38 protein-coding genes (1 of these 38 running past the window's edge) are annotated in these 57,671 nt (G+C 45.6%); 8 read left to right on the top strand and 30 right to left on the bottom strand.

All coding sequences use genetic code 11. From position 1 onward, the window contains the following. A protein-coding gene (locus ACLI09_RS15075) for a hypothetical protein (protein WP_411420467.1) crosses the window boundary here: on the top strand, positions 1-172 show its final stretch. Its footprint begins 293 nt before the window's first position; the window shows 172 of its 465 coding nt (coding positions 294-465); the start codon falls outside the window, past its left edge; its stop codon occupies positions 170-172. Here ACLI09_RS15075 and ACLI09_RS15070 read toward each other — a convergent pair. Further along, positions 169-1,323 carry an ATP-binding protein gene (locus ACLI09_RS15070; protein ID WP_411420466.1) on the bottom strand — a complete coding sequence of 385 codons (1,155 nt, stop codon included), beginning with the start codon at positions 1,321-1,323 and terminating at the stop codon, positions 169-171. The genes ACLI09_RS15075 and ACLI09_RS15070 overlap by 4 nt on opposite strands. Positions 1,324-1,465: 142 nt before the next feature. On the opposite strand from ACLI09_RS15070, the gene ACLI09_RS15065 reads away from it, so the two are divergent. The 5 genes from ACLI09_RS15065 (at position 1,466) to ACLI09_RS15045 (ending at position 5,921) form a co-directional block, all read left to right on the top strand. Next, positions 1,466-2,605 (top strand): lycopene cyclase family protein, encoded by a 1,140-nt coding sequence (locus ACLI09_RS15065; protein ID WP_411420465.1) that lies wholly within the window; start codon positions 1,466-1,468, stop codon positions 2,603-2,605. 144 nt (positions 2,606-2,749) lie between these two features. Beyond that, a complete protein-coding gene (locus tag ACLI09_RS15060; protein WP_411420464.1) occupies positions 2,750-3,160 on the top strand; it encodes a BrxA/BrxB family bacilliredoxin in 411 nt (136 codons plus the stop codon). Between the two features lie 221 nt (positions 3,161-3,381). Beyond that, positions 3,382-4,116 (top strand): lysophospholipid acyltransferase family protein, encoded by a 735-nt coding sequence (locus ACLI09_RS15055; RefSeq protein WP_411420463.1) that lies wholly within the window; start codon positions 3,382-3,384, stop codon positions 4,114-4,116. An 8-nt stretch (positions 4,117-4,124) separates the two neighbouring features. Beyond that, a complete protein-coding gene (locus tag ACLI09_RS15050; protein ID WP_411420462.1) occupies positions 4,125-5,120 on the top strand; it encodes an acyl-ACP desaturase in 996 nt (331 codons plus the stop codon). A gap of 150 nt (positions 5,121-5,270) precedes the next feature. Further along, on the top strand, positions 5,271-5,921 hold the full coding sequence (locus ACLI09_RS15045) for a DsbA family protein (RefSeq protein ID WP_411420461.1): 651 nt from the start codon (positions 5,271-5,273) through the stop codon (positions 5,919-5,921). Positions 5,922-6,013: 92 nt separating this feature from the next. Here ACLI09_RS15045 and ACLI09_RS15040 read toward each other — a convergent pair whose 3' ends face one another. The 11 genes from ACLI09_RS15040 to ACLI09_RS14990 form a co-directional block, all read right to left on the bottom strand. Then, on the bottom strand, positions 6,014-7,900 hold the full coding sequence (locus ACLI09_RS15040; protein ID WP_411420460.1) for an Nramp family divalent metal transporter: 1,887 nt from the start codon (positions 7,898-7,900) through the stop codon (positions 6,014-6,016). Between the two features lie 9 nt (positions 7,901-7,909). Further along, positions 7,910-8,563 carry a metal-dependent transcriptional regulator gene (locus ACLI09_RS15035; protein ID WP_411420459.1) on the bottom strand — a complete coding sequence of 218 codons (654 nt, stop codon included), beginning with the start codon at positions 8,561-8,563 and terminating at the stop codon, positions 7,910-7,912. A 101-nt stretch (positions 8,564-8,664) separates the two neighbouring features. Next, positions 8,665-9,417, bottom strand: coding sequence for a tetratricopeptide repeat protein (locus ACLI09_RS15030; protein WP_411420458.1), 753 nt, complete (start codon positions 9,415-9,417; stop codon positions 8,665-8,667). Beyond that, a complete protein-coding gene (locus ACLI09_RS15025; protein ID WP_411420457.1) occupies positions 9,417-9,797 on the bottom strand; it encodes a GxxExxY protein in 381 nt (126 codons plus the stop codon). Before ACLI09_RS15025 ends, ACLI09_RS15030 begins: the two co-directional genes overlap by 1 nt. A gap of 205 nt (positions 9,798-10,002) precedes the next feature. Further along, positions 10,003-11,820, bottom strand: coding sequence for a BatD family protein (locus ACLI09_RS15020; RefSeq protein WP_411420456.1), 1,818 nt, complete (start codon positions 11,818-11,820; stop codon positions 10,003-10,005). 49 nt (positions 11,821-11,869) lie between these two features. Next, a complete protein-coding gene (locus ACLI09_RS15015; protein ID WP_411420455.1) occupies positions 11,870-12,676 on the bottom strand; it encodes a tetratricopeptide repeat protein in 807 nt (268 codons plus the stop codon). Next, positions 12,676-13,710, bottom strand: coding sequence for a VWA domain-containing protein (locus tag ACLI09_RS15010; RefSeq protein ID WP_411420454.1), 1,035 nt, complete (start codon positions 13,708-13,710; stop codon positions 12,676-12,678). Before ACLI09_RS15010 ends, ACLI09_RS15015 begins: the two co-directional genes overlap by 1 nt. Before the next feature lie 2 nt (positions 13,711-13,712). Beyond that, positions 13,713-14,720: a vWA domain-containing protein gene (locus ACLI09_RS15005; RefSeq protein ID WP_411420453.1), complete on the bottom strand. Its 1,008-nt coding sequence runs from the start codon at positions 14,718-14,720 to the stop codon at positions 13,713-13,715. A 1-nt stretch (position 14,721) separates the two neighbouring features. Continuing rightward, positions 14,722-16,344: a hypothetical protein gene (locus ACLI09_RS15000; protein WP_411420484.1), complete on the bottom strand. Its 1,623-nt coding sequence runs from the start codon at positions 16,342-16,344 to the stop codon at positions 14,722-14,724. A 22-nt stretch (positions 16,345-16,366) separates the two neighbouring features. Then, positions 16,367-17,233 carry a DUF58 domain-containing protein gene (locus ACLI09_RS14995; RefSeq protein ID WP_411420452.1) on the bottom strand — a complete coding sequence of 289 codons (867 nt, stop codon included), beginning with the start codon at positions 17,231-17,233 and terminating at the stop codon, positions 16,367-16,369. A gap of 152 nt (positions 17,234-17,385) precedes the next feature. After that, positions 17,386-18,390 carry an AAA family ATPase gene (locus ACLI09_RS14990; protein ID WP_411420451.1) on the bottom strand — a complete coding sequence of 335 codons (1,005 nt, stop codon included), beginning with the start codon at positions 18,388-18,390 and terminating at the stop codon, positions 17,386-17,388. Between the two features lie 421 nt (positions 18,391-18,811). On the opposite strand from ACLI09_RS14990, the gene ACLI09_RS14985 reads away from it, so the two are divergent. Continuing rightward, positions 18,812-19,570 (top strand): SDR family NAD(P)-dependent oxidoreductase, encoded by a 759-nt coding sequence (locus ACLI09_RS14985; RefSeq protein WP_411420450.1) that lies wholly within the window; start codon positions 18,812-18,814, stop codon positions 19,568-19,570. A gap of 175 nt (positions 19,571-19,745) precedes the next feature. On the opposite strand, the gene ACLI09_RS14980 is transcribed toward ACLI09_RS14985, so the two are convergent. The 10 genes from ACLI09_RS14980 to ACLI09_RS14935 form a co-directional block, all read right to left on the bottom strand. Then, entirely contained in the window at positions 19,746-20,834 is a 1,089-nt protein-coding gene (locus ACLI09_RS14980; RefSeq protein WP_411420449.1) for an MBL fold metallo-hydrolase, read from the bottom strand. Between the two features lie 78 nt (positions 20,835-20,912). Continuing rightward, positions 20,913-21,287, bottom strand: coding sequence for a septal ring lytic transglycosylase RlpA family protein (locus ACLI09_RS14975; RefSeq protein ID WP_411420448.1), 375 nt, complete (start codon positions 21,285-21,287; stop codon positions 20,913-20,915). A gap of 2 nt (positions 21,288-21,289) precedes the next feature. After that, the gene (locus tag ACLI09_RS14970) at positions 21,290-21,763 is read right to left on the bottom strand and encodes a septal ring lytic transglycosylase RlpA family protein (protein ID WP_411420447.1); all 474 of its coding nucleotides are present in this window, start codon (positions 21,761-21,763) and stop codon (positions 21,290-21,292) included. A gap of 77 nt (positions 21,764-21,840) precedes the next feature. Beyond that, entirely contained in the window at positions 21,841-22,275 is a 435-nt protein-coding gene (locus tag ACLI09_RS14965) for a hypothetical protein (RefSeq protein ID WP_411420446.1), read from the bottom strand. A gap of 229 nt (positions 22,276-22,504) precedes the next feature. Then, a complete protein-coding gene (locus ACLI09_RS14960) occupies positions 22,505-26,320 on the bottom strand; it encodes a discoidin domain-containing protein (protein WP_411420445.1) in 3,816 nt (1,271 codons plus the stop codon). A 655-nt stretch (positions 26,321-26,975) separates the two neighbouring features. Then, a complete protein-coding gene (locus tag ACLI09_RS14955; protein ID WP_411420444.1) occupies positions 26,976-30,806 on the bottom strand; it encodes a hypothetical protein in 3,831 nt (1,276 codons plus the stop codon). A 757-nt stretch (positions 30,807-31,563) separates the two neighbouring features. Continuing rightward, positions 31,564-43,527 carry a T9SS sorting signal type C domain-containing protein gene (locus ACLI09_RS14950; RefSeq protein ID WP_411420443.1) on the bottom strand — a complete coding sequence of 3,988 codons (11,964 nt, stop codon included), beginning with the start codon at positions 43,525-43,527 and terminating at the stop codon, positions 31,564-31,566. Positions 43,528-44,029: 502 nt separating this feature from the next. Continuing rightward, entirely contained in the window at positions 44,030-45,571 is a 1,542-nt protein-coding gene (locus ACLI09_RS14945) for an acyl-CoA carboxylase subunit beta (protein WP_411420442.1), read from the bottom strand. 3 nt (positions 45,572-45,574) lie between these two features. Next, complete coding sequence (accC, locus tag ACLI09_RS14940) at positions 45,575-47,017, bottom strand: acetyl-CoA carboxylase biotin carboxylase subunit (RefSeq protein WP_411420441.1); 1,443 nt, start codon at positions 47,015-47,017, stop codon at positions 45,575-45,577. A gap of 118 nt (positions 47,018-47,135) precedes the next feature. Beyond that, on the bottom strand, positions 47,136-47,621 hold the full coding sequence (locus tag ACLI09_RS14935) for an acetyl-CoA carboxylase biotin carboxyl carrier protein subunit (protein ID WP_411420440.1): 486 nt from the start codon (positions 47,619-47,621) through the stop codon (positions 47,136-47,138). A 194-nt stretch (positions 47,622-47,815) separates the two neighbouring features. Between ACLI09_RS14935 and ACLI09_RS14930 the strand changes: the two genes are divergently transcribed. After that, on the top strand, positions 47,816-48,433 hold the full coding sequence (locus tag ACLI09_RS14930) for a hypothetical protein (RefSeq protein ID WP_411420439.1): 618 nt from the start codon (positions 47,816-47,818) through the stop codon (positions 48,431-48,433). A gap of 97 nt (positions 48,434-48,530) precedes the next feature. Here the strand turns inward: ACLI09_RS14930 and ACLI09_RS14925 are convergent, their stop codons facing one another. The 8 genes from ACLI09_RS14925 to ACLI09_RS14890 form a co-directional block, all read right to left on the bottom strand. Then, a complete protein-coding gene (locus tag ACLI09_RS14925; protein ID WP_411420438.1) occupies positions 48,531-49,682 on the bottom strand; it encodes a beta-ketoacyl synthase N-terminal-like domain-containing protein in 1,152 nt (383 codons plus the stop codon). Positions 49,683-49,873: 191 nt separating this feature from the next. Next, positions 49,874-51,181, bottom strand: coding sequence for a murein hydrolase activator EnvC family protein (locus ACLI09_RS14920; RefSeq protein ID WP_411420437.1), 1,308 nt, complete (start codon positions 51,179-51,181; stop codon positions 49,874-49,876). 20 nt (positions 51,182-51,201) lie between these two features. Continuing rightward, a complete protein-coding gene (locus ACLI09_RS14915; RefSeq protein ID WP_411420436.1) occupies positions 51,202-51,984 on the bottom strand; it encodes a DUF4292 domain-containing protein in 783 nt (260 codons plus the stop codon). Between the two features lie 22 nt (positions 51,985-52,006). Then, positions 52,007-53,308 (bottom strand): tetratricopeptide repeat protein, encoded by a 1,302-nt coding sequence (locus tag ACLI09_RS14910; protein WP_411420435.1) that lies wholly within the window; start codon positions 53,306-53,308, stop codon positions 52,007-52,009. Positions 53,309-53,314: 6 nt separating this feature from the next. After that, the gene (locus ACLI09_RS14905; RefSeq protein WP_411420434.1) at positions 53,315-54,328 is read right to left on the bottom strand and encodes a sugar phosphate nucleotidyltransferase; all 1,014 of its coding nucleotides are present in this window, start codon (positions 54,326-54,328) and stop codon (positions 53,315-53,317) included. A gap of 159 nt (positions 54,329-54,487) precedes the next feature. Further along, positions 54,488-55,471, bottom strand: a complete 984-nt coding sequence (locus tag ACLI09_RS14900) for a tetratricopeptide repeat protein (protein ID WP_411420433.1) — start codon at positions 55,469-55,471, stop codon at positions 54,488-54,490. Positions 55,472-55,494: 23 nt separating this feature from the next. Then, positions 55,495-55,935, bottom strand: coding sequence for a dUTP diphosphatase (gene dut / locus ACLI09_RS14895; protein WP_411420432.1), 441 nt, complete (start codon positions 55,933-55,935; stop codon positions 55,495-55,497). Between the two features lie 9 nt (positions 55,936-55,944). Next, a complete protein-coding gene (locus tag ACLI09_RS14890; protein ID WP_411420431.1) occupies positions 55,945-57,402 on the bottom strand; it encodes a lipopolysaccharide biosynthesis protein in 1,458 nt (485 codons plus the stop codon). Between the last annotated feature and the right edge of the window lie 269 nt (positions 57,403-57,671).

The following is a 57,671-nucleotide window of genomic DNA, read 5'->3' as shown; positions in this document are numbered from 1 at the left end:
CCTGGATAGTTTCTCATATTATAATGACGACGACATAAATTTTAAGCTATTAAAAGAATTACATATTCTAAAAATAGAATATGGAACCGGTTTGTTTCGCTATTCTGCGTCAGAACATGAGTTAGAAAAATACAGAAAAATATCCGCTGACGTGAAAGTCAAAAAAGATTAAATCACCGCCCCATCATACTTCATTTTCCGCAATATCCGCATGGCTTCTTTAAAGGAGATATACACGGCGGGGTCAGCAACCGCTTTAAGCAGGGGCTTAGCATCTGCAAGGCGCTGCTTGGCATCATCAAAACCGTTCAGGTGGCAAATCATCAGTGTGCTGGGCAGGTTGTTAAGATCTTTTTCTTCCCTTGTGGTTAAGGGCAGGCCCTTTGCAAGCTTGTTTATCAGTGCCAGCTGGGCATTATAAATGTGGTGCATCATCTTGCGGTTGTACTGCGGCGGGTCGAACAACAGCTGCGATTCTATTTTATAGTCGCCGCTATCGCTAAAGCGTATGCTTACCTGTTCCAGCGGGTAGTAGCTGGTTTTATCGTTTAGCCCCAGCGCCACATATTCGGTAATGCTAAAGGTATCATCGGTATATTCTATGCTAACCTCATCCAGTGCGGAATAAAAAAGCTTTACCTGTTCGTTTATCAACTCAATATCTACGCGGCTAAAGTAGGTACGGCCCTTAACCACCTTTTTGTGGCCTGCCCAGCACACTATAAACAGTTCCTTAAACACCTTATACTTAGCGCTCATGTCGCGGTGGCGGTTGTTTATAAAGTCAATAACGCCCTCCAGAGTGTATTCTATACTGTTGCGCGAACCGTTCTCTATCGAGGCAACCGTTTGCTCGTTTTGGTAATTGGGTTCCAGCACCAGGGCTTCAACAGGCATAGAGTTACTACCGCGACGGACAAATGCAGCCCCGGCGGGTATGGTATGCACATTCTTTTTAAAGTATGATGTTTTGCCGTTTGGGCTTATGGTAACCAGCCCCACCACTTTATCTTTATGCAGGTGGGGAAAGGGTACGTTTTCATACTGGATACGCGGGGGGTTTACCAAAAAGGCATTCACCAGGTTCTGTATGCGGGAGTCGTCATAAAAGTCGGTGCCGGTTATCTCGTTGCCATTGTCTTCCACGCCTACCACTATGTAGCTGTTGTTAGTGGGGTTGCTGTTGCTCAGGGCGCAGATGTGCTTTACAAACTTGCCCTTTCCCTCTTTAGTGTGCAGGTTCAGCTGGCGCTTTTTGTCATAAAAACTGCTCTCGTCGTTATGGGCGAGCAGGTTTTTTATGAGTATACGCTTGTTGATCATGAGATTGAAAAATTGAAGATTGAAGAATTAAAAAACCGCAACCGCTTCTCTACAAATCTATTAAATAATAAACGGATTTAAAAGCGGTTACAGTATCTTAACCTCACAAAAATTGCGGGATAATTTTAGTAATTTTGGAAAAATGAAGCACTACCATTACATTTTTGCGGGCTCAGGGCTGGCAGCATTGATGACAGCCTACAAAATGGCTGTTTCAGGCCGCTTTGCTGATAAGCATATATTGCTTATCGACCCCGACGAAAAGAAAGCGAACGACCGTACCTGGTGCTTTTGGGAAAGAGGTAATGGCAACTGGGACGAAATCATGTTCCGCAACTGGAAAACAGCATTATTTAAGAATGCTGACTTTAGCCGGGAGCTTGATTTTGGTGGCTACCACTACAAGATGGTGCGGGCAGCTGATTTTTACAGCTTTGTTTTAACTGAATTACGTAAGCATCCTAATATAACCTTTGCCCGGGAAAAAGTGGTGGATTTTCAGGACAACGGCACGCAGGTTTTGGTAAAAACCGAAGCCAGGAACTATACCTGTGATAAATTATTCAACAGTATTTATAAGCGCGAACTTCCTGCTTCGCAACATAAGTACCCGGTATTGCAGCAGCATTTTGTCGGGTGGCATGTAAAAACAGCTATTCCGGTGTTTAATGCTGGTGTGCCCACTTTTATGGATTTTAGCATCGCCCAAAAAGGCAACACCCGCTTTATGTATGTGCTGCCCTTTAGCGCGACAGAAGCGATTGTAGAATATACGCTGTTTAGTAAAGATTTGCTACCTGTAGAAGAATATGAAGCGGCGATTGCCTCCTACCTGAAAAACCTGGGCACTACCGAATATGAAATTATCGACAAAGAGCGCGGTAGTATACCGATGACGTCGTATAAATTCTGGAAACAAAATACTAAAAATATCCTGCATATAGGTTCTGCCGGGGGATGGACGAAGGCCAGTACGGGTTACACGTTTAAAAACAGCGATAAATTGTCAGGCAAGCTGATTTCATTTCTCCAGACGAAAGAAGACTTTACAAAATTTCACAAAAAAAGAAAATTCTGGTTGTACGATTTGCTGCTCTTAGATATCCTGGCGCGTACTAATGAAAAAGGAAGCACGATATTTTCGGCCATGTTCCATAGAGGTGATGCCGCACCCATCTTTAAATTCCTTGATGAAGAAACTTCGCTTGCGGAAGACCTTGGCGTAATCTGGCGCTGCCCGAAAGGGTTGTTTGTAAAGGCGCTGCTGCGAAGATTATTTTGAATTTTGAATTGTTGTCAGGCGGGCTCAGCAGCTAAGCCGCTCAGTAGCTCAGCGGCTTTCTCATTCTGTAATAAAAATTGATACATTTATATTTTTAAATCTAAAATACCTATCTTTGCAGCATTAACTTTAATAAATACTGTTATGTATCCTGAAGAACTGGTAAAACCAATGCGCGCAGAGCTTACTGACGCTGGTTTCAAAGAAATATTTAGTGCCGACGCGGTAAAAAATGAAATAACTAAAGAAGGTACTACCCTTGTGGTGGTTAACTCGGTTTGCGGATGCGCTGCGCGTAACGCACGCCCGGGCGCAAAAATGAGCCTTGACAACGCTAAAACACCAAGCAACCTTATTACGGTTTTTGCCGGTGTAGATAAGGATGCGGTAGATGAGGCCCGCAGCCTTATGTTCCCGTTCCCTCCGTCATCGCCAAGTATGGCCCTGTTTAAAAATGGCGAGCTGGTACACATGCTGGAGCGCCACCACATAGAAGGCCGCCCTGCCGAAATGATAGCAGAAAACCTTAAAGACGCTTACGACGAGTTTTGCTAAGAAACGCTGTTGAAATGTATAAACCACGCCGCAACGCGTGGTTTTTTTATACCACAAAGTAGTAAGTTGGAAAATTCAGGAAAGGCATCCTGCAACAGCCAAAATGTTTAAAGCCGTACAAATTTTTCAATTTTCAAATCCGCCTTCCTTATGCCTGCATAGTATTTATTTTTACAATTCCGAAAAAAGGCATTACTTTTACGCGAATTTTTAAAAAGGGAATGCAAAAGATACTGTCTTATCCTTTAACGGTGCTTTTTTACCTGGTATTCGGCTTATTGCTGGTTATCTTCCACCCTATTCAGTGGTTTTGCCTGAAAGTTTTTGGCTACCAGGCCCATAAAAAAAGCGTAGACATACTTAATGGCGGCCTGGTACGGTGTTTGCTTATATTAGGTAGCCCGGTAAAATTTACGGGTACAGAAAAAGTCCCTGCGGGTGTGCCGCTCATTATCGTAGCAAACCACCAGAGCATGTATGATATACCGCCCATCATCTGGTTTATGCGAAAATTTCACCCTAAGTTTATCAGCAAGAAAGAGTTAGGCAAGGGCATACCCAGTGTATCTTTTAACCTGCGCCACGGCGGCAGTGTACTTATAGACCGTAAAGACCCTAAGCAGGCGCTGCCCGCTATTATGGGGATAGCAAAATACATCCAGCAGTACAACCGTTCGGCGGTAATATTCCCCGAAGGCACACGCAGCAAAACAGGTGAACCTAAGAAGTTTAGTGAAAACGGTCTTAAAATATTATGTAAATTTGCACCTTCGGCGTATATTGTACCTGTCAGCATTAACAATTCATGGAAGGTAGTACGCTTTGGCATGTTCCCCCTGGGGCTGGGCAGCCGAATAACATTTACAGTCCATGAGCCTTTTGCTGTAAAAGACATTCCTTTTAACGAGGTTATAGAGAGGGTAGAAAACGCGGTTATACAAGGAATAAAAAATTAATATATACTATGTCTATAAAAAACATCCGCCTGGAGGTGATGCAGTTCCTTGAAAAGAACATTGATGCCTTTGTTGAGGAATATCTTATCCCGGTGGAAAAAATATGGCAGCCTACTGATTTGCTGCCCGATTCGCAAAACGAAACCTTTTTTGAAGAGGTTAGGGAACTACGCGAAATAGCCAAAGACCTGCCCTATGATTTTTGGGTAGTGCTTGTAGGCGATACGATAACCGAAGAGGCCCTGCCTACATACGAATCGTGGCTTATGGACGTAGAAGGCGTTAACCAGATAGATAATGGCGGAAACGGCTGGAGCAAATGGGTGCGCAACTGGACGGGTGAAGAAAACCGGCATGGGGACCTGCTGAACAAATATCTATACCTAAGCGGCCGTGTAAACATGCGCGAGGTAGAAATGACCACACAGCACCTTATAAATGATGGTTTTGATATAGGTACCGACCGCGACCCGTATAAAAACTTTGTGTACACAAGCTTCCAGGAGCTGGCTACGTATATTTCGCACAACCGTGTGAGCCAGCTGGCTAAGCAGTATGGCGATAAAAAGCTGAGCAAAATGTGCCGCCTTGTAGCCGGCGACGAAATGCGTCACCACATGGCCTATAGCGAGTTTGTAGACCGCATCTTCCAGGTAGACCCCAGCGAAATGATGCTTGCCTTTCAATACATGATGAAGCAAAAGATAGTAATGCCTGCGCACTTCCTTCGCGAAAGTGGCCAACATATAAGCACCGCCTTTGAGCAGTTTTCTGATTCTGCACAGCGTATAGGTGTATATACTGCTTCCGATTATGTAGACATACTGCGCAAACTGATTGAAAAATGGCAGATAGACAAAATTACCGGCCTTACGGCAGAAGCCGAAAAAGCCCGCGACTTCCTTATGAAACTTCCGGACAGGATGGCACGCATAAGCGAAAGGATTGTAATACCGCAGGAGAGTCACATTTTTAAATGGGTACAGCCTGCCTTGATAAAATAGCGCTATTTAAAAGGGCAGTTTAAAAACGGACGGTAAATTACTGGTCCGTTTTTTTATATACTATCTTTGCAGCTGCTTTTTCTGTCCCTATAGCTAGCGGGATTTCCGAATAGATGGCCGGGGATAGGAGTAATTTAATAGAATTTAAACATGAAAATAGAAATCTGGAGCGACGTTATGTGCCCGTTCTGCTACATCGGAAAGCGCCGTTTTGAGGCAGCCATGGCAGAATTTGGCAACAGCCAAAATATAGAAATAGAGTGGAAAAGCTTTTTGCTGAACCCGGAACTGCAAACCGACCCAACAAAAAACATACACCAGTTCCTTGCAGAGCACAAAGGCATTTCTGTGGAAGAAGCACAGGGCCTTAACGACCATGTAGCTAACATGGCTGCCGATGCCGGGCTAAAATTTGACTTTGATAGAGCCATACCGGCCAACAGCTTTAACGCCCACCGCTTTTTGCACTATACTAAGATATACGGCAAACAAAATGAGGCCGAAGAAGCGCTCTTTAAAGCCTATTTTACCGAAGGTAAAAACATAGATGATGCTAATACCCTTACCGAAATTGCCCTAGCCCTGGGCCTTGATACCGATGAACTTGCCAAAGAAATGAGCAGCGACGCTTTCTTTCAGGATGTGGTAATGGATGTGCAGGAAGCCCGGGAAATAGGCGTGCGTGGTGTGCCGTTCTTTGTGTTTAACCGCAAGTATGCCATTTCAGGGGCACAGGAAGTGGATGTATTTACACAAACACTTGAAAAATCGTTTGGCGAATGGCAGCAGGCTACGCAATAATTTGTTTAAGCCAAACAAGTTTAAGCACTTAACCAAAACCGTTCCCCATAGAAATGTAAGACTTTACAACTTTATGGCCTTCGGCTTTAAGGCTATTTGCCATCTTTTATAATCAGTACGGGTATTTTTACCTTATGCCTTACGGCATCTACGGTAGTGCCAAATACCAGGTCTTTAAAAAGGCTGTGCCCGTGCGCGCCCAGTATTAGTATATCAAAATTACCTGCGTTAACTACTTTAGGTATCTGTTTTTTAGGACTTCCAAAGCTTAACTGCGCATTAACGGTATATCCTGCCTCTTTAAGGTTATCGGTATAGCGGTTCAGGTAGTCCATATCGGTACTGGTTTCAAGGTCCTGCGCCTGGTCGCCGTGCAGCATGGCGCCAACGGTCTCTACTATGTGTAAGAGTGTGTAATTTGCCTCTTTGCCGCCCAATTGCAGCGCGCTGCTCAGGGTTTGCCCATCAATTTTACTGAAGTCGAGCGCAATGGCAATGTTTTTATACAACTGCCGCTCCGGCAGGTGCTTAATTGCGGCCGGCGTTAAGTGCGGCACAATACTGGCAGTAGCCTTACCTTTTAGTATAAAGGGCTCAATGGTTATGTACAGCAGCAATATTGCCGCACCCACGGCAACCGGCACTACAAATACCCAGATATAAACAGGGTTATCGCTGTCTGTTATCCAGTCTTTAATAACATCAAAAACCAGTTTGGCGTTAAGCCCCACAATAACCAGGGCTATGGCCCAGGCCCCTATTTTGGTCATGGTGCCTATGGTAAACTCTTTCATGCGGCTTTTATCGCTCACAAAATGTATAAGCGGTATAACCGCAAAACCCAGCTGAAGGCTCAGTACCACCTGGCTCAGTACGAGCAAATCTCCGGTGGACTCTTCGCCAAAATACAGTATCGTAATAAACGCCGGGGCAATGGCAATAAGGCGTGTAACAATGCGGCGCACCCAAGGCTGTATGCGCAGGCTAAGGTAGCCTTCCATAACTATTTGCCCGGCCAGGGTACCGGTTATGGTGCTGCTTTGCCCGGCGGCAATTAGCGCCAGCGCAAACAGTACAGCCGCACTGCTGCCCAGCATGGGTTCGAGCAGCTTGTGCGCGTCCTGTATGTCGGCAACCTCATGCAGTCCGTTTGTAAAAAAGGTGGCCGCGGCGAGTATCAGTATGGCGGCATTTACAAAAAATGCCAGGTTAAGCGCCACCAGCGAATCGATAAAATTATACTTTATAGCCTGCTTTATCCCGGCAAAGGTGCGGTCAAACTTACGTGTTTGCACCAGCGATGAATGCAGGTACAGGTTGTGTGGCATTACCGTAGCGCCTATAATACCTATGGCAATATACAGGGCGGCGGTATTGGGTAACGACGGTACCAGGCCCTTAAGCATTTCGCCTCCATCGGGCTGCGCAAAGAACATTTCGGCTAAAAATGACAGGCCAATAATGCTTATCAGCCCTATAATAAACGCCTCCATTTTCTTGATGCCCTTATTCATAAGGAACAGCAGTAAGAAGGTATCAAACATTGTTATACTCACACCCCACAGCAGGGGTAGCTTAAAGAGCAGGTTAAGCCCTATGGCCATACCCAGCACTTCGGCAAGGTCGCAGGCGGCAATGGCTACCTCGGCAAAAATATAGAGTATCACGTTTATCGACTTTGGGTAGGTTTCGCGCGAGGCCTGTGCGAGGTCGCGGCGGGTAACTATACCAAGGCGGGCGCTGAGGCTTTGCAGCAGTAGGGCCATAAGGTTGCTCATAAGCAGTACCCATAGCAGGCTGTAGCCAAACTGGCTGCCCCCGGCAATATCGGTAGCCCAGTTACCGGGATCCATATAACCTACACTTATCATGTAAGCGGGGCCAAAAAAGGCGAGGATTTTTTTCCAGACCGAGGTATTTGCACCCACGGCAACCGACTCGTGAACTTCTTCAAGCGAATGCGAATTCTTGTGTTCCATAGGCAGCTATTACAACTGTTTTACAAAAAGGTTGGCGGCAATTTTATTAGAAACCGTTAGTGTTTTATCTTTTATCCGAATGTTTACCGAAAGGTCGAAATCCTCCTTGCCCAGTATTTCGATAACCGAACCCAGTGAAATTTGTTGCTTATCCAGGTACTGTAAAAAGGGAGGTGAACTGTCCTTCACACCCACGCAGATAACCTGTTTTCCCGCAGGTATTTCAGACAAAAGCTTTTTATCAATCTCGGTTACCTTGCCATGCCGGTCAGGTATGGGGTCGCCGTGCGGGTCTTCGGTGGGGAAACCCAGAAAATCGTCCAGCTTGTCCATCAGCTTGTCTGATTTTATATGTTCCAGCTGCTCGGCCACGTCGTGTACCTCATCCCAGCTAAAACCCAGCGTATCTACTAAAAACACCTCCCACAGGCGGTGCTTGCGCACTATCATCAGCGCGGCGTGCATACCTTCGGGTGTTAGCGAGACGCCCTGGTATTTTTTATAGTCGGCAAGGCCCTTATCGGCTAGCTTCTGCACCATATCGGTAACGGATGACGGCTTGCTTTCCATCACACCCGCAATGGCATTGGTGCTTATCCCCTTGTTAGATTGTTGCGAAAGGTGGTAAATTATCTTAAGGTAATTCTCTTCAGAATGTGTCATTTATATTAGCAATAACAACAAATGTAATGAAAATATCAATTCTTGAAAAACAATTTTTAGTTTTGGCTAAAAATTAATTCACGCCGCAAAAAAAAGCAGCTTTACAGCTGCTCATCGTTTATCTCTTTTATGTCGTGTTTTTGTATCCAGCCTATGTTGTCGTCGGCTAGTTTTACCTTCTTCCAGCTGTCAACGGTTTCCAGTACATTTACCTTGGTACCGGAATGCAGTATAAAGGCATCCTGTGCGGCTTCGCGGGGTTCGGTTTTCAGGGTTACAACTTCGGGATAGATGATGGCGTAGTTTTCGAGCGATTTCTGCGACTTTACGTATACCGCCGAGCCAATGCTTACTACCAGCCCAAATAACGCCACAAACATACCTATAAAGAAGATGCGCTTGATGAGTGTAGTACCCGCCAGGTAATAGCCAATGAACAACAGCAGGAATAACACCGAGAAGGATACCGATATCCATGCCCAGGTGTTGTAATGGTAGTTGCCTGTTGCGTTGTAGAGCATTTTAGAAAAGCCTACACGGGGTGTAGCCTTGATATCGTCTATCGTCATTTTGCGCGCGAAAGAGAGGTTTACCTCCGCATCTTTATAGCCCGGGTTAAGCAGGAGCGCTTTTTCATAATTGTAAATGGCCGGTGCCACGCTGTCCATTTTATAGTAGGCATTACCAAGGTTAAAATACACCTCAGCCGATTGCTTGCCTTGTTTTAAAATACCCTCATATTGTGCTGCTGCGCCTTTATAATCTGCTTTTTTATATAAGGCGTTGCCCTGCTCAAAGTTTTGGGCGAAAGCAAACTGTGCTATAAAAAATACTATGTATGCTAAATTTTTCATTATAACGATCCGTTTATAACCCTGCGTATTCCGTCTTTAATCAATAAAACATTAAAGTTAATCAGTAATCCCAATCTATAATCCGACAGCTTTAAATATGTCAGCAATTGAGCCAAATGTATATCATGTAATTCTTCTACCGATTTTACTTCAATTATAAACTTATTCTCTAAAACTATATCCATCCTGTAACCCACATCAAGCCGTATTTCTTCATAGACCAATGGCAGTGGCTTTTCTTTCTCAACATAAATCCCGGTCTTGAAAAGTTCATAGCAAAGACATTCGCGATAAGCGCTTTCTAAAAGTCCGGGGCCTAAAGCTTTGTGAACTTTTAAAGAGCAATCGTAAACAAGTTTTGCTATTTCATTTTCTGTCATATATTTTCTTCTTTTACCGCTATTTATTTTTTACCACAAGGTGCACTAAGATTACACTAAGCACACAAGGTAAACCACCTGCGGTGGAGCGACACAAAGCTGTATGGACGTCCAAAACTTACATACAGCTTTGTGCTCTTTATCTTATCCGCACAGCTTTGTGGCCCTTGTGAAAAAAACCTTGTGCCCTTTGTGGTAAAAAAAACTATCCCATTTGCTTTTCCAGCCTCGTTATCACACTCACAGCGCTTTCATAATCCTGCTGCATAGCGGTGCCTGATGACGGCGCGTAACGGGCAAACTCGCAGTTATCCATAATGCGTGTAAAATCATTTACCGTATCGGCATCCGCTTTTCGCGAAAGGAGTAACTCCCTGATATTATCCCGGCTCAGTTCGCTGGTTTCTATACGCAGCTTGGCCTTAAGGAAATTGTGCAGCGCTTTTTCCAGTGCCAGGTAAAACGGCTCCTTGTTGCCCAGTTCTTTTTTAGCCGCGGTAAGGAATTTTTTCGCCAGTTTATTGTTAGTGCGTATTTTGTTACCCTCCACATCGCTGTCATACGCTTCTTTTTTACGCCTGATAAGTATTACCGCCGGGATTAATGCAAACGGCAGCAACAGCAGCGTGTAGAACACGCCCGACCCGTAAAAGTCGTTTTTACCCATTGCGCTAAGCGATGTTTTAGTAGCCACATAACGGAAGTGTTCTGTAGCCGTTACCTCCTGCTTACCCGACACGTTTTTAGCCGAAGCGGTTGCCGCACTAACGGGAACGTTAAGCACGTTTATCATTATCTCGTCCGATGTCCTGGTTTTGTATTTGCCGGTTGAAGGGTCAAACCATGAGAACGACATCGCCTTTATGGGGTACTTGCCCTTGGCGTTTGGCACCAGGGTATATACATCGCTTACGCTGCCTGTCATTCCGGTTAGCGGTACTTTTACGTCTTCTTTATGTTCCGGGTCATACATTTCCAATGCCGGCGGCACTACAGGCTTGGGCAGCGAAAGCAGTTTCAGGTTACCCTTACCGCTTACTTTTACCTCAAGCTGTATTGATTCTCCGTTGGTACTTGTAGTCTTGCCCGGAACGACACTAAAGTCAAAATTGCCCACTGCACCGCTAAAATCTTCCGGCTTACCGGCTTCGGGCAGCGCCCTTACATTAATATACCTTTTTCCTGTTGTAGCGGTAGTTTTAACATCGCGCAGGGCCTGGCGCCCAAAAAAATCGCGTGGACCGTAGGGCACCTGCACATTAAGTTCTACCACCAACGGCTCCAGTTGCAGCCTGCCACTTTTTTGTGGGTACAGCACCGCCTTACGCAAAACCACGTAGCGTGCCGGCTGTCCATTATACGTACCGTTTTGTACTTTCATCTGGCGGCCATCTACAATTTCTATCTGGCTCCAGAAGTCGTTATACTTAGGGCTCTCCTTTTCCATAAAGCTGCTAACACTGGTAGTATTGCTTACATAAAGCTTGTATACCACATTAACAGGCTGGTTTACATAAGGGCTTGTGTTTTGCACCTCAGCCACCAGGTGTATGCCCTCGTTAGGTTTTTCTACTGTTGGTTCAGGCTCCTGCTCCTGCTGGCGCCGCCTCATGCCAAACGGGTCAAACGGGTCATACCTTGGCTGCGGGTTAGGGTTAGCCACGGCATCACCCACTACAATTTTAAATGGTGCCGTTTTATAAACCGTACCCTCAATTTCTATGGTTGCCTGGCCAATGGTAAACGTTCCTTTTGCCTTAGGCATAAGCACGTAAGTATAGCTTTTACTAAAGCTGCGCACCCCGTTTACCCAGCTGTTACTTATCATCTGCCCGGGGCCGGAGGCATCAAACCCCTGAAAAGAAGGCGGTACAAAATTGTCGCCGTCCTGGCTCATGCTAAACTCAACACGCACCTTTTCGTTAACGCCTATTTTGGTACGGCTGGGCACGGCTTTAAATTCCACCTGGGCATAAAGCCCCTGGAGCATTAAAAATAATAGTATGGTTAAATACTTTTTCATAGTTTCAGTTCTTCCGTAACCTGAATTAAATACAATTATAAATCGGGTTTTACCAGTCTTTTTCTGTTGGCCTTTTCTGGCCCTGCACCTTGCGTGCGTTTATCTTGTCCTGAACGTTTTTCTCCTGGTTATTTATGGCATCCAGCATGCGTTCCATACGGTCGGTGTCGGGGCTGCCGCCTTTAGGCTCGGGTTGACCCTGTTCTTTTTTATCTTTGCCGTCGCCTTTATCCTTATCCTTCTGGTCGCCTTTATCTTTGTTCTGGTCGTTCTTATCCTTGCTGTCGCCCTTGTCCTTTTTGTCTTTGTTATCGCCTTTATCTTTATCGTCTTTCTGGTTTGGCTTCTGGTCTTTGTCGCCCCCGCCCCCTTTGTCGTCTTTTTTATTGTCTTTAGGCGGTGGCTGCTGTTTTGGCGGGTTCTTTTTCAGCATATCTTTTGCCAGGGCATAGTTGTAGCGCGTCTGGTCGTCTGCCGGGTTGTTGCGCAGCGCGTTTTTATAAGCTTCTACGGCTTCCTGGTAGTTTTTCATCTCCATAAAGGCATTGCCCAGGTTATGTAATACCTTGTGCTTTTCCTCCTTGGTCTTGGCTACCTTTGCCGCCTCGGCGTATGCATACACCGATTCAGCCGGTTTCTTTTGCCTGTAAATGGCGTTACCCAGGTTATAGGACGACTTAGCCACACCGGGAGCGTTACTGCCCGAAATACGGTATTGCTCTTCGGCCCGCGTATAATTTTTCGACTCAAATGCCGTGTTGCCTTCTGGCAGGTTAGGGTCTTTTACCGCTTCCTTTTTCTGCGAAAAAGCAAGCAAAGTAACCAGCATAAGGCAGGCTGTAAACAGATTCTTCATTACTCTTTTTCGTTAAACAGGTTCAGTTTTGTTATCCATGCCGTTTTACGGTCCAATAAAAATATATCTAAGAAAAGCAATAACAATGCCGCGCCCAGAAACCACTGGAATTGCGACTCATACAGTGCTATTTCTTTCGATTCAAATTCTTTTTTCTCAATATTCTTAAGCGCGTTTTTTACATAGTCGCTCACTTCTTTAGTAGTACCTCCATACACATAGCCGCCTTTAGTGCGTTGTGCAATGGTTTTAAGCGCATCAGGGTACAACTTGGTAATCACAGTTTCGCCATTGTTATCCTGTTTATAACCCTGTAAGCGGCCGTTGGTTTTAAGCGGTATTGGCCCGCCGTTTTCGGTACCCACACCCACGGTTATCAGCTTGATGCCTTTTTTCTGTGCTTCGGCGGCGGCTTCCTCGCTGCCTTCGCCGTGGTCTTCACCATCTGATATTAATATGATGAGCTTGCTCGTTTGAGGGTCATCAAAATAAGTTGAAGCAAGGTTTATGGCATCAGATATCGCCGTGCCCTGACTGGAAACCATATCGGTATTCATGCTCTGCAGGAACATTTTTGCCACGCTATAATCGGTAGTGATGGGTAGTACCGGGTATGCGCTCCCTGCATAGCCAATGATGCCTATCCTGTCGCTCCCCAGGTTGTTGATGACCTGCGATACGATTTGCTTGGCCTTCTCAAGCCTGCTTGGGGCAACGTCTTCGGCAAGCATACTTTTACTTACGTCAACAGCAAAAACAATATCCACCCCTTCACGTTTTACGGTTTCGGTACGCGTGCCTATTTTTGGATTTACCAGGGCGAGGATAACGCCTGCTATGCCCAAGGCCACAACCGTAAGCTTAAGCGCGGGCTTAAATACCGAACTTTCAGCCGTAAGCTTCTTAACCAGCTCCGGGTTGCCAAACTCACGCTGTTTGCGCCTTTTCCACCACAGGTTAAAAAGGAACAGCAGTACCAGCAGTGGGATTACTGCAAGCAGGTATAAATATTTTGGTTCGTCTAACTCGTACATAATTATATAAAGCTACGGTAAAGTGTTTTACGGGCGATAACCTCCCCGAGCAGCAGCCCTAAGGCAGCCCACACCCACGGGCGGAATTTTTCGTCGTAATTATAAAACTTCTGTTCTTCTATCTCGGTTTTTTCCAGCTTGTTTATCTGGTCATAAATTTCTTTAAGCCTGCTGTTGCTGGTCGCCCTAAAGTAAGTGCCATCGGTAGTTTTGGCTATCTGTTTCATCAGGGCCTCGTCTATCTGCACATCCATCATGCGGTACTGAAATTTGCCTGTAACCGCATCCTTAGCATAGGGGAACATTGCCTTACCGTTAGTACCTATGCCTATGGTATATACCTTAATGCCGTAATGTTTTGCAATGTCGGCGGCGGCACGTGGGTCTATCTGGCCATTGTTATTAACACCGTCAGTAAGCAGTATGATTACACGGCTTTTGGCCTTGCTTTCCTTAAGGCGGTTAATGGCCGTTGCAAGCCCTACGCCTATACCGGTACCGTCTTCCAGCACCTGGTCGTCATACGCTATAGATTTTATAGCCTGTTTAACCAGCTCCTTATCACTGGTTACCGGGGTTTTTGTATAACTTTCCCCGGCATACACCACTACGCCAATACGGTCGTTAGGACGGTTACCTACAAATTCTTCGGCCACATCCTTAAGGGCTTCCATACGGTTAGGCTTTAAATCCTTTGCCAGCATACTACCCGATACGTCTACCGCCATAACAATATCTATACCGCTTGTGGTGTGGCTTTTGCTGCTTACATCTACACTGCGGGGCCGGGCAAGCGCGACTATAATGCACGACAGCGCCAGTAACCGCAGGCCAAACAGCACCGGTTTTAGCTTAGCCAGCAGCGACGGCGCTGCCTTAAACCCGTTTACCGTAGGTATGGTAAGCGAAGCAGTTTGTTGTTTCCGTTTCCAGATGTACCACCCTATTGCCAGTGGCAGCAGGGTAAAAAGCCAGAAAAACCCGGGGTTTAAAAAAGTTACATCGTTCATATTATTGGTTCGGGACCTTAAGTTCAATAGAATTTTTTACACGCTCCAATATCTGCGGGGCATAAGCGTCGCCTTCTTTATAAATAACGTTTACCTCCTGCAGGCCGCCGTCCTGTTTAAAGAAATAGAGTTCATAATACATGCGCTTGGGCTGTTTCGTAAGCTGATCAGGGAAACTCATGGTGCCATACGTACGCAGACCGGTAATGCCCGCATCGGTTTTAAACTCTTCCGATTTTAGCAGTATGTCCTTCGCACCCTGTGCCTCCCATGTTTTTATAACGCCCTCGCTTATCTGCTCAAGGTCTATTTCCCTTGGTTCTTTTAGCAGAAGGGTCGACACAGATATGCTGAAATCGCTAAATGGCGCGCCTTCCATAAATACCGACATGTCTTTAAATACCGCAAGGGTTTCCTTAGGTAAAATTGTTGCCGGGTCTACCCGCCTTAAGACTTCGGGGGTTTCAATGCTTACCGGCGGTGCGCCGTAGCGGCTTTTTATCCACTGACCTTCCAGCAGCTCTTTAGTAGGCGTGCCGTATAAGGTTTCTTTTACGGCGCTCACTCCAAAGAACACGAACAACCCGATAAGGATAACACCCACACCACCTACCGACGACCAGAGGATAACACGCTTACGCTTCTCCTCTTTCCTTTTACGCTGGGCTTCGAGCCAGCGCTGGGTATGGTCTTCATCCTCGGGCTTTTCCTCGGGGATGCTGCGGTCTATTACCACTATGGTTTTTTCAATACGGCTGCGGTCTTCAGCTATTTCAAAATCAAGCGGCTTGCTTTTGGCAAATTTTACCATATCGGCGGTGCGCAGTACCTGCTCCAGCTGCTCAAAAGTTTCGGGGCGTAGCGGCATTTTTTTGCGTTGGGCGGCACGCTGCATGGCTTCTATAAGTTCGCCGGTGGTGCTTTCCATAGCGGGAATGTGTATTGCTTCTTCTATATACTGGCGGGCAATATCGGCCAGTTCGCTGTAGTATTCCTTTACTGCGCCCTGTTGCAGCAGGTCTTTCTTTTCCAGGTTTTGCAGTTGCGATGTAGCCTTTTCTATGGGCGTTATCACTACCTCGGGCTTTTTCTTTTCTACCGGTTTCTTTTTACGGAAAAAGAACCACCACACGGCAAAGCCCGCTCCAATTAACAGCACAATGCCAAGTAGCCACCACAGCCATGTATTTTCAGATTCCGCTTTTGATATCGGCTTAATATCATACATCTTTTGCTTAAGGGTATCAACTTTTACAGCAGCCACTTCAAGCAGGAGCGAATCGGTCTGTACAACTTTTTTGTTGATGACTACCGGCAGGCGTGGTATTACAAAGCGTCCGGTATCAAACTGTGTAAGTCCGTATTTTTTTACAAGCTCGTAGTTGCCGCCTTTTTTAACCGTATCTACCGGGTACGACTCCAGCACCTCCAGCTGCCCGAATACCTTCCCCTCAGGGAAGTTTACACGGTCTTTAGCGGTAACGGTAGCCTTTAGGGTAAGGTTTGCCTGTGAGCCTATTTTTATCTTTGTAGAATCGATACTGGTGCGTATGGGGCTTTGCTGCCCAAAAACGGCAAGCCCGGCAAACAACAACAGTACGGAATATAATTTTTTAAAATACATAATTTTCATGTTCTGAAACCTGTTATGCGCGGCTTTTAAAATAGCCCAGCAGTTTGGTTACGTACGATTCGTCGGTTCGGGTGCTTAAGCTGCCGGCACCGCAGCGGCTAAAGGTTTCCTGGAAATATTTTATCTTATCCTTATAATACTTTTCATATTCAAGGCGCACCTTTTTAGAGCCGGTATTTACCAGCAGCGTTTCGCCTGTTTCACTATCGGACATTTGTACCAGGCCCAGGTCAGGAAGCTTTTCTTCGCGGGCATCATATACACGCACCCCGGTAATGTCGTGCCTTTTAGCGGCAATCTTGAGTGTATGCTCATAATCGGCAGCCATAAAATCAGATATTACAAATACTATGGCGCGTTTTTTAATAACGCCCGACAGGAACTTAAGCGCCTGCCCTATATCGGTCTTTTTGCTTTTGGGCTGAAACTCTATCAACTCACGGATGATACGCAGCACATGGCTCTTGCCTTTTTTAGGCGGAATAAAAAGCTCTATCTGGTCAGAAAACAGTATCAGGCCTATCTTATCATTATTTTGCGTAGCCGAAAACGCCATGGTTGCAGCAATTTCAGTAACAATGTCGCGCTTAAAAGCATTTTGCGTACCAAAGCTTTCAGAACCGCTCACGTCGGCCACAATCATCATGGTAAGTTCACGCTCCTCTTCAAATACCTTAATGTACGGCTCATTGTAGCGGGCGGTAACATTCCAGTCGATACTGCGCACGTCGTCGCCAAACTGGTACTGGCGCACCTCGCTAAAGGTCATACCCCTCCCCTTGAAGGACGAGTGGTACTCCCCCGAAAATATGTGGTTGCTGAGCCGCCTGGTCTTGATCTCAATCTTGCGGACTTTTTTTAATATCTCTTTTGTATCCATTTTTTAAGTCTTAAAGTCTAAAGTTTGTAAAGTCATAAAGTCCTCGGCGTTATCGCTCTGTAGCTTAATACTTTTAACTTAAAGTCTAATATCTTACAGCCATAAAGTTGCGAAACAGACTTTCGACCTTATGACTTTCGACCTTATGACTGTTATGGCACCTCTATCTCATTCACTATCTTATTGATAATCTCCATCGATGTGATGTTCTCGGCTTCGGCCTCATAGGTAACACCTATACGGTGGCGTAATACATCATGCACCACGGCGCGCACATCTTCCGGTATTACGTAACCACGGCGTTTGATGAACGCATAACATTTTGCGGCGGTAGCAAGGTTAATACTGCCCCTGGGCGATGAGCCAAAGCTGATGAGCGGCTTAAGGTTGGCCAGCTTATATTTTTCAGGATAGCGGGTAGCAAAGATGATATCCAGTATATATTTTTCTATTTTTTCGTCCATGTACACCTCGCGTACCGCGGCCTGGGCGCGCAGTATCTGCTCTGTGGTAACTACCTGGTTTACCTTTTCAAAAGCGCCTTTCAGGTTGGCGCGCACCACAAGGCGCTCGTCTTCCATTTTAGGGTAGTCTATAACCGCCTTAAGCATAAAACGGTCTACCTGTGCTTCCGGCAGCGGGTAGGTACCCTCCTGCTCTACCGGGTTCATGGTTGCCATTACTAAAAACGGCTTTTGCAGGGTAAAGGTTTCTTCGCCTATGGTTACCTGCTTTTCCTGCATGGCCTCAAGCAGCGCAGATTGTACTTTTGCCGGGGCACGGTTTATCTCATCCGCCAGTACAAAGTTGGCAAATATGGGGCCTTTTTTTATGGTAAATTCGTTCTCTTTAATATTGTATATCATGGTACCCACTACGTCTGCAGGCAATAGGTCGGGCGTAAACTGTATACGGCTGAATGTACCGTGCACTGCCTGGCTTAGGGTATTAATGGCGAGGGTTTTTGCAAGCCCCGGCACGCCCTCAAGCAATATGTGCCCCTGGCCCAGGAGGCCTATGAGCAGGCGCTCGATCATATACTTCTGGCCCACGATAACTTTGTTCATTTCCATTACAAGGAGGTCTACAAAGGCGCTTTCCCTTTCTATCTTCTCATTGATTGCCCTAATGTCTATAGCGGCAGTATTGTCTTCCATAATGCTGTTTGTTTTAAGATTGTGAATGTAACACGCTTTTTTTACATTGCAAATTCATTGCCGAATTTATTTATTTTGCACGTTTTGCCGTGTTAATGGGTTGTTAACGGGTTTTATAGTTGAAATATTATATTGTAAATCAATTATTTACCTCTAATAGCCTGTGATTTACCGCTACCGTGCTGGCTAGCAGCCGGTTTGGATTTTCAAAAAATAAATAACAAATTGTAAATCCAAAATTTCAAAACACAAAACACAAGCACGAATCCGAAATTTCTCGCGGTACTACTTGATACTTTGTACTTAATACTTACTACTATTTTTTTAGTAATTTTACGGTATTAAGTAATGCAAGATATTTTAGGGCAATACCGGATTAACATTACAACATTTAAACGTTAAACATTACATCACCTCATATATGAAAAAAACCGCGTTAATAACCGGGGCAACCAGTGGTATAGGCAGGGCTACCGCACGCCTTTTAGCCCAGAACAATTTCCGTATTATCATCTGCGGGCGCCGCGAAGACCGCCTGGCCGAACTCCAGGATGAGTTCTCAGCACTTACCGAAGTAGAAACCCTGAACTTTGACGTGCGTAAAAAGAAGGATGTGGAACGGGCCATGGCATCGCTGCCGGCCGACTTTAGGGATATTGATGTGCTGATAAACAACGCCGGTAATGCCCATGGGCTTGACCCTATTGAAAACGGCGATACTGACGACTGGGATGCTATGATAGACATTAATGTAAAAGGCCTGCTGTATGTAAGCAAGGAAATAATACCGGGTATGGTGGCGCGCAAAAGTGGGCATATCATCAACATAGGGTCTATTGCCGGGAAAGAAGTATATGCAAATGGCAATATATACTGCGCCAGCAAACACGCCGTAGATGCCATAAACCAGGGCATGCGCATGGACCTGAACCAGTATGGCATTCGCGTAGGCGCCATTAACCCCGGTATGGTAGATACCGAGTTTAGCGAGGTGCGCTTTAAAGGCGACCGCGAGCGTGCCGGCAGCGTATATAAAGGCTTTGAGCCACTGCATGCTGAAGACATTGCCGATATAATTGTGTTTGTAATTACACGCCCCTACCATGTAAACATAGCCGACCTCCTGGTACTGCCCACCGCACAGGCCAGTGCTACGGTAGTAAATAAAAAACTGGAGTAGAGATGCATAAAATGCATCTCTGAAAGTCCTCAGAGCAGCTACACTCATATGTTTTTAATTGCGAATTAGCCCTGATATGGTATTTGCTTACAAAACTATATCCGTCCGTTGGCTCCCCTCTCCTTCGGAGAGGAGTCGGGGGAGAGGACTTTAGAAAGAGCAGAGAAGATAAAACCTACTCAATCCCTTCCCACCACCTTTCAGACAAAAATGCCCCATCAAGCGGCAGTTTCTGCCCTATTAACGGTGTAAGAATAGGGAATTGCAGGCGGGCGGCTTCGGCAGTAACGCGGTTTATGGGTTCGTCCCAGTCGTGCAGCCCAAGGCTGAATTTTGCCCAGTGCACGGGCAACAGGCGTTTAGCACCCAGTACTTGAGCAGCGCTTACTACTTCTTCCGGCAGCATGTGTATGTAGCGCCATGCTGTATTGTACTGCCCGCATTCCAGTATGGCAAGGTCAAACGGCCCATACTCCTTCCCTATTTTCTCAAAATGTGTATCAAAGCCGCTGTCACCGCCTAAAAATAAGTTGAAATTTGGCGTCTTTAGCGCTGCGGAAATCCATAATATTTGGTTACGCTTTAAGGTGCGCCCGCTAAAGTGCCTGCCGGGTGCAGCGGTAAAGGTAAAACCGTCGGTAAACGTTATACCCTCATACCAGTCGAGCTCCGTTATTTTATCTGCATCATAACCCCAAAACTCCAGGTGCGCGCCTGTCCCCAGTCCGGTAATTACCTGTTTTACTTTCGGAAGCAATTTTTTCACCGTTTCGTAATCAAGGTGGTCCCAGTGGTCGTGCGATATGAAAAGGTAATCAATATCGGGCATATCTGCAACATCATATACATCGCTGCCCGGATAAGCCTTAGTGCCGGCCACCGGCGAGGCGCTTCCGCTAAAAACAGGGTCGGCCAGTATGGTTTTGCCATCCACCTGAATAAAATAGGACGAATGCCCAAACCACACAAGCACATTTTCTGTGGGCGTTAGTTTCTTAAGGTCAGTCTTCACCGACGGTACTGGCTGAGAAGGTTTACTGCGGGCGCTACGCTTAAAAAAGAAACGGTACAGTATTTTGGCCATACTCTCGCCTTCCGCAAGCTGCGGGGTGTGGCTAAGGTTCTGGAATGCGCCGTGGCTAAAATTAGGGGAAGCTTCTACGCGATCCTGCCGTTCGTTTTGGGGCTTGTAGCCAAACATGGGCAGGTTAAAAAATATTACTACGGCAAGCAACAGTAGTGATACCAGTGTGAGGATTATCATTTGTGCTGATTTTCATTCAAAAATACGAAAAAGAAAATCAATACACCGGGCAATGCTAGCGTTTGGAAAGTTTTAAGACTATTTGGCTATTTCAAGGCTTACGGTAATTTTGCCGTCGTTTTTATTGGCAATTTCCATAAAGGCTTTTTTAGAAAGGTCTATATCATACCCTTTTGTAAAAGGCCCGCGGTCGTTAACCGTTACTACAACACTCTTACCATTAGCGGTATTGGTAACTTTTAATTTTGTGCCGAAAGGGAGTTTTTTGTGTGCGGCGGTATACTTACTATTACTGAATTTTTCGCCGCTGGCAGTTTTCTTGCCGTTAAATTTATCGGCGTAGTAAGTGGCAACAGCTTTTTTATCATAACTGCTGTACGAAGCTTTTTTGCTACCGCCACACGCTGTAAGTAGGATACTGAACAGTATTAAAAAAGCAATCTTTCTTGCCATCCTTATGCTTTACCTATAATTTCCAGCTTTACTTTAAAGGTGCCGCAGCCTTTGCTTGGCGCAATTTCCATAAAAGCTTTTTTTGTAAGGTCTATCTCAAGTTTTTTGCTAAACGGCCCACGGTCGTTTACTTTAACATCTACAAACTTACCGGTTTTTTCGTTAGTAACGCGCAGCATAGTGCCAAAAGGCAGTTTCATGTGGGCGGCGGTATATTTAGTATTGTGAAATCTTTCGCCGCTGGTGGTTTTACGTCCGTTAAATTTGTCGGCATAGTATGTTGCCAGAACATTACTTTTATAAGGCGTGAGCGATTCACAGGCTTCAGTTACTTTTTCCGTGGCAACCTCGGTGGTATCAGTGGGTATAACTGTAGTTTTTGCAGCCACCACAGATGTTATATCCGTATGTGGGCAAAAAGCTGTTACAATAAACAACATTACCGCTGTACTGAAAATAATTATACTATTCTTCATAATAAAATATTTTTGTCCGTTAGTCTTTCAAATAGCCTGCCAATGAACGCCGGGGAACTAAGCCCCTTTTTAAACGGTTAGCTTAACCAGGCGCTCCACGGTATACGGCTTAGCAGCAACACTAATCCTATGGCATAAAATACCGTGATTTTTTTAAATTTGGCGTTATCTGTTTCCGCCTTTTTATGTTTAGACCAACCTATGGTTATTAATACAAGTGCAATGATATTGATAAGCGGGTGCTCTACCAGGTATAGCCTTACGTCTTTATGCATAATACCACCATCCAGATGTTTTGCAGTTTCCCAAAGTGTCGACAGGCAAAGCATAATGATTCCGAGCAACATTTGCACGTGCGAAAATATAAGGGCAATAAGCGCTATAGAGCGGTCATTTTTTGCAAAAGGCTTGTTTTTAGACAATCCCACGAGCGAGTTTAAAACCGCGATAAGCAGGAAGAAAAGTACGCCAAATGCCCAGTAAGAATGCAGCTCTTTTATGTCAGGATACATACGTTTATCAATTAATCAGGAAAGCAAATATAAGCAATACATGTAATAAAAGCTGCACCAAAACTATGTTAACGAGTTGTAAATGCGTTTTTTAGAATGATTCTAAATATTGTTTTGTTATTTTATCCCCTGATTTACAACACTAAAGCCGAAGGTTTAGCAATAAAAAGTAAAACCCCAAAGCGTTGCGCCTTGGGGTTTCCTAATTTTGGGGTTTAATTTTAAAAGATTATAATATAATCTTTTTGGTGGTTTCGCAGCCGTTAGCAAGTTTAACTTTTACAATAACCGCATGGTGCGTTGCACTAAATGAGCCGGTACTAAAGGTATTCTCATTAATGCTTTGAGAAGTAAAAATATTCCTGCCCAGCAAATCGAAAACGGTAACTGAAGCAATTGTATCAGTGGCGCTGATGTTAATGCCGGACTCGTTATGGTATACAAGTACATTGGCATTCATTTCCGGTGTAGCGGTTCCTAAAGCATTTGCCTGGTACACTACTTCAAAGCGGCCTTCAAATGTGCCTGCTTCGGTAGTAAAGGTGTAACTATTAGTACCCAGGTTGCGTATAATGCCCTCCTGAAGGTCTTTAAGGTAAATTTCCTGGCCCTGGGCAAAGATGCCGTCCATATGGTCAATACTTATGGTATATTGGCCTGCGGCAGGGGCTGTAAAGCCCATAGGCACCACATCTGAAGTTTCAAATTGCGGCCTTGCCTGTATGGCAAGTTTATTATCTGCAGCTGTAGAATATAGCGAAATACCTGTTGTAAACGTTTTACTGTCGTAGCCATAATCTATGCCTGTTGTGGCCTGTTCCATGTAAGCTATAAGCGCCTGGCTGCCACTGCCGCTTTGCGATGTCATATTAAGCCAGTAGCGTGAGGCTGTACTTGCCCCCGACCTAAAGAAGGCCTGGGTTGCCGGTGTAGCACGGCGCATAGAGTTTGTAAAACTAAGCACGGGTTCGGCAAGGTTTTCTTTTGCCCGCACTATAAAGCCCTGGCCCGGTGCTAACAGCCAAGAGGTGTTATTACCCTGGTAGTAAGCACTAAGCTCATCATTAAGTTCGCCATTGCCATTTGTATCGCCCGGAGGTGCAACCAGCCCGGAAAGGTTAAGGGTAAGGTATGACGTGTTATCAGAACCGTTCCTTTTTCTCCACAGCCAGATACCCGTGTCTGTTGCCAGTTTAGTGCTGTTATTGGTTAAGAAATCATACACGCTTATGGGCGACGCATACGGGTTACCCACCGCAGTAAAGCAGTTGCCCTGCTGGCTAAGCGCCGGGGTATAGGGGCCATTATTTGGCACACCGTTAAAAATACCGTCAAAAGAAATTGGATTAGCGCCTGTATTATAACCGCTTGCATCATCAACATTTGGCATACGGATAAGATAGGCCTTTGCCGGTTCAAAATAAGTAGTTAGGGGGTCTACCGGCCAGTAGCCTTCCACATAGGTTGCACCAGCATCAGCTGTGTCATACGCATATTCATAAAAACGGTTGTTAGAGGTAGCCATAGCGAATGTCCTTAACGTTTGCCCGGTAACCGGGGCAGACCATAATGTATAGTCTAACCTGTAAAGCGGGTTAGAAATCTTGTGCTGTACAATTTTTCCCGTATTTTCTACATTATTAACCTGCACCAGCGCACCGTTATCCTGAATAGTAAGCGTTGCTATAGGGGCTATCGCAACCTCGTTTACTACACTTAGTGTGGCCCCTGTGGCTACGGTTAGTGTAGCGCCTGCATTTAGTGTAAGGCTGTTTGCATAAGCCATACCGCTGCTAATAACAGGATTAGCGCCTGCCGCAAGCACTACATCGCTATAAGCCGTAGGAACTGAGCCCCCGCACCAGTTAGAAGCGTTAGCCCAATCGTTGCCGGCGGTTCCGGTCCAGGTAAAACATGGGTCTTTTATTTCTATCCAGTTAACGTTATACTGTTCTGCAGCAGCTTTTACCCTTAGCTTTTGCTGGCCTGCCTGCAGGTATACGGTTTTGCTTATCGTTTGCCATACCTGCCAGCCGCCTGTATTGGGTATGTTTACCGTGCCCAGGATACTGCCGTTTGAAGAATATTCGATAATACCTGTAGCGGCAATACTGGATACCCGGGCATCTATAGTATATTCTCCGGCAGTTGTTACCTCAATAGCATACTCCATCCAGTCGTTGTCATCTATAAATGATACGTCAATGCCGCCGCCAGTGTCGGCACAGGGTTCGGTTTGTACCCCGATCATGGCATACCAGTTTTCGGCCTCTATTTGCGCCGGCACGGGGGTATAGTCAGTTGGGGCTTGGCCGCATATCCCAAATTCATATATTGAGTAGCCATAAGGGGTGTTGCGTGCCGTAGCATCCATCTTTAGGTAGCGGTATTCGGCTCCCACAACAATATCGTCAATGCGGTGATTGCCAAAGGGGGGCATGTTTGTTTTCGTGGCTATCAGTGTCCAGTTTTCGTTATCTACAGAACCGCTTAGCGTATAATCTTTAGCATTGGCGGTTTCCCAGTCTATTTTTACAAAGTCTATAGTATCTACTTCGCCCATATCTATGGTAAGTGTTTGCGGGTCGGTTGCAGCGCTTTCCCAGCGTGTACCAAGGGCACCATCAACTGCGGCGGCGGCATTGCCTGATGTAGCGATAGCGCTGTCAGCCGCAAGCGGAGAGTCGCATACTAATGGTTCCGGCCCTTCCGGCCCTTCAATTACGTCGCCGCACACTTCAAACTCCCATATCGAGTAGCCGTAATAGCCCCCATTAACTGCGTTACGCACAAGGCCGTCCATTTTCAGGTAACGGTAATCAGCCCCTACTACTATGTCGTCTATACGGTGGTCGCCATAGGCTGGCATATTGTTTTTTGTGGCTATCAGCGTCCAGTTAGTGCCGTCTAAAGAGCCGCTTAATGTATAGTTTTTAGCGTTAGCGGTTTCCCAGTCTATTTTTACAAATTCTATAGTATCCAGCTCACCCATATCTACAGTAAGCGATGCCGTAGGTGAAATACTGCTTGCCCAGCGGGTGCCATGGTTGCCGTCTATGGCAAGCCCGGCAATATCAGCGCCTGATGTAACCGTGACGAAGTCGGCTGTAAGCGGGCTGTCGCACACCAGCGGTGGTTCAGGTTCTTCCGGTTCGTCATCTACACCCACACATACATCAAATTCAAATATAGAATACCCGTAAGTGAGGTTTCGTGCCGTACCGTACATCCTGAGATAGCGGTAATTGCCATCAATATTAGTAATATTATCGGTGCGATTGCCTCCCGGCATATTAGTATAGGTGCCAATGGTAACCCACTCAGTACCATCTACAGAGCCACTCAATATATAGTCTTTAGCATTGGCCGCTTCCCATGAAATAGTTACTTTTTTTACAAAATCAACAACGCCCATATCTACAGTGAGTGTTTGAGGGTCTGAAAAAGCACTCTCCCAGCGGCTGCCGGTAAGATCATCAATAGCCAGGGCCGCGTTGCCCGAAGAAGCTGTTGCCGATGCTGCTGCTGCTACAGTACAAGTGGGTGCTACAATTGCGGTTGAACATACATAAAACTCCCATATAGAGTAACCATAAGGAAGGTTGCGCAAAACTCCCTGCATTTTAAGATACCGGTATGACGCGTTTATACCATTAATCACATCGGTACGTGCCCCCATAGGCATATTAGATTTTGTGCTTATCACCGTCCAGTTCTCGTTGTCATCAGAACCGCTTAGTATGTAGTCTTTCGCATTGGCGGCTTCCCAGTCTATAGAAACGGAATTAACGTTTACTGAAGCGCCAAGATCTACTGTTAAACTCTGGGCATCGTTAAAGGCGCTTTCCCACCGGGTTCCGCCATTGCCGTCTATAGCCATTGCCGCGTTGCCCGATGTAGCTGTTGCGCCTGCGGGAGTGAGCAACGTGCAGTCCGGCGGAATGGGGTTAGGGTTGTTCTCGAATGCAAATGTGCTTAGAGCACATGTAAGCGTTATGCATAAGCATAGTAGCTTAATTTGCCATTGTAAAATAATTTTATTCATAAAATAGATGTTTTGGAAGACACAAATATATTGCTAATTAGATATTTATGAATAAAAAACATATATATTTTAGATATGTGTAAAAAAATATAGAATATTTGAGAATTGTATATTTAATAACAGCGAAATGCTGTGGCGTTGTATAGGTAAAGCGACAACGTTGTAGTTAATCGTATTTCTGTGCCGATAATCGGATTTATGTTTTCAGGTCTTTAATGCATAAATTATTAAGTATATGAGCGAGGTTTATAGTAAACATTGCTCTTGCTCAAAATCTAAATGGAGGTCTTCCGCAGGTTTTACAATAAAAATTGAATTGGATTTTACAGAAAAATTAAAGGGCAGCCAATACGGCCACCCTTTACTTGCATCCAACTAAAAAATTACTAAAACAATTATAATGCTGGCATTATAATATATCATTATCGCCTTGCGGCGGGGTTATGCTAAAAAATAAGCCCCGGTAACAAGCCGGGGCTAGCATCCAACTAAAAAATTACTAAAACAAATTGTAGTTAATTAAGCTACAATTTTATTGTGTTCCCTTTTTACGGGTGTGTTTTTAGTGCAAAGAGCGTGCCGGTAAAAAAAGCCCCCCGGTACACCGGCCATACAAGGAGGCTTATATATCTAATGTACTAAAGATATAATGAACTTAAAGTATCATTAACTTTTTAGTAACTACCTTTTGGCTATCTAACGTTACTGTAACTATAACCACCTGGTGCAAAGCATTTAATACTGAAGATGAAAACTCTACGTTGTTTACCGCAGCATCCTGGTAAAGCACTTTACCCGTAATGTCATATACAACTACTGATTTTATGTTTTCAGGAGCTACAGCTTTCACCTGGCCGCCTGCATTATATACCATTACTTCTTTGTTTATGGCAACTACCGGCTCAGTACCCAGCTCTTCCTGTGTGGCGGTTGTATACAGTACTGTAAACCTGTCGTTAAACTGACCCGCCTCGGTTGTAAATGTATAGTTGTTTGCAGTAAGCTCGCGGGTTATGCCTTCGGCATTATCTTTAATATATACCTTTTGTCCGTTTGCAAATGCACCGTCGGCATGGTCTAAGTTTATTGTATAAGTACCCGCTGCCGATGCTGAGAAGCCTAATGCTACCTGATCTGTGATAACAAAGTTACCGCGTGTTTGTATGGCAAGGTTAAGTGTATCTGTTTCAGTATGCATTACGGTATAAAGGTTTAGCACACTTGTAGATAACATTTCGCCATCATATCCGTTTTCATAACCTATAGAAGACTGATTGTTATAGCCTATAAGTGCCTGGGCAAAAAGGTTATTATCGTTTGTTATATTAAGCCATACACGGTCAAAATGTGGTGCTCCTTCCGCTTCTTCTCCTGTTGGCTCAGCTGTGGCTGACCTAAAGAAGCTTGGGCTGTGTGTTTCAAGGCGCATGTTGTTTCTGTATACAAGTTCTTTATCAGCCGCGGTTGCTTTTACAAAAAAGCCCTGAGCAGTATTTAGAGAACCTTTAGTGTTTATGGTATATGGGTCTTGTATAAGGTCGTTACCGTCTTGTGCGCTTCCGCCCGGTGCTGCGTTCGCCACATATCCACCAAGGTTTACAGTAGCATAGCTTGACTGGCTGGCATCGTTTGTTTTTCTCCATAACCATATTGTACCGTTTATCGAATTAATGTTAGCGTTTATAAAATCTGTAACGCTAAGTGGCGACGGATAAGGGTTACCTACGGCATTAAAAGCATTTGCCGCGCTGTAGTACTCAAGAGTTTTCCTTATTGTCCCTGTATTTGGTGTACCCACAAATACGCCGGGAAAAATAATCCTTGCACCACCTGTGTTGTATCCCGGTGTGGCATCGGCGTTAGGCATACGGATAAGTACAGACCTTAAAAGTTCAAATTTAGCGGTTAATTCAGGTAGTGGCCAGTAGTTGCTGGTTTCAGTATGATAGTCATAAAAACGTCCGTTTGAAGTAGCCATAGAGAACTGGCGAAGCGTTTGGTAACCTGTAGCCCTTGAGTCAAGTACCGGTGCACACCATAATGTATAGTCCAGCCTTTTAAGCCTGCTGCTGTTACGTTTTATTGTTGCAATACCGCTGTTAATATCATCTTCAATCTGTACCAGGTTAGAGCCGCTTTCTACGGTAAGGCTACCTGTAGTTTGTATGTTTACGCTGTGTGTTACCGTTATTTCGCTGTTTCCGCCAAAGTTTACGCTTGCACCGTTAAGTACATACATAGAGCACGCAGAGAATGTACCTCCGTTTTGAGTAAAGTTTCCTGCTGCAAAGATAGCGTCTTTAGTAGCATCAGGATTACCGTTGTTCCAGCTGGTTCCATTCCATGTTGTAGAGCTGTCGCAGTATACACCCGCTGTACCACCACCTGTAGGGAAACCTAAAGCGCCAAACTCATCTGCACCCATATCAGGGTTAGTGGTATTTCTTACCTGTCCGTCAATGTCTTTAGTTACACTGTTTAAAACTGTGGCAGTTCCGTCAAGTGGTGCATTAGCACTGTCGTTTTCGTTAATGTGAAGGTTTGTAGCGCTTACAAACACAGGATTGATGTTTACAGAACCCTGCTCTTTACCGGTAGTGCTTGCCCAGCCTGATATTGAAGTCTGGTACTGGTTAAAAGGGTTACCATCTGGGTTTGTGCCAAGGTAACCTATATACTCACCATAAATGTTATTATGGTCAAGGTTAGTAAAGCCTGATGTATTTTCCAGTTTTAACAGTACACCAAAGCTTTGGGTAGGTGCTGAAGCCGTCTGTGTGTTTACAAATATATTGTTTCTTACATCAAGGTTTGTAGCGGCTTCAACAAAAAGGGCAGCTGAATAACCGTTTCCTGAACCATCCTGAAGTTTATTTTGAAGTACTGTATTGTTGTAAATTTTGTAGCCACCACCTGTATGTACCCATATACCGTAACCGCCAGCCATATATGTATTACCGGCGTTATAGCCACGCACGTCTCTAACAAAGTTGTTTTTAATTAATATATTAGAAGCGTTAGCTGTAGATGATAACAGGATGCCTGCAAATAAATTACCTTCGTTAACTACTTTTACTACGTCTACAATATTATTTCTTTCAATAGTACCATATGTAGTGTTCTGGTCAACATAAATGGCTGATGATTTTAATGAGCCTCCTGTACTGTTCCTGTAAATGTTATGTATATAATTACCGCTTACAGTAAATATAGTTACATTTTTCAACTTAATGCCCTGTAGGATGGTTTCGGCATTAATTGCTTCACCCATATCGTTACCGTTTATAGTAACATTAGTTGTTGGTGTGTTGCCGCCATTAATAAAAACGGCCTGTTTTACATTCCAAAAGTCGTTATTAAGTATGCTTATTTTATTATTAGCGGCGCTGGCAGTAGCATCTTCTGTTACAACAGTGTTATTACCTACAAATATACCTGCACAAAAGTTGTAGTCGGCATTTTTCTTGAACATGTCAATTTTAGCATACTTAACTGTAATGTTTGTGGCAGGGTCGTTTCCGTTAGATGCTATCCATACTACTGCCCTGTTAGCATCACCACCACTGGGTTGCTGATCCTGGTTGTATATTGTAAGGTTGCGTGTGGTTCCGTTAGTAGCGTTGCTTCCATCAAATATTATGTTATCTGCGCCATTAATTTTAAATACTGCAGGAAGTAAGGTTACAGCTGCATTTATAGAGGTGTTTACACCAGGGGCAGGTTTAAATGTTACTGTGTTAGTAGCAGATGAACCGGGAAATGAGTTTATTGTAAGGGGAAATGTTTCGGTAGCAGCAGTATAAGTAGGGTCTTTAAACAAAAATGTTACCGGGCCAGAAACACCATAGCTGTTAAGGTAAGCTATTGCGGATGTGATGGTGGCAAACTGCGGATAGGTAGACTGCTGTGTAGCACCTATTACATAAGTACCATTTAACGGGGTAGTGTTAAGGGTACCTGAAACAGTTATATTTTTAATAAATCTTGAGTTTCCATGTCCGGCATATATCCTTACTTTAAGTGTTTTGCCTGCAGCCACAACTAACGGAGTGCTGAATGTTTGATTATTACTGTAGGTAGACCACTCATTTTCAGGATTATTATTTACACTATTATTATATGTGTTACCCAGTGTGGTTGCAAAGTTATCTGTAGAATATTGTATCCTGTGCTTCCTGGCATCGCCCCTATACTGAAAATTTACAGAGGTTACAGAAAAACCGGCAGTGGTGGAGATTGCAAACTGAACATATTTAGTATCATCAAAATTTCCTGTAGTTGGCCATCCGTAAGTAGCTACGCCATTTGAATCGCCTGTAGTGGGAAAAGTAATATTGTTTCCTGTAAGTGAAGTAGCCGTAAGGCCACTTGCAACGTTACTTGGGGTAAGGGGATAAGGCCAGTCTGATACGTTCCATGTGGCCAGTGTGCCTTGAGATAGGGCAAAGAAAGGTACTAGCAGTACTAATAATAGTGCTTTTTTCATTTTAGTAATTATTTAAATTTTAGGTAGTTAAGGGGGGCTTAACTATTTTTAGGATGCGGGTGCAAATTTACTATAAAATTTCTCGTTAAAAAAATATTTGTTAAGATTTTTTCAGATGAATTTCGCTTTTAATCGTTGAAATGCATTTACGGTTCAATTTAAGCAAAGGCAGGGGGCTAACCTCCTTTGCCTAATAGCATTAGCTTAGGTAACTAATATCGCTGCGGAAAGAATTTTTTGAAAGTCATTTTTTGAATTTGTTTTTTGTTATTTTTAGTTATTTAGGATGATGCTTTCAGGTGTGCCTCACGGTTGTCCTGTTTTGTCGCAGCAAAGATACGTTTGCTGTTTGACTGATATATTTGCATTTCGTCGATAGTACTACTTAGTCCGTTAAACTGTAGGTAAGTGTCGATGAATGGTTTTTAATTGACAATACAACGCGGTGTGACTTTATTTCAACGAGGCAAAGAAACTGCATAATATTCTAATTTTAACTTTTTTTTAATAGATAAAATATAGACAGGCATAAAAAAATTTTATTGTATTCTACCTAAAAAACAAGCATTTACCGATTAAACACAATTTTAATAGACAAAATACATAGACATTATAGCACAAACCTATTAAAAACCATTAAAGATATCTTAACAAAAAAATTGTAATTAAAAGTTAATTGGATTTAAACTAAAAAAAGGCCCCCGCTGCAATTGCAGCGGGGGCCTCTTATTTTTGGAGTTTATTTAATGTGCAGCCGTTAGAAGATGATGCGTTTAGAAACCACACCTTTGTCGGTGGTGATTTCTACTATAAGTACCTGCTGCTGTACGTTTAGGTTGCCTGTAACCGTTTCGGTAGCGTTTATGCCCTCTTGGGTGTACAGTTGCCTTCCACGCACGTCAAATACTTTTACGCCACTCATCAGGGCTGTGCCGGTGTTGATGATTATCGCCTCGCCCTGCTTAAACACAACTACACTGTTTGCATCAAGTACTGGCGTGGTGCCAAGGGCCGATGCCTGGTAGTGTACCTCAAAGCGGCCCTCAAAGTTGCCTGCCTCGGTGGTAAAGGTATAGTCATATTCGCTCAGGTTGCGCAGCACGCCTTCCTGAAGGTCTTTCAGGTAAATGGTTTGCCCCTGGGCAAACAGCCCGTCCATATGGTCGATGCTGATGGTGTACTGCCCTGCCGCAGGCGCGGTAAAGCCCATAGGCACCACATCGCTTACCTCAAACCCGGGCCTTGCCTGTATGGCAAGTTTGTTGTCTGCCGCAAGGGAGTACAGCGCAAGTTCAGCCGTGTTAAACACTTTACTGTCATAACCGTAGTCTATACCCATGGTGCCGTTTTCGCTGTAGGCTACAAGCGCCTGGGTACCGGTGCCGTTTTGGGCAACCATGTTCAGCCAGTAGCGTGATGCCGTGGTGGCAGCCGTACGGAAGAAGGCCTGCGCACCCGGTGTGGCACGGCGCATGCTGTTGGTAAAGCTTATTGTAGTGGCCGAAGGCTGTGCCTGTACGATAAAACCCTGTGCGGGTGCTATCAGCCAGTTGTCACTGTCGCCCTGGTAGTAGCCGGAAAGCTCTGCATCCAGCGTGCCGTTGCCGTTGGTATTGCTTGGCGGGGTTACCAAGCCACTAAGGTTTAACGTAAGGTATGAGGTCTCTGAAGCATTCTTTTTCCTCCAGAACCATAAACCGGTATCGGTAACCAGGTTGCCGTTGTTGGCCGTTAAGAAGCCCTCAAGGCTTATAGGCGAAGGGTAAGGGTTACCCACGGCGGTAAAGCCGTCGCCACCGTCTACCGTAGCAGGGTAATAGCTGCCGTTATTTGGCTTGCCGGTAAAGGTACCGTCAAAAATATAGTTGCCGTCTCCCGCTACATATTCCGCAGGGGTGGTGGTGCCTGTACCTGTAGTGCCTGTTACATTTGATGTAATGGTGTTTGGCATACGGATAAGGTAGCCCGTGGCTTCGGTAAAGTAGGTAGTTATAGGGTCTACCGGCCAGTAGCCCTGTACATACGCGGTGCCGTTGAAGGCATAGTCATATATATAAAAACGGTTGTTAGAGGTACCCATAGAGAACGTACGAAGCGTTTGGCCCGTTATTGGCGCAGACCACAGGGTGTAGTCCAGCCTGTAAAGCGGGTTAGTAAACTTATGGAACTCTATTTTACCGGTGTTATTATTTGCAGTGGCAGCGGTGCCCTGTACTATGGCGCCGTTGTTTTGTACAATTATGTTACCCGTTGTGGTGTTGCTGGCTATGTTGTTCTCCACACTAAGCGTTGCACCGCTGTTTACCGTAAGCGTAGCGGCAGCATCGGTAATGGTAATGCTTTTTGCGTGGGCAACGCCGGAGGTAATAACCGGTTTATTGGTTACGTTAGGGATAACAACATTATCTGCTGCTGTAGGTATAGTGTTTTCACACCAGTTTGTACCCTCATTCCACTCTGTACTTGTAGCACCCGTCCAGGTTTTATCTGTAAGGGTTACTGTAACTGCAGCCCTTGTTACGCTTTCGCATGCGTCAATGGTTTGCGAGGCATAGTAAGTACCTGTAGTAATTACTGTTTCCGGAGAAAGCGGCATACCTCCTGTTGCTGCCGCATACCACTGTATGGTGCCTGTACCGCTTGCGGAAAGGTTACCTATAGTGGACGTTGCTGAACAGAATGTTTGTGGTGCCGCAGATGGTGCCGCAGGCTCGTTAACAGTTACTGAAACGGCTACGCGCGCACTCTCGCAGCTTGTAGTTCCATCTGTAGACGTTACATAGTAAGTGCCTGTGGCAAGTGCTGCAGACGATGCAAGTGGCGAGCCGCCTGTAGATACGTTATACCATTTAAGGTTGGTTCCGGTAGCTACTAATTCGGCCACGGTGGCTGCATTACAAAATGTTTGCGATGAAGCTGTAGGTGCGGTAGTGGTATTTACCGTAATGGTTACCGGTGTAGCAGTTGTAGTACAACCTGCAACCGAAGTAACCGTAGCTGTGTAAGTAGCCGTAGCCGCAGGCGAAGCATATACAGTGGCCAAAGCGGTACCGGTATACGGTGTAGTACCTGCCGCATTAGTATACAGGCCGGTAACAGGCGCCCATGTAGGTGGCGCATCGGCGGCGTATGTTATTGTAATGGATGCAGAAACTAAGGTGCCAAGGTCGCCTGAAGCATCGTCATACGCTATTACAGACCAGTTTCCGTTTGCAACGGTAAATAAATCTGAGAATGTAGATGTCAGGTTTGTGCCAAAGCTTCCTTTAAGATTTGCTGCCACTGTACCATTGGCCCTATAAGTACCAGTTATAGGCGTCGCTGTTGTAGAAAGTACCGCCGCCGTATTGTCTGATGTAATAACAGCATTTACATACGATCCGGTTGCGGCGGGGCCCTGGTCTGCCGCAAGGGCAATATATTTACCGTTTGGAGCCCTTAATACAACTTCTGAGTCATTTAACCAGGAATGGTTTAAGTTAAATGTTACATTAACCCTCGAAACTACCGCTCCCGCAGGAATCCCTGCAACAACAAGGTTTTGGGTAACGCCCGTAGCCGAGTTGTCTGGTATGGAAAGGTTAACCGTTCCTGAACTTACCGTTGTGGTTAATCCTGGAACATTACCTCCTGTGGCTGTTAATGTAGCTACCGTACCACTACATATTGTAGTAGCAGACGGAGTAACCGTAACTGCTGTAGGCAGCGGGTTTACCGTAATGGTAAATGTTACCGCAGTTCCTGTACAACCGTTAGCCTTAGGGGTTACTGTAATAGTAGCAGTTCCTGCGGCCGTAGGTGTAAATGCAGGTATGCTGGTTACACCTGTTTGGTTTGATAATCCAATAGAAGTACCACCTGTTACATCAAACGTTACACCAGTAGGGGTACCGGTAAGCGCTATAGCGCTTATGGAAACACCATAGCAAACCGAAACGTTAGCCGGTGCTGTAGCAGTAGGTGTAGGGTTTACAAGCACGGTAGCAATGTTGCTGGTTGCGGCGGCACCGCAGGAAGGGGTTACAACCACATCATAATCGCCCGATGCTGCCGGTAACGCGCCCGTTACCGTGTAGGTGCTGCCCGTAGCACCGGTTATATTGCTGCCCCCTTTTCTCCACTGGTAGGTAAGCCCCGGGCCTGTAGCGGTTACCGAAAGGGTAAAGTTGCTGCCCTGGCATAGTGTTGTACTGGCCGTAGGCTGTGCGGTAATGGTAGCGCCGCTGGTAGTATTTACCGTTACAGACGATGATGCCGAACAGCCGCCTGGCGAAGAAACTACAACCGTATATGTGGTAGTGGCCGATGGTGAAACCGTAGGGTTTTTTACATTTGATGTAAACCCTGCAGGGGTGGATGACCATGCGTAAGTAAGCGCGCTGTTTGTTGGCGTAAAGCTGTAAACAGTGCCTGTGGCAGGCTTAGCACTTAAGTTGTTAGTAGCAGTTGTACTGCTTACCGCAGGGGTAGTTATACTGCTAAGGTTAAGGTAGCTGCCTGCGCCGCTTCCTGTGGGGGCTCCTATGCCTATGCTCGCCGAACCAGATGCCACAGCGCCTGATTCACTACGGTATATGTACTCTATTTTATTAGAGCTTTCATAGAGTTTTGCCTGGAAGCTTATTACAGGTGTAGTAGAACCCCAGTTCCATTCCCAGTTTCTCCACTCTACAGTAAGCACGCGGTTTGGCGCGCTACCTGTAACTTCGTAGCCGGCATAAGAACCGCCAGTAGCATTACCGTCAAGGTCATCCCATAGCGGTGCAATAATAGGGCGTATTGCTGTATTAGCGGTACTCAGGTTGTTAGTTCCGGTAGCTGTTGCAGTGGTGCTTAATGAAATAAATCCGTCAGAAGCCATCCTAAACTGTGTATAGTTAACGCCACCATAGTTAAAGGTAAAACCTATATTTTGCGTAGCGCTTATCGCAAAATCTGCCTGTACGGCGGTTAGCTGTGTAGCTGCACCGCTTACCTGTGTATAAGTGCCGGTTGAGGCCGCAAAGTTATAAGCAGTTACCGCAGGGGTAGTAAAAGCCTGCGATGCATTTACATCTAACTGTGCAACGCCGGTAGTGGCACACACTTCGGTAACGTTAGTGGTTGCAGTAGCTGTAACCGCGGGGTTTACAGTAATGGTTACCGTAGCTGTACTGGTACATCCACCGGCGCTTGTGCCGGTAACGGTGTAGGTAGTAGTAGCTGTAGGGCTTGCCGTTACGCTGGCACCTGTAGTGGCGCTCAGGCCTGTAGCAGGAGACCACGTGTAAGACACAGCTCCGGAAGCGGTAAGGCTAACTGCAGTACCCGGGTTACAGTACGTGCCAGATGATGGTGTTACTGCAATAGTAGGAGCAGTTACTGTTAGTGTCGCAGGATCTGATATAACCGTTCCACACGGAGCGGTTCCTGTTATTACTGCACGGTAGTAGTAAACTGCCTGTGGCGTAGTAGCTGTTACGGCTGCCGATAGGGTAGCTGTAGTTGCACCTGTATAGGTTATACCCCCTGGCGTAGCATTTGCCACGTTTGCCCAGCCGGTAGTGCCGTCGGCAGAATATTGCCACTGTATTGTACCGTCGCCGGTATAAGCTGTAGTAAATGTTTTAGTACTGCTTACGCCAAAACATGCACTTTGTGCTGCTGGCTGGGTAGTAATAGCAATTGCTGTATTTATGTTTAACAAAGCGCTGTTTGAGTTAACAGTATTTGTTCCGTCTGAAACCTCAACCCTGTACAGGTAGTTGTCCTGTGTATTTGTTGTAAGGCCGGTTAGCGAAAGCACATCTGTTGTAGCGCCCGCATAGGTAACACCACCTGTAATACCATCTGAAAGCGGAGACCAGCTTGACCCGCCGTTAGCAGATTCCTGCCACTGATAGGTAAGGCCTGTGCCTGTAGCCACTACTGTAAATGAAGTACTGCCGGAAGATGTACATACATCAACACCTGAAGGCTGGGTAGTAATACCCACTGTACTTACGTTAAGTGTAGATGCAGGTGTAGAAGTTACAGAGGCACATGGTGCTGTGCCTGACACTACAACCCTGTACAGGTAGCCGTCCATTTCGGCAGTAACGCCGGTAAGGGTAAGCGTAGCTGCGTTAGCACCGCTTATTGCTGCCCATCCGCTGCCGGTGTTTTCTTCCCACTGGTAGGTAACGTTGCTTCCTGTTGCCACTACTATATAAGTAGCTGTAGCGCCGGGGGTTACTGACTGGCTGGCAGTTACTGATGTAACAGCAGGGGCTGCATATACATCAACAGATTTAGTTTTCGTGGCAGAACAGCCGCTGTTAGTTACTGTGTATGTAATAGTTACTGTACCGGCAGATACGCCCGTTACTACACCCGTTGAAGCATTAACAGTGGCAACATCATTGTTAGAGCTGGTCCATACACCACCCGCTGTAGCAGATTCGAGTGTTATGGTATTTACAGTACATGCCGCAGAAGGGCCTGTAATATCGGCGACCGTCGGTGTAATGTTACTTACGGTAACGGTTGATGATGATGAACATCCTACTGTAGAAGTAGCTGTGGCTGTATAGGTAGTGGTAACAGTAGGCACAGCATATATGGTAGCGGTAGCGCCACCGGTGTAAGGTGTAGTAGCTGCGGCATCTGTATACAATCCTGTAACAGGTGACCATGTAATTGCTGAAGGAGCAGAATAGGTTATTACAATAGAAGCAGATGTAAGTGTCCCTAAATCTGATCCCGCATCGTCATACGCAATTACTGTCCAGTTACCGTTTGTAACGGTAAACAGATCTGAAAACGTAGTGGTAAGGTCAGTCCCAAAGCTTCCTATAAGGTTTGCTGCCGTAGAAGCATTTGCCCTGAAGGTGCCTGTATAAGGTGCTGTACCGCTGGAAAGCGCAGGTGCCGCGTTATTTGAAGTAATAACTGTATTGGTATACGAGCCAGCACCAGCGGGGGCCATGTCATTCGCAAGAGCGATATACTTGCCGTTAGGGGCCCTTAATATTATTTCAGTATCGTTTAGCCATGCATGAGTAAGGCTAAAGGTAACATCAACTTTTGTAATTGTAGCCCCTGCAGGAATGCCTGATATAGCAAGTGGCTGGGACACACCTGTTGCAGATGCATCTGGTATTGCAAGGCTAACAGTGCCTGAGCTTGCCGTTGCAGTTCCTAGCACAAGGCCTCCCGTAGTTGTAAGTGTAGCTACGCTGTTGTTACAAACCGTAGGGCTTGACGGAGAAATTACCACGGTTGTAGGGGTAGCACTTACAGTAACCGTTACTGTAGCAGTGCTTACACATCCGTTAGCATTTGTGCCGGTTACGGTATAGGTAGTAGTTACCGAAGGGGTAGCCACAACTACTGCACCGGTTGTAGCGCTTAGGCCTGTAGCAGGAGACCAGCTATATGTTGTGCCTCCGGTAGCGGTAAGTGTAACGCCCGTGCCAGGGTTACAATAATTAGATGAACTGGCCGTAACGCCTATAGTAGCAGGTGCTACAGATAGCGTAGCCGCTGCTGTAGGTACAGCCGCACATGGCGCAATGCCGCTTATAAGAGCACGATAATAATATGCGCCTGCGGGGGTGCCGGCTGCTGTATTTACAGTAAGAGTAGCTGTGGCCGCGCCGCTGTAAGTAACACCGGCCGGAGTGGCAGCAGCCACACTTGCCCATGAAGTTCCGTCAGCAGAGTATTGCCACTGTATTCCCGAAACAGCACCTGTATAGGCAGCTGTAAACGTTTTTGTAGCCGCCACACCTAAACATGCATTTTGTGAGGCAGGGCTTGTGGTAACCACAATGGCCTCATTTACTGTAAGGGTAACTTCGCTCGAAGTAGCAGTGGTAGCACCCGAATCGGTAATAATTACCCTATACTGATAGCCGTTATAAGCAGTTGTAATATCACTAAGCGATAATGTGGTAGCGGTCTCACCGGCCAGGTTTGCCCAGCCAGAGCCGTCATTAGCCTGCCACTGGTAGCTTAGGCCTGAACCCGTAGCCGCAACGCTGAATGAAGCTGTACCGTCTGTAGAACAAATGGTAACATCAGCGGGCTGAGTAGTAATGCCTATGGTGCTTATTATTAAGTTAGCCGCATTTGAAGTTGCACTGGCGCATGGTGAAATGCCCGATACAACCACACGGTACTGGTATCCGCTCATTGATAAAGTAACACCGCTCAAAGAAAGCGTAGCAGCGGTTTGGCCACTAAGGTCAAGCCAGCCGCTGCCGGTATTTTCCTGCCATTGGTAAGTAAGGCCTGAACCTGTAGCGCTTACTGTAAACGTAGCAGTAGATCCTTCGGTAACCGTTTGATTACCGCTTGCTGATATAATTGCAGGAGCGCTATTAATTGTTATATCTGTAGTTTGAGAAGCGCTACAACCATTTGTTGTTACCGTATAAGTAATAGTAGCGCTACCTGCGGAGACACCTGTTACCACACCTGTAACAGCATCAATGGTAGCGATACCGTCATTACCTGTAGTCCATACGCCGCCGGTTGTGGCAGAGTCAAGGTCGAGGGTGGAACCTATACATGTGCTTGTGCCGCCTGTAATAGCCGCAACTACCGGTGTATTGTTAGCTACCGAAACGCTGGCTGTAGTGGGGCAGCCACCCGGGGTGGTAACCGTTACAGTATAGGTAGTGTTAGCTGTTACCGTAGCGGTAGGGTTAGCAACACTTGATGTAAACCCGGCCGGAACCGATGTCCATGCATAGGTAAACGCGGGCTGCGGAGGGGTAAAGCTGTATACGGTACCTGTTGCCGGTTTAGTGGCAAGGCTTGTTACCGATGTACTGCTAACTGCAGGCGTTGTAACGCTGGTTAAGTTAAGGAGGGTATTAGTACCACCCGATGCAATACCTATAGTAGCGCTGGCGGTTGTAGGGGCAGCAGCTTCGCTACGGTACACAAACTCTATTTTGTTTGTGCTTTCATAAAGTTTTGCCTGGAAGCTTATTACTGCTGCGCCTGCCTGGTAATTCCATTCCCAGTTTCTCCACTCCGCAGTAAGCACCCTGTTAGGGGCTGTGCCACTTAGTTGGTATCCGGCAAAGCCGCCGGCTCCGCCGCTGCCGTCAAGGTCATCCCATAGCGGTGCTATTATTGGCACAAGGGCTGTACTCAGGTCGTTATTTAGTGTAGATGCGGTTACAGCAGGGTTTAGTGTAAGGTATCCGTTAGAATCCATTACAAACTGCGTGTAATCTACACCGGCGTAGTTAAATGTAAATCCGATAGGGAGTGCGGCACTTACTTCGTCGTCACCAAGTATAGAACTTACTGCAGTAGCGCCACTTAATGGTGTATATGTGCCGGAAGACGCTGCAAACTGGTATGTATCCACGTTTGCAGGTGTTGTAAACGGTACGCTGGCAGCCGCACTTAGTGTTACAGTTTGGCCTGAACATACTGCCGCCGATGAAGATGTCGCGGTAACACTGGCCGAATTACTAATGCCTATAGTTATGGTAGCCGTATTTATACATCCGTTGGCATCTGTACCTGTTACGGTATAGGTGGTAGTGGTAGCCGGGGTTGCTGTAACCACGGCGCCGGTTGTGTCACTAAGGCCTGTAGCCGGAGACCAGGTATAGGATACACCACCTGTAGCGGTAAGTGTAACGCCGGGCCCGGGTGTACAATAGGTGGCCGAACTTGCGGTAACACCTATGGTTGCTGAGTAAACAGATAGTGTAGCTGCGCCTGAAGGAACAGCAGCACAAGGTGCAGTGCCACTTATAAGCGCACGGTACTGGTAAGTACCTACCGGTGTGGTGGCTGAAGTGTTTACAGTAAGGGTGGTTGTGCCCGCACCGCTGTAGGTAACCCCCGCAGGGCTGGCAGCAGCCACACTGGCCCATGAAGTTCCGTCGGCAGAGTATTGCCACTGCAAGCCCGAAGCAGCCCCTGTGTAAGCAACCGTAAAGGTTTTAGTGTTAGATGTACCAAAACATGCCGACTGTGCCGTAGGGCTTGTTGTAACCATAATTACCTGGTTAACCGTAAGGGTAACCTCGCTTGAGGTAGCTGTTGTAGCGCCAGAATCGGTAATTACTACACGGTACTGGTAGCCGCTCATAGCTAAAGTAACACCGGTTAAAGAAAGGGTAGTGCCGGTTTCGCCACTCAGGGCTGCCCAACCTGCGCCGGTATTTACTTCCCACTGGTAGCTAAGGCCTGTGCCGGTAGCCGCAATGCTAAATTCAGCAGTAGCATCTGTAGAACATATAGCCACATCAGCAGGCTGTGTAGTAATGCCTATAGTGCTTATAGTTAAGGTAGCAGCAGCTGAAGTTGCGGCAGTGCAAGGCGCAGTGCCCGACACCACAACACGGTACTGGTAGCCGCTCATGCCTGTAGTAACACTGCTTAACGATAGCGTAGAGGCTATTTCGCCACTCAGGTCTACCCAGCCGCTTCCTGTATTTAGCTGCCATTGGTAGCTAAGGCCGGAGCCTGTAGCACTTACGGTAAATGTAGCGTCAGAGCCTTCGGTAACGGTTTGGTTACCGCTTGCAGAGGTAATGGCCGGAGGGCTTGATATTGTAATTTCTGATGTTTGCGAAGCAGAACAGCCACTTGTTGTTACCGTATAGGTAATAGTAACTGTACCCGCAGACACACCTGTTACCACTCCCGTAGCAGCATCAACTGTAGCAACGCCATCATTAGATGTTGTCCATACACCGCCGGCTGAGGCAGAATCAAGATCGAGGGTAGCACCTATACACGTAGTTGTGCCGCCTGTAATGGCAGCAACCACTGGTGTATTGTTAGTTACAGTTACACTGCCTGTAACAACACATCCGTTAGTGTCTGTAGCTTTTATATAATATGTTGTAGTATCGGCTACAACTATGTCTGTTAGGCTTTGTGTAGTACCAATGCTGCTTTCTGCATCTGTAGACCATTGGTAAGATGTAAAAGCAGGTACCGCATTTCCGGTAAGTATAAACCGTGGCCTGTTTGTTCCTGTTGCGTCGGCTGTTACCATAGCTAACTCTGCAGCCGGTGTAACGTTGTCTGACTGGTCGTAGGCAGAAGATGTAAAACCTGTGTCGTCTACTTTCAGCGTGCTGCCTGTTGCAGTAAAGGCGCCCGGAACCGAACTCCATGAAAAAGTAAGTACAAGGTTTGAAGTCCCATCCCAATAAAAAGAACTGGCAGAACCTGACCCCGTACCAAATGTTAAAGTATTAACTGTGTTAGCTACCGGCGTAAAACCATTGTTAGTTCCGGTGGCAAGGTATACCTGGGTACCGGTACCTATAAATGTAGTTGTTAACGCTGTTGCCGTTGTGGTATTTACCCATAGCTGGAAACCCGTGTAGGTTTGCCCCGAGGTGGTAGGCTCAAAGCCAAGAGATGTGATATTTCCGGCAGCAAGGCCTAGAGCGCTTAGTTCGGATGCCCTGATAAGGTATTGCGTTTTTGCGCCACCCCAAGACCCCGGTAGGAAAGAAACCCCGGCAGCAGATGATGTTGCTGATCCCGCTCCCAGAGCTAATGCGCCAGACCTTATAAACGTACTGCTAAGGTTTACCGTATCGCCCGCACACACCTCAACGGCGCTCGATATAGCAGTAGCTGTAATACCTGTTAAAGGTTCATCGCTATACGAGGTTCCTGCAGATGATGCAGGCCCGGTGGCATTTGTAGCGGTTACCGAATAGGTAATGGTTCCGTTGCCGGGTGAGGCAGCCGGTATTGTGGCTGTCCATGTGCCAACGGTCGTTGCAGTACCTGTACCGGCAGTCATGGTAACTGTAGCGGCCGTACCTCCGTTAACCTGGTAACTCAGTGTAGGGGCACCTGTAAGTGTGCCGTTAGGGTCTACTGTTACTGTTACTGTATGGCCAACAGCCGCACACTGGTTAGCTGCCGGTGAAAATAAGCTGTATGCTACAGTGGGTATGGGTGGCGGTGTAAATGTAAATTTTTTGTTCACCAAATCCGTTGTGGCACTTATACCATTGTTAGCTGTACCTGAAGAAACTGTAGAAGGAGCCGCCGGTGTTACGCTAAGATAGGTTGTTGCATTTTGGGTTAAACCAATAGAGGCAGACAAAGCGCCCGCAGCGCCCATAGTACCGCCATAAATAATCTCCACTACATTTGTAGTTTCGTATAGCTTTATCTGAAAGGAAGCAAGCTCAGTATCGGATGTACTGCCCCCGCCGCCTATGTTTATATTATTATAATCTACCGTAAGCACCCGGTTTGGGGCAGAGCCGGTAGTTAAATAAGATATGCTACCACTGTTACGGTTATTATCGTCCCAAAATGCGGCAATAGCAGGACTAAACGTCGCATTTGTCAGATTATTGATCCAGGCTGTTCCCGGCATTGCTGCGCCAAGCCTTATAAACCCATTGGTTGTTAAGGAAAATGTAGTGTAATCGGTTCCTCCATACTTAAAGGTGAAGCCAATGTTAATTGCATTCTGTGTTCCGTCATCTCCGGTCGCGGTAGAGTTTGTACCGCCGCTTAGCGCGGTATATGTTGCAGCCGACTCGGCAAAACTGTAAGTAGAAATATCCTGCGACCAAACCCTACCACTTACCAGTATCAAAACTGATGCTGATAATAACGTAACTTTTGCCGAAAATCTTTCTTTTGCCGGAATTAAAATATTCCCGGAGCGCAAAAATGCTATCAAAAGCATTAACCCGTTTTTATACGCGGAAGCATCCCAGATGGGCCGCGTATAAATCTTCATTTTTTTTGCGGCAGTTTGTGTTCCTGCACACGACAAGTAATTTTCTCTCATTTGACTACATATTAGGGATTCAAATTTAACCAATAAACAATAATTTAACATATGTGTGTTAATATTTACATATTTATAACTTTTAACAGTTTTATAACACAATAAAACACATTTAAGTAGACTTTTAAAAGCTAATTTTTGAATAATATTTAAATTTTTTAACAAAAAACAAAAACTATAAAATAAAATTTTTATCAACATTAACACTTAAATAGGCCTGTTTTTCAGTTTAATACATCAATATTTTTATTTTTATACCAATTATTCTAAATATTAAAATATTTAATATAATTAGTTAAAAATCTTAAATTAAATTTTAATATTATAAATATGTTAATTTATATGAAACGTTAAAGTCATACAGAGAAAAAACCAGGGAGTACAGTTGCAGTTATTCACAAAAAAACCGCCCTGGCAGGGGCGGTTTTTTTGTAAGTAATTTATGCTTGGGTTACAATGGTATATTACCGTGTTTTCTGTTGGGTATATCTACCGTTTTATGTTCTAAAATGCTAAACGCTTTCAGGAGTTTTCGGCGGGTATCTTTAGGCAGTATAACCTCGTCTACAAAACCACGCTGGGCGGCGGTGTAGGGGTTGGCAAATTTTTCCGCATACTCTGCCTCTTTTTCTAACAGTTTTGCAGCAGGGTCTGCGGCTTCGCTTATCTCCTTTTTAAAGATAATTTCGCTGGCACCCTTCGCCCCCATCACCGCTATCTCGGCACTGGGCCAGGCAAAGTTAAAGTCGGCGCCTATGTGCTTGCTGTTCATAACATCATACGCGCCGCCATACGCCTTTCGGGTAATAACGGTAACCCGTGGCACCGTGGCCTCGCTAAGCGCGTAAAGCAGTTTGGCACCATGCACGATAATACCGCTCCACTCCTGGTTGGTTCCCGGTAAAAACCCCGGCACATCTACCAGCACCAGCAGTGGAATGTTAAAGCAGTCGCAAAAACGCACAAAGCGAGCGGCCTTAGTACTGCTGTTAACGTCGAGTACCCCAGCAAGATAAGCAGGCTGGTTTGCCACTATGCCTGTGCTGCGGCCACCCAGGCGTGCAAAGCCCACAATTATATTTTCGGCGAAGGCCTTATGTACTTCATAAAAACTGTTTTCGTCTATAATGCCCTGTATCACCTTGTGCATGTCATACGGTTTATTGGCATTATCAGGAATGATGGTATCTAATACTTCGCGCACTTCATCGCCAAAAGTTACATTAAGCTTAGGCGCGGTTTCGCGGTTGTTTTGCGGAAGGTAGCCCAGCAGCGATTTTATATCTTCCAGGCACTGCACATCGTTAGCCGATGTAATGTGTGCCACACCGCTTTTAGTACTATGGGTTGTGGCACCACCCAGTTCTTCACTGGTTACGGTTTCGTTGGTTACCGTTTTTACCACATTGGGGCCGGTAACAAACATATAGCTGCTGCCCTCTACCATCATGGTAAAATCGGTCATGGCAGGCGAATATACCGCACCACCCGCACACGGACCCATTATCGCGCTTATCTGCGGGATAACGCCGCTGGCCTGCACATTACGGTAAAAAATGTCGGCATAGCCCCCCAGCGAACGAACGCCTTCCTGTATGCGCGCGCCGCCACTGTCGTTTAGCCCTATCATGGGTGCGCCTGTGCGCACGGCCATATCCATAACCTTACAGATTTTTTCGGCATGTGTTTCAGAAAGCGCACCTCCAAAAACGGTAAAATCCTGCGCGAATATGTATACCGCCCGCCCGTTTATGGTACCGTAGCCCGTTATAACACCGTCTCCGTAGTAGGTTTCTTTTTCCATACCAAAGTCGGTAGTACGGTGGGTAACCAGCATGCCTATTTCTTCAAACGAGCCTTCATCAAGCAAGTACTCGACACGCTCGCGGGCGGTGAGTTTCTTTTTGCTGTGCTGCGTGGCAATACGCTTTTCGCCACCACCAAGTTTGGCCAGCGCTATCTTATTATTAAGTGCTTTTATCTTATCTTCCATGGTTTACAAAATGGGGATGCGTAGTTGTTTGCGGTCTTCAAGGTACTGTTTGAGGGCAACGTATGCGGCTATTTCGGCCTCGTTGTCTAACTCCGTTTTCAGCTTATCAGCATCGTAATATTTTTTTACAAAATGAGTATCGAAGTTACCGCTTCTAAATGCCTCGTGTTCCATTACAAATGTGCCAAAGGGAAGCGTAGTTGCCACCCCCTTAATTCTATATTGGGCAATGGCCTGTATCATTTTCTCGATGGCTTCGGCGCGGTCTTTACCGTAAGTTATCAGTTTGGCAAGCATGGGATCATAATATATGGGTACATCCATGCCCTGCTCAAAGCCATTGTCTACCCGTATGCCCTCCCCTACAGGCAGCTCATATACTTCGAGTGTGCCCACATTTGGCGAGAAGTCTGTTAGCGGGTCTTCGGCATACACGCGCAGTTCCATGGCGTGTCCTTTTATGTGCAGGTCTTCCTGTTTAATGTTTAATGCTTCGCCACGTGCCACACGTATTTGCATCTCTACAAGGTCAAGCCCCGTAATCATTTCCGTTACCGGATGCTCCACCTGTAGGCGGGTATTCATTTCCAGAAAGTAGAAATTAAGTTTTTCATCTAAAAGGAATTCAACCGTACCCGCGCCCAGGTAGTTACATGCCTGCGCTACCTTAACGGCAGCCTCGCCCATTGCCTTGCGTATCTCCGGTGTTAATACCGATGATGGCGCTTCTTCAACCACCTTTTGGTGGCGGCGCTGCACGCTGCATTCGCGTTCAAATAAATATAGCGTGTTCCCGTGGCTGTCAGCCATTACCTGAATCTCGATATGGCGGGGCGAACCCACATATTTTTCTATAAACACACTGCCATCGCCAAAGGCTGATGTAGCCTCGCTAATAGCGCGCTCCATCTGCGATTCAAATTCGGCTTCATTCTCTACAATACGCATGCCCTTGCCGCCGCCGCCTGCACTGGCCTTTATCAGTATGGGGAACCCTATTTCGGCAGATATGGCTTTGGCTTTGGCCACATCGGTAATGGCTTCATCCACGCCCGGTACCATGGGTATGCCGTATGCCTTAACGGCATCTTTAGCGCCCAGCTTGCTCCCCATAATACGGATGGCATCGGGCCGAGGCCCAATAAACGTAATGCCGGCAGCAGTAACCGCTTCGGCAAAGTTGGCATTTTCGCTCAGGAAACCATACCCTGGGTGGATCGCATCGGCACCGGTTTGCTTAGCGACATCGATTATTTTATCCATAACCAGGTAGCTCTGGCTCGATGGAGCTTCGCCGATGTATATTGCCTCATCGGCATATTTTACGTGGGGTGCATTACGGTCGGCCGCGCTGTATACGGCTACGGTTTTAATGCCCATATTTTTGGCGGTTTTCATTACCCTTATGGCAATTTCGCCGCGGTTTGCAACAAGTATTTTTTTCATAAGCTATTGGTCAAAAAGCCTCAAACTGCACTAATGGTGCTTTATTTTTTTTGCCACGAATTTCTCAAATTTCACTAATCTTTAATTTGAGAAATTCGTGTAATTAGTGGCTGAGAAATCATTCAAATTCTATCAGCAATTGCCCTTTATCCACGGCCTGTCCCTTGGTAACGGCAATGCTTTTTATTGTGCCTGCACGCGGGGAATGGAAGGTGTTTTCCATCTTCATGGCTTCCAGTATCAGCAGGGTATCGTTTTCCTTTACTTCCTGCCCTTCGGTTACCGCAATTTCTAAAACCAGGCCGGGTATAGGCGCTTTTATTTCGTTTACCTGCTTTGCAACGCCGGCCTCAAAACCCATGTTTTTAATGAGCCTGCCCAGTGCATTAGCAATGTGTACCTCATAGGTATTGTTATTTATAGAAACGGTATAAGTTTTTTTCAGGAAATCTTTTGCTGTAATTTCTGCGCGGTATGGCAGGTTATCTTTTAAAACATGGTAGCTGCCTTGTCCGGTGAGTATAGCATCAAAAGCAGTGAGTTGCGTGGCATCCACATCAAAAGCAGGGTTGCTGTTTACGGTAACAGTATACGTATCACTCATTATACGAAGTTTAGGTTTTGTAAAGATATTTAAAGAAAACGGTATAGTAATTGGCCGGTGCAAATAAATTAACCAGAAATATATTTTAACAAAATACGCAACTTTATCACGTTTATAGCATCTATAGAGGGCAAGGAAGCAATATTATTAACGGGTACAGAGTTATATCAAAAAAAAATAACCAAACAACTTTTATGAAAAGAATCACCTTATTGTTTGCCCTACTCGCGGCAGGATGTGTTACAGCTAATGCCCAGGTCGATTCGGTCTACGTGGTTAACAATGGTTCCACCACCGCGCACAACGATTTAATTGCCAAAAAACATGAACTTAAGTTTGGCGCAATAAAAGCATTGTCAGGAGGCATTGTCGAGGTAACCTACGAACGCATCTATTCTGAATCATTTACCTACGGCCTTTCCATGTTAGGAAATTTAGACGGCAATAATAACGACTATCCCGAAGATTTTTCGGTTACACCATTTGCCCGAATGTATTTTAGCGAACCAAAATATTATGGCGCAAAAGGCTTTTTTGTAGAAGGATCTGCCAAATTTATTACCGGGCGTGATTATAACGGATATACCGAAGAATATGTTTATGAAGATGGTAACGGTAACACCTACTATAACTATTATGACAAACGCGTTAGCTATACAGCGGGCTCATTAGGTTTAGCCATTGGATGGAAATGGATAAACAAAGCCGGCTTTGTTTTTGAAATACTGGGCGGTGCGGGCCGCAACTTTGGAGGCAGCAATGCACCTGAGGCTAATTTCCGTGGTGATTTTAACCTGGGCTACCGGTTTTAAATATATAACATTATATGCGGGTGGCTTACTGGTATAGTAAGCCACTTTTTTTAAATGTAAGCTATGCCCTGCTCGCGCCTGACGCAGTAAACACTAACTATTTAGCTATTAAAATGCTTACCGCATTGCCGCCAAAGCCCACCGCGTTGATAAGTATTTTACGCAACGGCCTGTCCTGTTTTTGCGGGTAAAACGGCGACGGGATAAACGTGTCATTTTGCAACATCAGCAGCGCAAGTTCCAGGCTTAGCAGGCCGCTTGCACCAAAGGTATGCCCTATCTGCCATTTGTTTGTAGTAAGCAGCGGCAGCTTTTCGCCAAATATTTTCCGTATTGCGTTATATTCGCTCATATCCCCTTTTACGGTTCCGGGCGCGTGCATTATTATGGCATCTACCTCATTAAGGGGAGTACCGTCTAATGCCATCTTCATGCTTTTCTGCAGGCAGTGTGCGTTGCTGCTAAGCGATACACTGTGTGTAAGTGTTTCGGTAGCATAGCCTATGCCCTCTATTACCGCCATGGCTTTAGGGTTGTATCCCGCTTCAAGGCAGGCCATAGCGGCGCCTTCGCCCAGCACCATGGTACTGCTTTTTTTATCAAGGTCCATAGCGCGGCTGGCATATTCATCGTCAAGTGGGCTATAAATTTTCATGGCCTGCATTTGCGAAATGGTAAATGGCGTAAGCGGCGCCTCGCTGCCCCCTACAAGAAATTTATTTGCCATACCCGCGCGTAGCCATGCCACGCCATTTAGCACGGCATGCAGTGCGGTAGAGCAGGTAATGGAATGTGAAATATCAGGCCCGGTGCTTTTAAGGTCCTGCGCCACCCAGGAGGATATATTACCCAGTGTGGTGCTGGGTGACGATAGCAGTGCCGCCTTGCCCGTTTCGAGAAAATGGCTGTGGTGCTTTTCAAACAGGTCGGCTGCGCCGCGGCTGCTGCCTATATTAATACCAAAAACATCTTCACGCTCCCACCCGCTTTGCAGTACCGCTTTCCTGGCAGCGAGCATGGCAAACAGTACCGAATTATCAAGGCTGTTGTAGTTCGGCCTGCTATATTTAAGGTCGCGCACTTCCGTAAGCAGCCGCTCAGGTAGTGCCCCTGCCATTACGGAGCCTCCTTTAGCAGGTATTTTTCGTAAAAGCGGCCTGCCTGACAGGTATTTTGCCCATACGCCCGGGAGGGTATCGCCCAGCGGTGAAATTGAACTTACGGATGTGATTGAAATAGTTATTGGCACGTGATTTATTTGATTGTGATTGTACTGCAAAGGTACGTTCACATAACATAATTCGTAAAAATCACGCGTTAAATTAATAGCGCCATAAAAAAACTATGTGATTTTTGCCCTGGATTTTTAATAATCTCATAACGATTCTATATCATTACCTATGATTATTATCCAAATAAAGGAGCAGTAATAACAAATACTTACCGCGCCAGCCATGCAGCGGGATCCTGTAATTTGCTATTTTGAGAAACGATAAATTTAAGAACTGATCGGCCATCATAATCCCTGCCCACGGTACCTATGCGCTGCCCTGCCGAGACTTTATCTCCCGGGCTTACCGATATGGCGCTCAGGTTAGAATAAATGGTAAGGAAATCGCCGTGAAGTACCAGCACTCCCCTTTTACCTCCGCCCAGGTCGATGATTTGAGAAACCTCCCCTCCGAAAACGGCTTTTATGGCCGCGCCCTCTTCGGTAGTAATTTCTATACCGCTGTTGCGGATGGTTACTGAGCTGTCTAACGGGCTGGGGTGCGTACCGAATGATGATGATATGTACCCTTTTTCTACCGGCCATGGCAGCCTGCCTTTATTTGCCTTAAAATTATCAGATACTATCTTACCTTCTTTAGTAAGCGCTATCTTACCTGCCGCCGGCGCGGATGCAGTAGCGGTTGAAGATGAAGACGTTGACTTTGCCGGCTTAGACGAAGATGCGGTAGATGAACCGGCTTCCGAGGCTTTCTTGGCAGCAGCTTCCGCGGCCGCCTTGCGGTTAGCCTCAGCGATAGCGGCCTGTATTACGGCTTCTATCTTGCGGTCTATTTGCCTGTTTTCTCTTTCCTTATCATTTATCTCAGCAAGATATTTTTTCTTGTTTTTCTGAATCGTCTTTTTAAGCCTGGTTTGCTCTTCCCGGTCATTTTCAAGTGCCCGCTTATCCTTCTGGTTTTGGGCAAGTATCACCACCTTTTCTTTTTTCTGTGCTTCTAATGTGGTCAGCAGCGTTTCAAGCTCCGTCATTTTATCGCGCAGCTCATCACCCTGCACCTTGCGGAAACTGGCATACTGCTTCATATACTGCACACGCTTATAAGCTTCCAGAAAGTTTTTTGACGAAAGGATGAACATAATGCGGCTTTGGTCTGACCTCGATTTATAGGCGTGCAGGAGTGTTTTGGCATAGTCTTCCTTAAGCACTTTAAGTTCGCGGTTCAGCTTATTTATCTTAAGCTGGTTCAGGTAAATATTATCGGTAAGCAGGCGGGTTTGCTTTTGTGTGGTGCTGATAATCTTTTCGGTAAGCTTTATCCTGGCATCATTTTCAGATATCTTTGCTTCTACGGTTTTCTCTTTAGACCCCTCGTCTTTAAGCAGCGCGTTAAGCGCTTTCATTTCACGCACCAGCTCTTTTTTACGGGCCTCAAGCTTACGCTGCTCGGCGCCGCCCTGTGCCTGTAGCGTGGCTACAAATCCTAAAAGAAAAAAGGTAAGCAATAGATTTTTCATCGCCTGTTTTATGGTTAGTATTACTCTACAAATATCTGCTCGTATCCTTCGGGCACTTCATACGGAAAGCTTAGCTTTTCGTCAAATTTTACCGAAGCATATTCAATATCAATGTTTACTTTGTCTTTTTGTTCTGCCTCTATTTTTACGGCTACGGGCAGTATGGCCTGGGTATATTCCTTATGCCCCGGATATACCACATCTACACTGCGGGGCTGTTGCCCACCCTGGGCAATATGCTGCTTTTTAAGCAGGTAGTTAGTACCCTCAAACAAAAATTCCTTGATAATATTGCCGCTTTCCTTACCCGTGAGCTTGTACTTACCCTCTTCTACAGACGATTTATATGTACCTTTGGTAAGGTCGTACAGCGCCTCGCCGGTAAGCAGATTCTGCACTTTGTTATAATCCAGGTCAGTACCCAGCCAGCGGCTCAGCACTTCATAATTCCCCTTAAAATAGGTATTGTTCAGGGTTACATAATAAGTAACTTCCTCAGGCGTAATAAGCGCCTTGGCTACCGTAAAACCCAGGTAGCGGCCCATGACCAGTATGCGTTTATCCTTCTCAATGCGGATTTCAGTAGAAAAACCAAGTTCTTGCTTCGAGTCCTTGTACGACGCATCCGCCTTAATTAAAAGGGTTTTATAGTTTTCGGGGTTTTTATAATGCCCGGCTATAATTTCTTTACTGTTGCGGTCTTCCTCGGCAGTACCCTCGGTAACGGTGGCCAGCTGTTTTGTTTTACAACTTGTAACCAAAAGGGCCATCGTAGCAATTAATACTAATACACTCTTTTTCATAATTTCTCTTTTTAAAACGGAATTAGCTTTTGCCGCCCGCTTTTTTAGCAATGTCAAGTTGTTGCTTAAAATCTTTAGCCAGCGCCGCGTCATCTACTACAAAGTCCTGGCCGCTTTCCAGCCATTCTTTGGCTTTGCCAAACTGCTGCAGCCTGTTTGCTGCCAGCCCGGCAAAATAATACAACTTAGGCTGCGTAGGATACAGGTCGATATAACCGGTGGCAAGTTTGTACATCTTGTCGTTCTGCGCACTTTCGGCATACGTCATTAGTAGCAGCTCTACCCCTTCTACATCATCATCTTTTTGCGCAACACTTTTCTCGAAATAGCGCATCGCCTCAGCATAATTCTTTTTGTTGTAAAAGAATTTGCCTATTTCTTTAGGCACGTTTACCTCCTTTACATCCTTAAAATAGTCTACCGCTTTTTCGAGAGAAGGCAGATAAGATGGGTTATTATTTGCAAAAATCAGGTATTCGTTAAGCACTCGGTGCTTTATTTTGCTGTCAATCTTGCGGCTGCCTAATAACTGCATCATGCTCTGGGTTGCCTTTTCGCCCTCATTATTGTTGATATGGAACTTAAACAGGCTTACCTGCGCCCAGTCGCTCTGCGGTATGGCTTTTTCAAGCCTGCGGGCTACTTCTTCGGCCTTAGCCTCCTGGTTATTTTCGCTGTACAGGTAAATCAGGTCGATGTAGTTATCCTCATTCTTAGGGTCTTTGGCAATGGCCGCTTCCAGCGCTTCTTTGCCCGGTTTGCTGTCTTTGCTGGTGGCCAATATCTGCAGCTTATACATTTCGCGTTTTTCGCTGGTGCCTACGGTTTGCTCCAGTTCGTTTATCAGCGTAAGCGCCTTATCAAACTGCTGCGTATACATGTAGAGCGATACCAGGTCTTCCTGGTAGTAGGCCTTGCGCCACTCGGTAAGCTTTACGACTATGGGTATGGCACGGTTAAAGTCCTTTTGCTCATAATACACGTCATACAGCCCCTGCCAGTACCAGCGGTTTTTAGCGTCCAGCTCTGCTGCTTTTTTAAATGCTTTTTCGGCCTCAAAGTAATTTTTAAGGAACAGGTAATTTTTACCAAGTTCATTATATACTATCGCATTGTCCGGCTCGCTGTTCAGGCATTTTTGCAATGACTGTATGGCCTTATCATAGTTTTCAATCCCTTTTTGCTTGAGGGCCTCATAAAAATTGTCTTCAAACTCATTGTTTTTCAGTGCAATTGCATCGGGCTCTTCCTGGGCATAAATAGCTATAGGGCATGCTAACGCACCCATAACCAAAAGCCCGCCAAAAAGGATTTTTATATTCATAATTGTTTATTCTATAACTGAATAGTCGCCAAGGCTGATGCTGGTAAATTTACCGTTAAAAGCCGCATGGTTGCCTATCATTCCATTATCTAAGATAGCGTTTTTAATGACGGCGCTGGTTTGCACCAGGCTGTTTTTTATAATACTGTTTTCAACATGCGTATTTGCACCAAGTGAAACAAAAGGGCCCACGGTAGCATTCTTTAACGTAACACCACTTCCGATAAAGCACGGCGGGATTACTGTGCTGTTTTCCATCGTCACGTTTTCACTCACTAAATTTTCCTGTCCGTCGGCTGCGATAAAGCCCAGCATACGGCTGTTTGTTTCTACGGTAACGTTCTTATTGCCGCAGTCCATCCACTCGTCTACCTTACCCGGTACAAATTTCATACCCTTTTGCTTCATGTTCTCCAGCGCATCGGTAAGCTGGTATTCGCCGCCCTTTACAATACCGTTATCCAGCAGGTACTGCAATTCATCTTTAAGGGTTTCGCCGCTCTTAAAATAGTAAATACCAATAATAGCGAGGTCGCTGACATATTCTTTTGGCTTTTCAACAAAATCAGTAATCTCGTTATTGCTGTTTAGCTTTACCACGCCAAAAGCGCTTGGGTCGTCTACCTGTTTAACCCAGATAACACTGTCTGCCGAAGTGTCTAACGTAAAATCAGCCCGGAATAGTGTATCGGCGTATGCCACCACTACCGGGCCGCTCATACTGTCTTTGGCACTCATAATGGCATGGGCGGTGCCCAGCGGCTTATCCTGGTAGTAAATGCTGCCCTTTGCGCCCAGCCTCTCGGCAATGGCTACAAGGTCGGCCTCTACCTGCGGGCCAAAATCACGCGCTACAATAAAGGCTATCTCTTCTATTTCCTGGTTCAGTACAGATGCTATATCTTCTACCAGGCGGTGCACTATGGGCTTACCGGCTATAGGTATAAGCGGTTTAGGAACAGTAAGTGTGTGTGGGCGCAGGCGTGATCCCCGGCCTGCCATAGGTACAATAATCTTCATCCTCTATTTTATATATTCTCTTGTTAGTGTCGATTTACCGTTTTGCCCGGTATATTCTATTATTTTAAAAATTCTGCAATTTTTTTAAGCAACTACAGGTCTACATTAGCATCCTTACCCGCCTTCTGAAAAATATCCGGCTTTTCTTCCTTTTAAAGCTTACTTTATTTCTACGCCGTTAGCTTTCGCCGCATCGTTAAAAATGTTCTCTTTTCCCTTTTCTTTCAGGTCGTTCCAAAAAGCACCCAGGTTTTTTTCAGCATCACCCATGTAGGGAGACTTTAATTCTCCGTATAACTTATAGGCTTTGAACATATAGTCGCAGCCTTTCTCGTAATCTTCTGCAAAATAGTAGGCCCGTCCTGCACCATAATATCCTTCCGGATTATCGGGCTCAGCTTCTATTACCTTATCATATGCCGCGGCGGCCTGTTTATAATCTTTTTTATACTCATAAACTATCGCTATATTTTGCAGTGGCATAGTCCCGTAAGGGTCTACCTCCAAAGATTTTCTATAACATTTTAAAGCTTCGTCATAATTGCCCATGTACCGATAAGTGAGCCCAAGGTTATCCCAGGCAAAGGCAAATTCAGGATCGAGCTTTACCGCCGCTTTAAATTTTTCGGCGGCCTTTTCAAGCTTTTGTTTTTTAAAATAATCTTCCCCTTCATGATAGACCTTCATGGCTTCCGGATTAGCCGACAACGACTTATCAGAAAGCATATCGTTACTCGCTACGAGATTTTTAAGGCCTTTACAATTTTTCATCATATAATCCTGTATCTCCCTGAAATTTTTATCCGCTATAATAACTTTCTCGGTATCATCACCTACAACAAATGTAGTATCACCATCTTTTACCGATACTTTGACGTCCTTAATAAGTTTCTTTATATCTTTTAAATCGTTAAAAGTACTATACAACTGTTGCTTAATGATAGCGGCCGTTATACAGCTGTTTAACTGCTCAACAACCTCTTCTTTTCCTATGGTGCTCGATATGCCATCGGTGCATGTACAAGCTTCTTTAGCTGCCTTTTTAATGAATTTTTTCTGGTTTGCCTGCTGTGCAGAAACCAGCGTTGTCGAAAAGCCGCTTACAATAAATAAAACAGTAGCAATAACGTTTTTAAATTTCATATCGGTGGTGGTATTTGGTTACGTCACTTTGTGCCCGTGCTTCCAAAGCCGCCCGCACCCCTGTGGGTGTCGCTAAGCACTTCTGCTTCCTCCCATTCGGCACGTTCATGTTTTGCAATAACAAGCTGGGCAATGCGCTCACCGTTATGTACCGTAAACGCCTCATTTGATAAATTTACTAAAATTACCCCAACTTCGCCCCTGTAATCGGCATCAATTGTTCCGGGGCTGTTCAGCACGGTAACTCCGTTTTTTGCTGCAAGCCCGCTACGTGGCCTTACCTGCGCCTCATACCCTATGGGTAATTCAATAAAAAGGCCTGTTTTAATAATGGCCCTTCCCAGTGGCTCAAGCACAACAGGCGTGGAGGTAACAGCGCGGAGGTCCATTCCTGCAGAAGCTATGGTTTCGTAGTTTGGAAGCGCGTGGCCCGATTTGTTTATGATTTTTATAGTAACCGGCATGTGTGTGTTTTATTTTTTGATAAATTTTAGCAGTATGTGTTTTTCCCGTTTGTAGATGAAATATATAAACCCAATGAGCGACAGTATGCCAAACGCATAGGTGTGGCGCAATACCGGCACGTAAAAAGACAATGCCGAAAGACCGATGGCAAGGCTCATATAGGTACCCATTGTTTTAAGGTCATACGGGATAGGGTAATATTTAGCGCCGATAAGGTAGGATAGTACCATCATGGCGCCATACGCACACACCGTTGCAATGGCAGAACCTGTGTAGCCCCAGATGGGTATAAGCGCGAAGTTAAACAGTAGTGTTATGGCTGCGCCAATGGCTGATATATAAGCGCCCATTTTTGTTTTGTCTGACAGCTTATACCATACCGAAAGGTTAGTATAAATGCCAAGGCAAAAATTGGCCAAAATGATAAGCGGAACTACCTTCATGCCGTCCCAGTACGCGGGGTCGCGGATGATAAATATTTTAAGCAGGTCGGCAAAGGCAATAACGCCCAGCAATATAACCGAACCGAATATTACAAAGTATTTGGTAATGGCAGCATAGGTTTGCTTCGCATTTTCGTTACCGGCATGGCTAAAAAAGAATGGCTCTATCCCCAGCCTGAAGGCTGTAGTAAATAGTGTCATGAACAGTGCGAGTTTATAACAGGCTGAGTAAATGCCTATTTCGCTTTCGGGTACGTGCAGGTATTTTAGCAGTGGGCGGTCAAAGGTTTCATTAATGGCAAAGGCGATACCGGCAAGCATCACGGGAAGCGAATAACGCATCATTTTCTTCCAAAGGGTAGCGTTAAAATGCCACGACAGCCTTAAGTAATGGGGCAGCAGGAGCACTAGCGCAAAAAGGCTTGCCATAACATTTGCCACAAAAACATATCCCACCTGAAAGCCCGGTACGTATATGCTGCTCCAGATGCTAACCGGGTAGGCCAAGGCAAGCTTTGGCAAATAAATAAGGAAGAAAAAGTTAAGGGCGAGGTTAAACGCCACACTCCCTATTTTAATGAAGGCGTAGCGCATCGGCCTGCCGTCTGCCCTGAGCTTAGAGAACGGCGCTATGGCAAGCGCGTCGAGCACGAGCACCCAGATGATATAACTAATGTATTCGATATCTATTTTCAGCAGGTTGCCCAGTGTACCGCGAAATACCAGCGCAATGCCTAAAAAAGCGATGGAAGACCAGAACAGGGATATTGTAGATGTACTGATAACCTGCTTTTTATCGTCGGTATTATAAAACCGAAAAAAAGCCGTCTCCATACCATAAGCCAGCACCACGTTAAAAAAAACGAGCCACGCAAAGTTGATGGAAACTTCGGCATACTTTGCCAAATCCATAACACCGGGGGTGGTATATAGTGGTGTAAGTATAAAGCTAAACATGCGGGGTACTACCGTAGCGATACCGTATATGGCAGTTTGCTTAAAAAGGCTTTTATAAAGGCTCAAGCTTCAATTTTTAATGATAAGCAAAAGTAGGGATAATTTTTTGGATTGTTATTTTGATTGTTCGATTGCTGGATTATTCCATTGTTCCATTGTTGGCCAAAACCTCGGAGGTCTAATACTGCCAAAACTATACCTGTAACTAATTTCCGATTTAATTTAATTTGGGCACCTGCCTTTGGCAAACGCACTTGCCAGATTTATACGCAGGGATTCACAGAGAGTTTTTAAAATTAGGTTGCGCTTAGAGCGAGAGGCCACAAACAATGTAT

This window comes from Flavobacterium sp. RHBU_24 (assembly GCF_046613695.1).
Classification (GTDB): Bacteria; Bacteroidota; Bacteroidia; order Flavobacteriales; family Flavobacteriaceae; genus Flavobacterium.
The sequence above is the reverse complement of the archived record's forward strand: the minus strand, read 5'-3'. Positions and strand labels throughout refer to the sequence as shown.

Bases quoted from the DNA above. Each gene is read 5' to 3' on its own strand.
- ACLI09_RS15070 (WP_411420466.1), bottom strand. From the start codon at position 1,323: ATGATCAACAAGCGTATACTCATAAAAAACCTGCTCGCCCATAACGAC.
- ACLI09_RS15065 (WP_411420465.1), top strand. From the start codon at position 1,466: ATGAAGCACTACCATTACATTTTTGCGGGCTCAGGGCTGGCAGCATTG.
- ACLI09_RS15060 (WP_411420464.1), top strand. From the start codon at position 2,750: ATGTATCCTGAAGAACTGGTAAAACCAATGCGCGCAGAGCTTACTGAC.
- ACLI09_RS15055 (WP_411420463.1), top strand. From the start codon at position 3,382: ATGCAAAAGATACTGTCTTATCCTTTAACGGTGCTTTTTTACCTGGTA.
- ACLI09_RS15050 (WP_411420462.1), top strand. From the start codon at position 4,125: ATGTCTATAAAAAACATCCGCCTGGAGGTGATGCAGTTCCTTGAAAAG.
- ACLI09_RS15045 (WP_411420461.1), top strand. From the start codon at position 5,271: ATGAAAATAGAAATCTGGAGCGACGTTATGTGCCCGTTCTGCTACATC.
- ACLI09_RS15040 (WP_411420460.1), bottom strand. From the start codon at position 7,900: ATGGAACACAAGAATTCGCATTCGCTTGAAGAAGTTCACGAGTCGGTT.
- ACLI09_RS15035 (WP_411420459.1), bottom strand. From the start codon at position 8,563: ATGACACATTCTGAAGAGAATTACCTTAAGATAATTTACCACCTTTCG.
- ACLI09_RS15030 (WP_411420458.1), bottom strand. From the start codon at position 9,417: ATGAAAAATTTAGCATACATAGTATTTTTTATAGCACAGTTTGCTTTC.
- ACLI09_RS15025 (WP_411420457.1), bottom strand. From the start codon at position 9,797: ATGACAGAAAATGAAATAGCAAAACTTGTTTACGATTGCTCTTTAAAA.
- ACLI09_RS15020 (WP_411420456.1), bottom strand. From the start codon at position 11,820: ATGAAAAAGTATTTAACCATACTATTATTTTTAATGCTCCAGGGGCTT.
- ACLI09_RS15015 (WP_411420455.1), bottom strand. From the start codon at position 12,676: ATGAAGAATCTGTTTACAGCCTGCCTTATGCTGGTTACTTTGCTTGCT.
- ACLI09_RS15010 (WP_411420454.1), bottom strand. From the start codon at position 13,710: ATGTACGAGTTAGACGAACCAAAATATTTATACCTGCTTGCAGTAATC.
- ACLI09_RS15005 (WP_411420453.1), bottom strand. From the start codon at position 14,720: ATGAACGATGTAACTTTTTTAAACCCCGGGTTTTTCTGGCTTTTTACC.
- ACLI09_RS15000 (WP_411420484.1), bottom strand. From the start codon at position 16,344: ATGTATTTTAAAAAATTATATTCCGTACTGTTGTTGTTTGCCGGGCTT.
- ACLI09_RS14995 (WP_411420452.1), bottom strand. From the start codon at position 17,233: ATGGATACAAAAGAGATATTAAAAAAAGTCCGCAAGATTGAGATCAAG.
- ACLI09_RS14990 (WP_411420451.1), bottom strand. From the start codon at position 18,390: ATGGAAGACAATACTGCCGCTATAGACATTAGGGCAATCAATGAGAAG.
- ACLI09_RS14985 (WP_411420450.1), top strand. From the start codon at position 18,812: ATGAAAAAAACCGCGTTAATAACCGGGGCAACCAGTGGTATAGGCAGG.
- ACLI09_RS14980 (WP_411420449.1), bottom strand. From the start codon at position 20,834: ATGATAATCCTCACACTGGTATCACTACTGTTGCTTGCCGTAGTAATA.
- ACLI09_RS14975 (WP_411420448.1), bottom strand. From the start codon at position 21,287: ATGGCAAGAAAGATTGCTTTTTTAATACTGTTCAGTATCCTACTTACA.
- ACLI09_RS14970 (WP_411420447.1), bottom strand. From the start codon at position 21,763: ATGAAGAATAGTATAATTATTTTCAGTACAGCGGTAATGTTGTTTATT.
- ACLI09_RS14965 (WP_411420446.1), bottom strand. From the start codon at position 22,275: ATGTATCCTGACATAAAAGAGCTGCATTCTTACTGGGCATTTGGCGTA.
- ACLI09_RS14960 (WP_411420445.1), bottom strand. From the start codon at position 26,320: ATGAATAAAATTATTTTACAATGGCAAATTAAGCTACTATGCTTATGC.
- ACLI09_RS14955 (WP_411420444.1), bottom strand. From the start codon at position 30,806: ATGAAAAAAGCACTATTATTAGTACTGCTAGTACCTTTCTTTGCCCTA.
- ACLI09_RS14950 (WP_411420443.1), bottom strand. From the start codon at position 43,527: ATGAAGATTTATACGCGGCCCATCTGGGATGCTTCCGCGTATAAAAAC.
- ACLI09_RS14945 (WP_411420442.1), bottom strand. From the start codon at position 45,571: ATGGAAGATAAGATAAAAGCACTTAATAATAAGATAGCGCTGGCCAAA.
- accC (WP_411420441.1), bottom strand. From the start codon at position 47,017: ATGAAAAAAATACTTGTTGCAAACCGCGGCGAAATTGCCATAAGGGTA.
- ACLI09_RS14935 (WP_411420440.1), bottom strand. From the start codon at position 47,621: ATGAGTGATACGTATACTGTTACCGTAAACAGCAACCCTGCTTTTGAT.
- ACLI09_RS14930 (WP_411420439.1), top strand. From the start codon at position 47,816: ATGAAAAGAATCACCTTATTGTTTGCCCTACTCGCGGCAGGATGTGTT.
- ACLI09_RS14920 (WP_411420437.1), bottom strand. From the start codon at position 51,181: ATGAAAAATCTATTGCTTACCTTTTTTCTTTTAGGATTTGTAGCCACG.
- ACLI09_RS14915 (WP_411420436.1), bottom strand. From the start codon at position 51,984: ATGAAAAAGAGTGTATTAGTATTAATTGCTACGATGGCCCTTTTGGTT.
- ACLI09_RS14910 (WP_411420435.1), bottom strand. From the start codon at position 53,308: ATGAATATAAAAATCCTTTTTGGCGGGCTTTTGGTTATGGGTGCGTTA.
- ACLI09_RS14905 (WP_411420434.1), bottom strand. From the start codon at position 54,328: ATGAAGATTATTGTACCTATGGCAGGCCGGGGATCACGCCTGCGCCCA.
- ACLI09_RS14900 (WP_411420433.1), bottom strand. From the start codon at position 55,471: ATGAAATTTAAAAACGTTATTGCTACTGTTTTATTTATTGTAAGCGGC.
- dut (WP_411420432.1), bottom strand. From the start codon at position 55,935: ATGCCGGTTACTATAAAAATCATAAACAAATCGGGCCACGCGCTTCCA.